The organism is Actinoallomurus spadix (assembly GCF_024055725.1).
Taxonomy (GTDB): domain Bacteria; phylum Actinomycetota; class Actinomycetes; order Streptosporangiales; family Streptosporangiaceae; genus Actinoallomurus; species Actinoallomurus spadix.
Window position 1 is genome coordinate 1 of the sequence record NZ_JAMXMX010000013.1, and the last position, 57,671, is coordinate 57,671.

Here is a 57,671-nt window from a genome sequence, read left to right on the forward strand (position 1 = left end):
CCGCCGCAGCCGCATCCGCCCTGTCCTGATCCTGCTTACGCAACTCATCTTGCTTGGACCGATCCGCCGCCAGCTGCGCCGCAGATGCCGCCGCAGCCGCATCCGCCCTGTCCTGATCCTGCTTACGCAACTCATCCTGCTTGGACCGATCCGCCGCCAGCTGCGCCGCAGATGCCGCCGCAGCCGCATCCGCCCTGTCCTGATCCTGCTTACGCCACTCCTCTTGCTTGGACCGATCCGCCGCCAGCTGCGCCGCAGATGCCGCCGCAGCCGCATCCGCCCTGTCCTGATCCTGCTTACGCCACTCCTCCTGCTTTTTCTCCAACTCGTCCGATTTCGCCTGGTTGGCGGCGTTCTGCTTATCCATCTTGTCCTGCTGCGCCGCCGCCGCGTCGGCCTGATAATCCGCGGCCAGACTGAAACTGGGGGTGCTGAGCTGCGGCAAGGATTTCGGAACGCTCACCCAGGCGTTGCGGATGTAGGTCATCGCATCCTCGGCGGCCGTATCGAGATTTTCCTTTACCGAGTTCTTCCAGCGCGCTACCGCCTCCTCCCCGATTTTCCTCCAGGTGGACTTGTCGTTCAGCGGGCCGAAATTCATCTTACCGTCGGACGTTACCGCATCACCACTCCAGTCGGCGGTAGCCGTCTTGAGCTTCTCATCTTTATGCTGTGTCTGGTCGCTCTGGCTATTGCCCCCATAGTATTCAATATGGTAGCGCACCGTGGCGATGTTCGTTCTCCAGATGTTGTACGTGATATCGGCCAGCAGGTCCACCAGCCAGCGCAGCGGGTTACCCATATATAGGGCCCAGTTATGCCACGCGGCATGCAGGTTAGTGATCGCATTGATGTAGGCCTGCTTTGCAGCCTCCAGCTCAATGGCGACCTTCGATATCCCAGGGCCACCCGTCGGAAGAGCGTCGGTATAGCCCTGATAAGTCAGACCGAGCTTCTGAATCAGGTCATAGAAGACGCCGGCCGCCTCTCCTCGCCACGATGCGTCCTCCGTCCCGAGCGCGGTCTGCCACTGCTGGATCGTCTGCCGAGCGAAGCGGAAGAAATTCGCCGCCCGGTTGAAAGCGAGCGCGGCCCGGTCGAAACCCGCGAGGTCGACCGCGTTAGCGTCTTCTACGCGGATGCCGTTCCAGGCGAAATCCTGGGTGCTGTACGGCTTGTTGAGCAATTGCTCAAGGGCGAGACCGCCACCATAGCTGTACTGCGAGACCGGTCTGGAATCCCATCCGCTGAACGCGCTCCCGTCACCGTTCTTCGCACCGTCCATGAGCGGCGAACTACTCGAGCCGAACGTGGCGCCGGGATCCGCAGCGCCGGTCATCCCCGCGGGCATGGAGTGGTCGGCGTCGGTGCCGAGGAGCGTGATGCGTGCCCGGTACATCTTGACTTCCGTGCCGACGGGCAGCTTACTATTCGCCGAGCCGTCGGTTTTTCCGTAGAACGGGACGACGATATCAGTATTCTCGATACGCCAGCCGGAATTCTGGCGGAGCCAGGTCGTGTCCTGGACGGCCTGAGCAATCGTATCACTCGGCGCGGTTCCCTCGGCGTTGATCTCGAACTTCATCAGCGGGGTATTATCATTGCCGTAAAGCTTATTGAAGATCTCGTCGCGCTTGGGCAGCTGGTAGCCGGTGAGCAGAAAAATGGTGGAATTCCACTTGTCGGGGGCCGGAACGTCCGCCATGCTCTACTCTCCATCCAATGATGAACGCCGAAGAAGAAAAAGCCTGGTCCGCTCAGGCGGCCGTGCCGGTGCCGGTGCCGGTGCCGCCACTGAAGTCATTGGGCACCAACCCCAGAGCGTCCAGGAACGCCTTCCCATCGATCTTCGTCAGCGAATCATGCTGAGCATCCATCAGATTCTTGATGGTCGCGGCCAGGTACGTGTGCAGATCTTTGAAAAGCTTGATCTGCTGAGTATAGACCTTGTCGATCGACGTGGCCGCATTCGTGACCGCTTGCGCGAGATTCGGGCCGCCGGTGGTGTTCTGGTCTTGGTTGGAGCTCGCGACCTGCCCGAGCATGAGCGGCACCTGACTGCGATAGGCGTACAGCTTATGCTTTTCCGAGTCGGGGATCGGAGCTAGCCCCAAGATGCCTTGCATCGTCGGCGTCCCATGCTCGTCCACCTTATTCGCGACCTTGTCAAGGGCGTCGGAGAAAGGGATGATCTGGTGGTCAATGAAGCTCTGCAGCCCGGCCTTGTCCAGGACGATCTTGGTGTTGTCCGCCATCGCTCGGCTCTCCTGAAATTTGTCGGTTCCACGGTCCGCCGGTCGGGTTCCTCCCCATCCGGCCTTCCGCTATCGGCGTACCGTCCGCCGCCGGCCGTCCGGTGATCCGGACGGCCGGCGGCGTGCGGTCAAATGCCGATCCGCACCTCGGACCACATCTGGCTGAGGTTGTTCTCGTTGTACTTGTAGCTGCCGACGATATCGTCGAGCAGCTGGGAATGGCTGGTGAGCATCTGCTCCATGGCCTTGATCGCGTTGTCCCAGGCCTGCTGCTTCGCGTGATAGACCTGGGCGTCTTCGCCAATCCACGACTTCTTCAGCTCGGCGAGCTCCTGCTCCAGGCTGGAGATCGTCTTCGCGATGGCCTGGGTCTGGGAGACCAGGTCCTCGGCGGCGTTGTCCACGTGCTGGTAGTCGACGTGGATGTAACCGTCGGTGAAGTCCTCGCTCATCGATGTCCTCGTTTCACGTCAGGGAGAAAAGTCCGGGATGTTCTTGGGTCAGCCGTGAAGGGCGTCGAAGACCGCCTGGGCCTGCTGGTAGCCCTGGTTGATCTGATCGTTGGCGGAGCCTTGCTGCTGGTGCTGCGCAGTGAGGGTGTCGTTCAGCTTGTTGACCATGTCCCTGAGGTTTCGCAGGATGATGTCCGCCTGATCCTCCCAGGACTCGACGAGTTTCTGGAAACTCCAGCCGTCCTTGCCCTGGTAGCCGGCAGCCAGGTTGAAGCGGGTGGACTGGACGTCCTGCCTGATCCGGGTGATTCCGCTGAACGCCATTTCCAGGGCCTTAATGCCGTTCTGGGTCGCCCTCACCTGCGACTGCTGCATGTCCGCCACGTTGCGCCTTCCTTTCTGGTTCGGTGCTCACGGGAAACCGAGAGCGAGATCACGCGTCGAGGTTCGCTCGGCCGGCACCGCCATGGGCGCATCGCCGCCGATGGGTTCACGTCTTCCATCCGTACTCTTTGATAGCGCCCTGGACTTGCCGTCAACTTGTCGGCCCCTTGCCCATGCCAGGCTTCGCCGCCTTGCCGGGGTTCGCTGCCGCCTTGCGATTCGTCGCTGCCGTGCCCCGGGCAGCCGTCGGCGCCGTGCCCGCACCCCCGGTCGGCGCCGTGCCCGCACCCCCGCTCGGCGCCGTGCCCGGAGCCGAGCAGGGCGGCGCGGTGCTGGAGGAGACTCCCGCCTGCGCCGCCGCCGCGCTCAGGTCCGGCCCGGTCGGCAGCATGTTCAGCAGCGGCGAGGGCAGGGCGACCGCCTGGCCCGTCGAGTACCCGAGTGCGGCCAGGTCGGAGGCGGACGCCACGCGGTACTTCGTCCCCGTGTCGGTCACCAGGTAGGTCGTGCCGCCGGTCGTGCCGCCCACCGCCGGCAGGACGCGCACCAGCGCGCCGCCGCCGGGCGGCACGGTGATCCGGTCCACGGGCACGCACGCGGACGCGGTCGCCACCTGGGCGGGGACGCCGCGCGTGGCCGGGTCCCGCAGCGCGACGCTCACCCGGGGGCCCGCTGCGGTCGGCTTGATCTGGACGCACGCATTCTGGTCCGGCTGCGGGTCGACCAGCCGCGGCGGCGTCTCGGGCAGCGCCTCCGCGACGGTCGTGTCCGGCGCGACCCGGCCGGTCAGCGCGTCGGAGGCAAGGCCGATCGCGTCGGGCGTTCTGCCGCCGTACGCCCTGGCGCGGACGGCGGGGTCTGCCAGGATCAGGGCGGCGACGGTCGTGGTGACCTCGACCAGGCCGTTCCCGCGCAACTGGTAGTACCGCGGCTTCGACCCCAGCACCCCGATCTTGAAGACCTGTCCGATGCGGGTCGCGTGCCCGTCGAGCGCCGGCCCGGCACCGCCCAGACCGGGCACGGTGGGGGCGGCCAGGTCCGGCCCGGCCGGCAGCGCGTCGACGAACGCCGCCGACACCGGTGTCGGTGTCCGGCTCCCGTAACCGAGGGCCGTCACCGCACCGCCCTTCTGGTCCAGCCGCAGCCTGCTGCCCTGCCAGACCAGGTACACGTGCGCGTCGGGCGCGGTGACCAGCATGCCCTGGCCGGCCGTGAGCGCGCCGTCGCCGTCGGCCTCCCCTACGCCGATGGCGAGGGTCGTGACCGGCGCTGGGGAGCCCAGCGCCCTGCGGCCGGAGCAGACGGCCCACGCCCCGTGGGCCAGGCCGTCGGGCGACGGCAGCGCGTCGGGCGCGCCGGCGATGCCCACCGGCTGGCCGTGCGGCGTCCCGTCCAGCGACTTGGTCCGGACGTGGTGCGCGGTCAGCTTGGTGCCGCCGATCAGCCGCGCCGACGCGTAGTTTTGCACCGGGCGCAGCCGCCCGTCCACGTAGAGATAGGACGCGCCGGTCTCCTGATCCACGACCAGGCTGTTCGCGCTCTGCCAGGAGGCGGACCGGCCCGGGGAGAGCAGGCCCCAGACGAACGAGCCGCCGCACAACAGCACGGCGATGACGATGCCGATGACCACCCCTCGGTTCGTCCGGCCCTGCGGGCTCTCCGGCGCGTCGGGATCCGCCCGGAGCATCCCCGAGGTGATGCGGCCCATGACGAACATGTGGGCGTGTACCTGGTCGCGGCGGGACTGCATCTCGTCTCTTCCGTCGTGTTCTCGTGTCCGGGTCAGCCGATGGCGCGCAGTTCGCCGTAGACGCCCAGGACCCACAGGGTCAGCGGCAGCATGCCGATCGCGACCAGGCTCTGCAGGAGTTCGGCGCCGCGGCCCCAGTACGGCACCAGCCGGCGGCCGGGCACCGTCCATCCGGCGATCAGAAGCGCCGCGGTGACCGCCATCAGCCCCACCGCGATGACCACCCGGCCGGTCGGGCCGGTCCTGGCGATCTCGACGGCGACGATCGTGGCGGCTCCCCAGACTCCCGGCAGGGCCATGGACAGGCGCTGCCAGACGTTACCCAGGCCGCGGCTGTGCAGCACGAGCAGCAGGGACAGCGCGGCGGCCATCACGAGCTGCGCCAGGTCGTCGTCGTGGGCCAGGGCGGTCAGGCAGGCCATGCAGGCCAGCCCGACCGTGCCGTACATTCCCGTCATCCAGCCGTCCGCCAGGACCGCGCGGGCGGCCACGGCCTTCGGCGAGCGTGGTTCGATGCCCTCCTGAAGCTGCTCGGGGGTGGTCGGCAGCGGCGGCATGCGCAGCCCGGACAGCCGGAGCGACATGGCCGGCACGAACGCGCCGAAGATGATCGCGAGCAGGGCGACCACCGCGGCCGCCTCCTCCGGTGGGAGGCCCGCGACCATCATGAGCGCCCCGGCGAGGGCGCCGGCGACGGCCAGCACGGTCGCGCCGACGAACAACGACGTGTACGCCGCCACCAGCGCCAGCGCGAGCACGGCCCCGCCCGCCTCGGCCGCGGACGCGGCGAGCAGCCGGGCGCCCGCCACCTCGAAACCGTCCGGCCCGGACAGCCGGCCCCCGGGCAGCAGCCACCCGGCCAGGGTGAGGAACGGACCGGCCATGACGCCCAGGAGCGCGGCCGTCGCGGCGTCGCCCACCGCGCGGCTCGCCGCCGCCGCCCCGGCGAGCAGCAGGAACGCGGCGGCGCCGGCGGCGATGACACGCTGCTCGGCCGGTCCGCTCGGCAGCGCGAGCACCCCCAGAATGGCGACCATCACGAACACCGCCACGCCGCGCAGCAGTCGCCGGCTCGCCTGCGGGCTCCACCCGTACGGGCTGTCCTTCATCGTGGTGGAGATGCCGTCCACCAGGTCGTCCAGCCGGACCTCGGGCAGCGCCTCGGTGCGGGGCCGCAGGTACAGCGTGTCCCCGTCGTGCAGGTCGAGGGACTCCAGGGTGGCGTTCTCGTCGAGCGGCGGTCCGCCCAGGCGCTGCAGCACCCAGCCCTCGTGTTCGATCCCGGTCTCGCCGAGGTCCTCCCCGCCGTAGCCGAGCACGGCGGGGAGCAGGTCCGCGACCGGGACGTCGGCCGGTACGGCCAGATCGATCGTCTTGGCGGGGGCGCGTACCGTCAGCCGGCACAGATCCGCCACCGGGCTCTTGCTCATGGGACTCACTCGTTCTTTCCACGAACGCCCGTCGCCTCCGCCGAGCGGCGGCCGGGCGCGTGGATGGGTCGTTACTCCACGTCGATCCGTCTACATAAAGCTCTCCGCTCAGGCATACGCACGGAACCGCCCTGCGGTTCATTCGGATCGGCGGATATCCGTACGAAGTGCCGTGCGGGCGCGAATGGGCACGTCGAGGGCGTCCCGCCTGTACGATTCGGGGTGACGTAACCGGCCTGCTCCGCGAGGTCCTCTCCGCGGCTCTCCACTCCGCCGAGCGCGCCCGGCGACCATCGTCCGCCGGCGCGGCGCTTCGCCGTTCCACGCCAGGAGGCCGTTCGTTGAGTTTCGTGCTGTTCCGCAGGCCGATGCGCCGGCGACCACCCGAGATGCCCGAGGGGGAGCTCGCCCTTCAGGAACCGCCGACGCTGCCCGAGACCGTGCCCGACAACTCCGCCATCTGGACGTACCTGCCCATGGCGCTGATGTCGATGGCCATGGTGATGATGTACATGAGCCGGGGCAGCGGGGCGAAGAACACCTTCGTGCCGCTCTCCCTCGGCCTGATGGTCCTCGCCGCCGCGGGCATGCTGGTCGGGCAGGGGATGCGCAAGAGCAGCGAGCGCAGGGAGAAGCTGAAGGGCACCCGCCGGGACTACCTGCGTTACCTCTCCCAGACCCGCCGCAAGGTGCGCGCGGCCGTACGGGAACAGCAGCGCGCGCTGAGCTGGCGGCACCCCGCGCCGCAGACGCTGTGGTCCATGGTCGGCACCACCCGGATGTGGGAGCGCCGGCCCTCGGACCCCGACTTCGCCGAGGCGCGGCTGGCGGTCGGTGACCAGAAACTGGGCCTGCGGCTGGCCCCGGCGACGACCAAACCGGTCCAGGACCTCGAGCCGCTCACCGCACACGCGCTGCGCGGCTTCATCCGGGCCTACTCGACCGTGCCCGACCAGCCCACCGCCGTCTACCTGCAGTCCTGGGCGCGGGTGCTGTTCCGGGGGGACGAGGCACGGATCCGCGGCGCCGTCCGCGCGATGATCGCCCAGCTCGCCCTCTTTCACTCTCCGGACGACCTGTGGATCGCGGTCTGCGTCGCCCCGGACCGCCTGGCGGAGTGGGAGTGGGTCAAGTGGCTGCCGCACAACCTGAGCCCCCACGACAGCGACGCCGCCGGCCAGGTCCGCATGATCGCCCTGGACTTCCCGGAGTTGGAGGGCATGCTCGGCGCGGAGTTCTGGGAGCGGCCCGCGTACGACCCGGAGGCCATGCCCGCCCGGGAGGAGCCCTACACGGTGCTCATCGTGGACGGGGGCACTGTGCCCGCCGGTCACACGCTGGACGGCCCCGGCCTGCGCAACGTCGTCGTACTCGACCTGTCCGGCGCGCTGACGTGGCGGCCCGGCCGCACCACCCTCCGCCTCGACGTGAACGACGGCGAACTCAACCTCGTCCGCACCGACCGGGAGCGCAAGGAACAGTTCACCCTGCTCGGCCGCCCCGACGACCTGGGCGTACGGGCCGCGACCGCGCTCGCCCGGCGGCTCGCGCCGTACCGCCTCGGCGTCGGGTCCGACAGCACCGAGCCGCTGTCGGCCACCACGGACCTGGCCACCCTCCTGGGCATCCCCGACCTGTACCGCCACGACCCGCAGACCCTTTGGAACAAGCGCACCGCCGCCGAGCGGCTGAAGGTGCCGATCGCGGTCGGCGTCGACGGCAAACCGGTCGAGCTGGACATCAAGGAATCCGCACAGGGCGGCACCGGCCCGCACGGCATGCTGATCGGCGCCACCGGCTCGGGCAAGAGCGAGTTGCTGCGCACGCTCGTGCTGGCGATGGCGCTGACCAACTCCTCCGAGACACTCAACTTCGTCCTGGTGGACTTCAAGGGCGGCGCGACGTTCCTCGGCCTGGACGAGCTGCCGCACGTCTCCGCGGTCATCACGAACCTCGCCGACGAGGCGGCCCTCGTCGCCCGCATGCGCGACGCACTGCACGGCGAGCTCATGCGCCGTCAGGAGCTGCTGCGCGCCGCGGGCAACTACGTATCCGCGCTGGAGTACGAGAAGGCACGCGCGGCCGGGACGCCGCTGGAGCCGCTGCCCAGCCTCTTCGTCGTGGTCGACGAGTTCAGCGAGCTGCTCGCCGCGCACCGTGACTTCATGGAGCTGTTCGTCATGATCGGCCGGCTGGGCCGCAGCCTCGGCGTGCACCTGCTGCTCGCCTCCCAGCGGCTCGACGAGGGCCGGATGCACCAGCTCGAGAGCCACCTGTCCTACCGCATCGGTCTGCGGACGTTCTCGGCCATGGAGAGCCGCGGCGTGCTGGGCGTGCCCGACGCCCATCAGCTGCCGCCGCAGCCCGGCTCCGGTTTCCTGAAGACGGGGGTGGAGGCGCTGACCCGGTTCCGCGCCGCCTACTCCTCCGGTCCCTACCGGCCGCGCGGCAGGACCGACCAGGCGCGGGTCGCGAGCCAGGTGGTCCCCTGGTCCGCGTCCCGTGTCGTCCAGACGCAGCCCCTCCCCGTGGACGAGACGCCGGAGGAGCCCGAGGAGACCGGCGAGACCCTGCTGTCGGTGGCCGTCGACCGGCTGCGCGACGCGGGGCCACCGGCCCACCAGGTGTGGCTGCCACCGCTCGACCTGCCGCCCACCCTCGACCAGATCCTCCCGCCGCTCGCGCCCGACGACAGATTCGGCCTGACGACCGCCGACTCGGAGCTGCGCGGCGGGCTCACGGTGCCGGTGGCCATCGTCGACCGGCCCTTCGAGCAGATCCGCGACCTGCTGGTCGTCGACCTGTCCGGGGCCGGCGGGCACGTCGCCATCGCCGGCGGCCCGCAGAGCGGCAAGAGCACGCTCGTCCGCACCCTGATCACCGCCCTGGCGCTCACCCACACGCCGCGCGAGGTGCAGTTCTACTGCCTCGACTTCGGCGGTGGCACGCTCGCCGGCCTCAGCGGCCTGCCGCACGTCGCCGGGGTGGCCAGCCGTCTGGACGAGGAACGCGTCGGCCGCACCATCGCGGAGGTCACCGCGCTGCTCGCCGACCGCGAGCAGTTCTTCCTCCACAACGGCATCGACTCGATGGTGACCTACCGGCGCCGCCGCGCGGCCGGGGAGTTCGCCGACGAGCCGCACGGCGACGTCTTCATCGTCATCGACGGCTGGTCGACGGTGCGCCAGGATTTCGACCGGTACATCCAGACGTTCAGCGCGATCGCGGCGCGCGGTCTCAGCTTCGGCATCCACCTGATCGTCACCACCGCGCGGTGGGTGGAGCTGACGGCGGCCGTGCGCGACCAGGCCGCCACCCATCTGGAGCTGCGGATGGGCGACCCGATGGACTCGGAGGTCGACGCCCGCAGCGCGGCGGGCGTGCCGCGCGTCCCCGGACGCGGCATCACCCGTGACAGCAAGCTGCACTTCCTCACGGCGCTGCCGCGCATCGACTCGGTGGAGAGCGCCGACGACCTCGCCGACGGCGTCGCGGGTCTGGTCGCCGCGGTGCGCGAGAGCTGGACCGGCCCGGCCGCGCCGCCGGTGCGGATGCTGCCGGCCCAGCTGAGCGTGCGGGAACTGCCGGCGCCCGAGGGCGACTTCCGGGTGCCGATCGGCCTGGATGAGGAACGGCTCTCCCCCGTCGTGCACGACTTCGCCGAGAACCCGCACATGGTGGTCGTCGGCGACACCGAGAGCGGCAAGACGAACCTGCTGCGGCTGGTCGCCCGCGCCGTCACCGAGCGGTACACGCCCGCGGAGGCCCGCATCATGCTGGTCGACTATCGCCGCGAGCTGGTCGAGGCGGTTCCGGGGGAGTACCGGCTCGGGCACGCGGTCTCGATCGACGCGCTCCGTGAGCTCGTCACCGGGGCGGGCCAGGCGATCAAGGCCCGCGTGCCGGGACCGGACATCACCCCCGCCCGGATGAGGCTCGCCGACTGGTGGAGCGGGCCCCGGCTGTTCATCCTGGTCGACGACTACGACATGGTCGGAGCCGGCCCCATGCAGCATCCGTTCGACCCTCTCCTCGACCACCTGGCGCTCGGGTGGGAGGTCGGGCTGCACCTGGTCGTCGCCCGTGCCGCCGCGGGCGCCGGCCGTGGCCTGGGCGAGATGATGATGCGCCGCCTGCAGGAGGTCAACACGCCGTCCCTGTTGATGTCCTGCCCGCCCGACGAGGGATACCTCTTCGGCAACGTCAAGGGCCGCATCCTGCCGCCCGGCCGGGCGGTCCGGATCGCCCGGCGCAAGGCCGTGCAGATCCAGACGGCGATGCTCGACTGAGGGTGAGAGAGCGGCGCCGCTCCGTCCGGCACAGGCTCACGAGAGCCGGCGTGCCGGTGGTCCCCGCGGGGGCTTGGGAGACCGGAGCGGCGCCGCTCAGTCCATCGCGGCGCCGTCGCGCAGGGACGCGCGCAGCGCGCGTATCGCGTAGTGGGCGCGGGACTTGACCGTTCCCGGCGCGAGGCCGAGCGCGGTGGCCGTCTGCTCCACGCTGTAACCGAGGTAGTACGTGTAGATCAGGACCTCGCGCTGCGGCTCGGTGAGCTCGCTCATGACCTCGAGCACCGCCTGGAGCGTGACGACGCGCTCGGCCGGATCCGGCTCGGCATGCTCTTCGGCCTCGCCGTCACCGACCTCGTTCGGCCGGGCCTGCCGGGCGCGGTACTGGTCGATCACGAGCCGGCGCGCGACGGTGAACAGCCAGGTGCGAACACGATCCGACGTGGGGTCGAGGATCTCACGGTGCTGCCAGGCCCGTATGGCGGTCTCCTGGACGATGTCCTCGGCCCGGTACCGGTCGCCGTTGCAGAGCCGGAGCACGAAGTTGAGGAGCACGGCGCCGTGCCGCTCGTACAGCGTGCGCGAGAAGGCGTCGCCGTGCGACGGATCATGCTGTCGAGCCGGGACCACACGCGGAAGGTCCTGCCATCGCGGCATGGCTACTCTCCGGGCCACCGCCGGTGGCCGGCCCAGCACTCGGCTGCGCATCATGAAAGGCGGCCTCATTCTCACCATTCGTCATCCTGCGGTCGGCCCCGGCGCCCCATGACATCTGCGGATGATGAAGCAACGACGATCAAGTGGGAGGCTTGGCGGATCCTTGCCGCCGAACTTCCGGCATCGACTTTCGGTGTCGAGTCCACGTGCCACGTGCGCCCTTCCCGTGCGGGTTCCGGCGTGGATGCCGGACCGCTGCGAGAGACGCTAGAGATCAAGCCATACCGGGATCATCACGCCGGAGTGGACACCTTCGGTAGCTCTCTCGGGGGACCGCCGCCGGCCGGCCGCCAGCCTCGGGCCCGGCCGAGCGGCACGATCACCGCCGCGCACGCGATGAGGGCCACGAGCCCGCCCCCGACCGAGGCGACGACCAGCGCACGGGTACGAACGGCGTGCGAGGAGGCCCGGGCGGACAGCCGCAAAGAGTCCGCCGGCATCGGCCGGGCCGTCACCGGGGACGACACCTCCGCCACGGCGGCGTACGGGTCCAGGACGGGCCTGGCCGCGGGGTAGGCGGACGCGACGAGCCGGTTCGCCACCTCGGCCGCCGTCAACCGGGGCTGGTACGCGCGCACCAGCGCGGCCGTACCGGCGACGAACGCGGCGGCCAGCGAGGAACCGGACCCGATGTAGTTCCCGGCGCCCTTGGGACCGATGCTCACGACGGCGTCGCCGGGCGCGGCCAGGTCGGCGGCGAAGACGTTCGGCGCCCCTTTCGGGCGTGCGCCGTCCGGCCCGAAGTCCTCCACCGCGACCACCTGCGGGATGAAGGCGGGGAAGTAGGGTTGCGCGGGCGGCGCCGAGGCCGCCCCGCCGGCCGAGCCGGGCACCGCGTCCGGCACGGCGGGTGCGACCACGACGGCGTCCTTGCCGGTCGCGTAGGCGACCGCGGCCGTCAGCTCGGCCCGGCCCTCGGTCAGGGCCGCGCCGACGTACACGACGCGGGCGCCGCGGTCGACGGCGGCCCGGATGCCCGCGGCGACCGCGCCCGGCGAGGCGACGCCGTTCCTGCCGGTGCCGCGTACGGCGAGGATCTGCGCCCCAGGGGCGATCCCGCCTCCGGTCGCGTCCTCGGCGCGTCCCGCGATCAGGCCGGCCGCGAAGGATCCGTGCCCGACGCAGTCCTGCCCGGCGTCTCCCACCGCGGTGACCCGGCCGGCCAGCGCGGGGACGTTCGCGGCCACGCCGGTGTCCACGACGCCGACGGTGACTCCGCTACCGTCACTGAGCTCACGGACCCGGGACACCCCGAGCGCGCTCATCGTCCACGGCTGCGCGTGTGCCTCGGTCGAGGACGCGCCGGTGCACGACCCGCCGGATGCGAGCACCGATGGTATGACGGGGAGGCCGACAGGGCCGGGCGCGACGCCAGGGGGTCGTTCGTACGCCATGGCCGCCGCGACTCCGGGGAAGGCGGAGACGAGAAGCGAGGCCGTGGCGGTGGCCACCGACGCCACAGCGCGCAGGCGCAGGAGGACACGTCGCATGCGCTTAGCGTAGAGACCCGATCTTGTCGTTCTCTTGTCGGACGAGCCCAGTATTCTCGCTGGTCACACTGCTCGTCGGCGAGGGTGTCAAGCGGCCCGCGCGAACGGCATGATGGTGGTCTCGTCGACACCCCCACCGCCCCAAGGAGGGTTCAGCGTGTCTCGGCAGTTGCTCACTGTCTCCCCGGAGGAGCCGGGTGCTTTCCGGACGATCGAGGAGGCGCTGGCGGCGGCACGTACCGGGTCGGTCATCCGTATCCGGCCCGGCCGATACCCCGAAAGCCTTTTCATCCGGACCCGGGTCACGATCGTGGCCGACGGGGAACGGGGCAGTGTCGAGATCTGCCCACGGAGCGGCACCGCGGTGATGCTCGTGGCGGACGCCGTGATGCTCACGGACCTCACGCTGCGCGGTGGCGGCGACGACGTGCCGGTCGTCGACGCCGCGCGCGGGCAGGTCGCGATGGAGGGCTGCACCGTGGCCGGGTCCGGCTGGACGGCCGTGCTGGCCCGCGGGTCCGGTTCGCTCGCGATGCGCGGCTGCCGGGTCACCAACGCCGATGGCGCGGGCATCGTCGACACCGCGGACACGGCCAGCGTCATCGAGGACTGTCTCATCGAGAACCTCGGCACCTCCGCCGTCGTGCTGGGCGAGAAGTCCCGGTCGAGGATCCGGGGCTGCCGGCTGCGGGACGCCCGCGGCAACGGCGTGCTCGCCAACGGCGAGGCCCAGGGCGTGATCGAGGACTGCGAGATCTCCACGACCTCCAAGCCGGCCATCGCCCTCGAAGGCGACAGCGCCACGCGGATCGTGCGGACGAGCGTCCGCGACTGCGCGACCGGCGTGTACGTCACCAGCGTGGCGCGCCCGGAGCTGGAGGAGGTCACGGTCACCGACATCACCGCCGGTTCCGGCATCGTGCTGGTCGGAGGCGCGGATCCGCTGCTGCGGCGCTGCCGGACGGCCCGTACGAAGAACAGCGGCCTGTCCGTCACCGAACGCTCGCGCGGCACGTTCGAGGAATGCGAGTTCGCCGGGTCGGCCGCGCCCGCGATCAGGGTCGCGGGGTCCAGCTCGCCGACGCTGATCGCCGCGACGGTGCGCGAGTGCGCCGACGCGTCCGCGTCCGTCCTGCTGACCGAGGAGTCCGTCGCGGAGCTGGACCGGCTGGAGGTCGTGGACGCCGCCGGCACGGCGATCGCCATCCGATCCGGCGCCAACCCGCTCATTCGCAACGCGACGATCACCGCGCCCGGCGGGACCGGCGTCGAGGTCACGAGCGACGGACGCGGGCGGCTGGAGCGCTGCGTCGTCGAGCGGGCCGGCGGCGCCGCCGTGCGCATCGCGGGCGGGGGCAACGTCTCCTTGCACGACTGCGACCTCCGCTCCCCCGGCGACGCAGGGATCGCCGTCGACTCCGGTGGGATCGGCCTGGCCCAGGACTGCGCGATCTCCGGGAGCGACGCCTCCGGCGTGGTCGTACGCGAGGGCGGCGACCTGAACCTCACCCGGGCGCGGATCGACGGCTCCGGGGCCCACGGCGTGCTCCTCACGGCCGGCGCGCGGGCCACGCTCGCGGACTGCGAGATCACCGGGAGCGTCGGCGACGGCGTCCGGGTCGACACCGTGGAGGCCGTCACCGTCACCGGCTGTGCCGTACGCGACAACCGCGGTGCCGGGCTGCGGCAGTCCCGCCCCGGCCGGCTGACCGTGCGCGACCTGGACGGCTCCGGGAACGCCGTCCCCGACTCCTGGGGCGACGAGGTCGCCACGGAGACCGCGGGCGCGCCGGACGGCAAGGACACCCGCGTGCCCGCACCCTCCGGGCCGCTGGAGGAGCTCGAGTCCCTCATCGGGCTCGAAGGCGTGAAACGGCAGGTGCGCGCGCTCGTCAACCTGAACCAGCTCTCGCAGCGCCGGGCCCGGCTCGGCATGCCGGTCCCGCCGATGAGCCGGCACCTGATCTTCGCGGGCCCGCCCGGCACCGGCAAGACCACGGTCGCCCGGCTGTACGGCGGGATCCTCGCCTCCCTCGGCCTGCTGCCCTCCGGGCATCTGGTGGAGGTCTCCCGGGCCGACCTGGTCGCCCAGTACGTCGGCGCCACGGCCATCAAGACGACCGAGGCGTTCAACGAGGCGCTCGGTGGCGTCCTGTTCATCGACGAGGCCTACACCCTCGTCACCGAGGGCAGAGGCAACGCGCACGACTTCGGCCGCGAGGCCATCGACACGCTCGTGAAGCTGATGGAGGACCACCGCGACGAGGTCGTCGTGGTGGCGGCCGGCTACACCGCCGAGATGCAGGCGTTCCTGTCCGCCAACCCTGGCATGGCCTCGCGGTTCAGCCGGACCATCGAGTTCACCAACTACTCGGTCGACGAGCTCGTCACGATCACCGAGAGGCTCTGCGAGAGCCACCGCTACGAGCTGCACCCGACCACCCGGCAGGCGCTGGCCGCGCACTTCGAGCGGATGCCGCGGGACGCGACCTTCGGCAACGGCCGTACCGCGCGTCTCGTCTTCGAGGAGATGATCGAGCGGCAGGCGTTCCGGCTCGCGTCCATGACCGACCCGGCCGAGAGCGACCTCACCCTGCTGATGCCGGAGGACGTCAGCGACGCCGCGGCCATGGAGGACACGGTGGGCGCGGAGCGCGAGACACTGCTGGCCCGGCTGCGGGACATGGTCGGCCTGGCCGGCGTGAAACGCGAGGTGAAGGACATCGTCGACCTCCTCGCGACGGCCAAGCAGCGGGAGGCGGCCGGGCTGCCCGTGCCCCGGCTCAGCCGGCATCTCGTCTTCACCGGATCGCCCGGCACCGGCAAGACCACCGTCGCCCGGCTCTACGCCGAGCTGCTGCACAGCCTCGGAGTGCTCCCGCGCGGTCAGCTCATCGAGGTGGCGCGCGCCGACCTCGTGGGCCGTTACGTCGGCCACACGGCGCAGCTCACCAAGGAGGTGTTCGAGCGCGCGCTGGGCGGTGTGCTCTTCATCGACGAGGCGTACACCCTGACCCCCGAGGGGGCGTCCAACGACTTCGGCCGGGAGGCGGTCGAGACCCTGCTGAAGCTGATGGAGGACCACCGCGACGAGGTGGTGGTCATCGTCGCCGGCTACACCGAGGAGATGCGGCGCTTCCTGAACTCCAACCCCGGGCTCGCCTCCCGGTTCTCGCGGCAGGTGAAGTTCGAGGACTACAGCACCGACGAGCTCGTCACCATCATGGAGAACCAGGCCGCGGCGGCCGGCTACGAATGCGCTCCCGGGACGCTCGCGGTGTTGCGCGACCACCTCGACGCCCTGCCACGGGACCGGACCTTCGGCAACGCCCGTCTCATCCGCCAGCTCCTGGAGACGATGATCACCCACCAGGCGAGGCGGCTCGGCCGGATGCGGTCGCCCGGCGTGGCTGACCTGCGCCTCCTGCTCCCCGAGGACCTGCCCTCCGCGAACACCCCCAGCCCGCGCTGATCCGGTGCCGCCCGGGCGCGCTCCGCTCCCCGGGCGGCACCGGAACCACATCGCGCTGACCCCTGAAACGTGACATCCCGTCACCTAAAAGTCACATTGGCACTATCTTCTTCAAATGTGATCTCTTCGGGCTCCCGCCCGTTCCTGTCTCGTACGGCAGAACTGGCAGCGATCGATCGAACCCTGCACTCCGCGTCGGCCGGACGAGGCGGGGCGCTGGTGATCCGAGGCGAGGCCGGCATCGGCAAGACGGAACTCCTCGAACGGGCGCTGGACCGGGTGCCCGGTCTGCGGCGACTCCGGGCCGTCGGCAGGGAGTTCGAGAACGAGCTTCCGTTCACCGGCCTGCATGACCTGTGCCGGCCGCTGCTCACCCGGCTGGAGGCACTGCCCGGCCCGCAGCGGACCGCGCTGGAGGTGGCCTTCGCGCTGAGCGACGGCGCGACGCCGGACCGGTTCCGGGTCGGCCTGGCCGTGCTCGGTCTCCTGTCGGCCGCCGCTCGCGAGGAGCCGATCGTCTGCGTCATCGACGACTGGCAGTGGCTCGACCACGCCTCGGCACAGGTCATGGCCTTCGTCGCACGCCGCGTCGAGCACGACCCGATCGCGTTCCTGATCGCCTCCCGGGACACCGGAGAGACCGCCACGTTCGACGGGCTGCCCGTGCTCACGCTCACCGGCCTCGGCGGCCAAGACGCACTGGCCCTGCTGACCTCCGCGTCGCATACGCCGCTGGATCAGCGGATTCGCGACCAGATCCTCGCCGAGGCGCGCGGCAACCCGCTGGCCCTGCTCGAACTGCCGCGCACGATGGGACCGGCGGAGCTGACCGGCGACTTCGACCTGCTCACGACGCCACCGGTGCCCGCGCGGGTCGAGGCCGGCTACCGCGAGCTCCTGGCCTCCCTCCCCGAGAACGCCCGGTGGCTGCTCCTCCTGGCGGCCGCCGAGCCCCTCGGCGATCCGGTGCTCCTGTGGCGGGCGGCGGAACGGCTCGGCATCGGGGCCGATGCGGCGGGCCCGGCGGAGGCCGCGCGCCTGCTCGAGATCGGCGTCCGCACGAGGTTCCGGCACCCGCTGGTCCGGTCCGCCATCTACCGGGCCGCGTCACCGGAGGAGCGCCGCACCGCGCACGGCGCGCTCGCCGAGGCAACCGACCCGGTCGCGGACCCGGATCGCCGGACGTGGCATCGCGCTCAATCGGTGCTCCTGCCCGACGAGGACATCGCGGCCGAGCTGGAGCACGCCGCCGCCCGGGCCTCGGCCCGTGGCGGCATCGCCGCCGCCGCCGGTCTCCTCGAACGCGCAACGGCCCTGACCGCCGATCCGGATCACCGGGCCGAACGCGCGCTGAGCGCGGCTCGCTACCACTACTGGGCCGGTGCCCCAGGGGCCGCAGCCGCCCTGCTGGCCACCGCCGAAGCGGGTCCGAGCGACGATCGGCGGCAGGCGTTCATCGAACTGCTGGCCGCCCAGATCTCCATCCACAGCGGGCCCGGCGTTAAGGATCCGGCGCCGTTGCTCCAGGCAGCACGGCGGCTGGAGGCGTACGACCGGCCGATGGCCCGCCAGATCTCCATCGAGGCATACGTCGTCGCCATGCGCGCAGGCCGCCTCGGGCCGCCGGGGCTGGAGGCCGAGACCGCCCGCCGGTTGGCGACGATGCTGGAGGACGCTCCCGCCCAGTCCCCGACGCTGTCCGATCTTTTGCTGGAGGCGCTGATCACACGGGCTACAAAGGGCCACGTGGCGGCCATACCTCCGCTGCGGAGGGCGGTCGGTGCCTTCCTGGCGGAGACGGAGACGGATTGGCGATACAACTGGCTCTCGCTGGCCTGCGCGATGGCGATGGACCTATGGGATCACGACGGCTGGCGCACCCTGGCCGAACGGCAGGTACGGCTCAACCGGCGTGCGGGCACGCTGCTCACGTTGCCGAGCGCGCTGCACTACCGTGCCTACGCACATGTCCTCTCCGGGGAGTTCGGGGCCGCCGAAGCGCTGATCGCGGAGGCGCTCGCGATCGACGTCACCGGCAACCAGACCGGCCCGCCCTTCGGCGACCTGGCGCTTCGTGCGTGGCGCGGTGACCAGAAGGGGACGGCCGCCCTGGCCGAGCGGGTCGCCGCCCCGGCGCGCGAGCGCGGCGAAGGCCACAACCTCTCGGTGATCGACGGCGCCAACGCGGTGCTCTACAACGGACTCGGCCACTACGACGCCGCCTATGAGGCGGCCACCGAGGTCTGCGCGGACGACGGGCTGGGCTTCTTCTCGTTCGTCCCCTCCGAGTTGATCGAGGCCGCCGCGCGCACCGGACGGCACCGGCTCGCCGAGCCCGTGCTCAGGGAGTTCGTCGAGCGGACCGACGCGAGCGGCACCGACCTGGCCCTCGGCCTGCAGGCATACGCGCGTGCCCTGCTGACCGAGGGCTCCGGTGCCGAGGACCTCTATCGAGAGGCGATCGACCGGCTGGCCCGGACCGACACCGCCGCCTACCTCGCCCGGGCGCACCTGGTCTACGGCGAGTGGCTGAGCCGTGAGACAAGGCGCGGCGACGCCCAAGTTCAGCTGTGCATCGCCTACGAGAAGCTCTCCGCGATGGGAGCGGCCGCGTTCGCGGAACGCGCCGCCCGTGAGCTCTCCGCCTGTGGTGTGCGCCCGCCCCGGTCCGCCGCCACGCGGCTCCGCTCGCGCGTGGCCGATTCGGAGCCTGCGGATGAGTCGCTGGCCGCGCTGACCGACCGGGAGCGGGAAGTGTTGACCCTGCTCGCCTCGGGGCTGTCCAACTCCGAGATCGCCGCCGCGCTGGTGATCAGCCACGAGACCGTCAAGACCTACGTCTCTCGAATCCTGACCAAGCTCGATCTGCGCGACCGGGTGCAGGCGGTGGTGTTCGCATACCGGATCGGCCTGGTAAGCCCGGACGGCTGGCCGGGCTGTCCGGGCCGCTCGGTGCCAAGGGCCGCCGCGGCCCGGCCGCGTAGTTCGCGGGCGGCGGAACGTCCCCCCGGGAGTCACGGCTGCACCTTGAAGCCACTTCCGGACGATCTACGTTTCTCACCCTAGAGCGAGGGAATCGGATGCAGTGAGCGGCTCAGACTGCCGCTCTCCCGGAGAACCGCCCGCGTGCGGAAAAGAGATGAAGCATGTCAGGCCCCGATCCATCGACCGGCGGTGGCCACCCCGGGACGTCCTTCCCCTGGGCGGACCCGTACGTCTACAACGCCCGTGAGCACGGTCTCACCGGTGACGGCGTCACGAACGACCAGCCGGCGCTGCAAGCGCTGGTCGACACTCTCGGAGCGGCCTGCGCCGCCGACGGGCAGCCCCGGACGATCTACTGCCCTTCGGGACGGTACTCGATCCGCGACCGGGCCACCGACTGGCGGAGCGGAGTGTCCCTGATCGGCGCGGGCCGATCCGCGACGCGGTTCCTGCTGGCCAACCCCGCCGACCGGACCGTCTCCACCCCGCTGGCCTGGTTCACCATCGAGAATCACGGCGCGAGCAGGGGACGGCACATCGCCGACTGCACCTTCGCCTGCTTCGAGATCGACGGCTCCGGCGTGTACCTGGAGGAGTACGACCCCTACTCGAAGGGGCTGGGGCTGCAGTTCGTGCTGCGCGGCATCTTCCGGGACCTTTACATCCACGACGTCCCCAGCACCGGATTCGGTTGCGACTTCCTGCAGGACACCCTCGTCGAGAACGTCCTGGCCGTCCGCTGCGGACGGCTCGACCCCGGCGAGTCGATGGGCGGCGCCGGCATCGGCATCGGCATCGGCGGCTGGGGCTCCATCGAACGCTGCACGATCGCGTCCTGCACCGCGGTGAGCAACGGCACCAACGGCATCTTCGTGGAACTGCAGGACGCCGGCTGGCCCGCGACCCGCGGCATCCGCGTCATCGGCTGCCACACCGAGGGCAACCGGTTCGGCATCTCCGACTGGGGCGCCGACGGGCTCGTCGTGTCCGGCTGCACGATGCTCGCCAACCTTCAGGCGGGTTACGACGTCTCCGCCCTCGGCCCCTCAGGAGTCGCCGGACGCGGCGGCGTCGTCACCGGCTGCATCATCGAGGACAACATCCGCGACGGCGTGGCCATCGGCAACACCCCGGGTCCCTACACCTTCGCCGCCAACCGGATCAGCCGCAACGGCCGCTACGGGTACTGGCAGCACAACCTCGACAGCGGCCGGCAGGCGGTGGCCGCCGATGTGATCATCGACGGCAACGAGTTCTGGGGCAACGGCCTGGACGGCATCACCGTCGACTCGGCGCTCATCGACCCCACCGTGACCAGCAACAGGTTCCGCAACAACGGCCGGCGGTGCGAACAGGGGTACGACGGCGACGGGGACGGGGTGTCCTACACGCCGCTGTCCGTGGTCGACACCACGGCGCGCTGGCGGCCCAACGGGCACAAGGGCAAGCGCGTCACGGTGGCCGGCCAGTGCGCGATCGTGGCGGGCAACAGCCGTACGGAGCTCAAGCTCGCCCCGATCCGCCCCGGATCGCCCACCGCGTGGACCGACGGCCCTCCGCCGTCCGGCGCCCGGTACCGGCTGCCGGACGCGCCGGGCGTCCGGGCGGGCATCCGGCTGGCCGCCGACACCGACAGCGCGACCATCTGCGGCAACCGGGCCTGGGACAGCCAACCGGACAAGACCCAGACCCACGGCCTGGTCATCACCGATTCCGGCGACTGCCACGCCGGGTTCGTGCACGACAACGACCTCCTGGGCAACGCCGAGGGGACCAGCCGCTTCGACACCGTCCCGTCCGAGGGGTGCTGGTACCAGAATCCCGGGCTGGAAGACTCCGGCGGCCCTCCACCGTGATCGCCGGGCGGGGAGCGCGGACGGACACCGACGTCCTGGTCATCGGGGCCGGGCTGGCGGGGCTGGCGGCCGCGCGGCACCTGCATCGCGACGGCGTCGACTTCCTCGTCCTGGAGGCCGGCGACCGCGTCGGCGGCCGGGTGGTCACCGATGTGGCCGGCGGGTTCCTGCTGGACCGCGGCTTCCAGGTGGTCAACACCGCGTACCCACGGCTGACCGCCCTGGTCGACCTGTCGACGCTGGACATGGGCTGGTTCCGCGCCGGGGTGCTGGTCCGCCACGGGGACCGCCTGGAACGCTACGCCCACCCGCTGCGCGACCCCCTTGGGGTTCCGGGGACGCTGGCGTCGGCCGCCCGCGGCATCGGCACCGTCGCCGACCGGATCCGCCTCGCCGCGATCATCGCCCGGTACGCCGCCCTGCCCCCGGCGCGGCTGCTGAGGGAGCCGGAGACCACCGCCGCCGAGGTGATGAGCGGGCTCTCCCCCGCGATGCTGGAGGGTCTCGTCCGGCCGTACCTCTCCGGGGTTCTCGCCGACCCGGCCCTGGGCACCTCCAGCCACGCCCTGGCGATGATCGTCCGGTCGTTCGTCCACGGCCGCCTCGGCCTGCCGCGCACGGGCGTGGGGGCGGTGCCGGCGGCGATCGCCGCTCCGCTGCCGGCCGACCGGATCCGGCTGCGCGCACCGGTGGAGCGGCTGCTGGGCACGGTCGCGCACACGCCGTCCGGGCCGGTACGGGCGCGTGCGGTGCTGGTCGCCACCGACCCGGTCACCGCCGCCCGGCTGCTGCCCGAACTTCCCCTGCCGGGCACGCACGCGCTGACCACCGTCTACCACGCCGCCCCCGAACCGCCGCTCGACGAGGCGACCCTCGTCCTGGACGGCGACGGCGCCCGCCGGCCCGGCGGCCCGTCCATCGCGAACACCATCGTGGTCAGCAACGCCGTGCCGGCCTACGCCCCGCCGGGCCGGCACCTGGTCGCCACCACGGTCGCCGCGCCCGACGCCGACCACGACGCGATCCGGACCGAACTGGCCCGGGTCTACGGCACGGCGACCGGCGATTGGGAGCACCTGGCGACCGTACGGATCCCGCACGCGCTGCCCGACGCCGCACCGCCCCTCGGCCGCCTGCGCCGGCCGGTGGCGCTCGGCGACGGCCGGTACGTCGCCGGCGACCACCGCGACAGCCCCTCCGCGCAGGGAGCGCTCGCCGGCGGCTGGCGCGCCGCCGGAACGATCATCGCGTCGGAGGGCCGGCGGGCCCGGACCCCGGAAGCCCGGCCTGATGGGTGACGACCGGCGCGAGCGCGTGACGTTCCCCGGGCTCCCGCCCTGGCCCGAGCGCGCGACGGTGGCGCGGATCCTCCGGACCGAGACGACCGGTGGACTGATCCTGCTGGTGGCCGCCGCGGTGGCGCTGGTCTGGGCGAACAGCCCGTGGGGCGCCTCGTACGCCCGCGTCCGCGACCTCCACGTCGGGATCCCGCCGCTGGGGCTGGACATGTCGGTGGCGCACTGGACCGCCGAAGGGCTGCTGACCATCTTCTTCCTGGTCGCCGGCATCGAGCTGAAACGCGAACTGGTGACCGGTGAGCTGGGTACCCCGTCCACCGCGACGCTGCCCGTGGTCGCGGCGGCGGGCGGTGTGGCGGTCCCCGCCGCCGTCTACCTGGCCGTCGCCGGAATCGGTGGCGGCAGCATGAAGGGCTGGGCCGTGCCGATGGCCACCGACATCGCCTTCGCGCTCGCGGTCCTGGCGGTACTCGGCACGCATCTGCCCGCGGCGATGCGGGCCTTCCTGCTGACCCTGGCGGTCGTCGACGACCTGGGCGCGATCCTGGTCATCGCGATCGTGTTCACCGCCGGTCTGCACCCACCGGCCCTGGCCGGCGCGGGCGCCGGCCTCGTCGTCTTCCACCTGCTGCAGCGTTACCGGATCGGCGGCTGGTGGTGGTACGTGCCGCTGGGCACGGTCATCTGGGCGCTGACCTACAAGGGCGGCGTGCACGCGACCGTCGCCGGAGTGGCGATGGGACTGATCCTGCGGGCCCGCCCCGATCGGCGGGCCGGTGAGGACGCCTCGCCGGCGGACCGCGCCGAGCATCTGCTGCGGCCGGTGTCGGCCGCCGTCGCCGCGCCACTGTTCGCCCTGTTCGCCGCGGGGGTGCGCGTCTCCGCTCCCGCGATCGGTGCGATCTTCGTCCGCCCGGAGCTGCTCGGCGTGGTCCTCGGCCTGGTGGCCGGCAAGACCGCGGGCATCGTCGCCGGGACCTGGCTGGCGGCCCGCTTCACCAGGGCCCGGCTCAGTCCCGGTCTGGCCTGGGCCGACGTGGTGGCCCTGGCGGCGCTGGGCGGGATCGGTTTCACCGTCGCCCTCCTCATCGGCGAGCTCGCCTTCACCGATCCCGGCCAGGTCGAGCACGTCAAGGCCGCCGTCCTGGTGGGCTCGGTGACGGCCGCGGTGGTGGCCGCGCTGCTGGTCAGACGCCGCAACCGGGTCTACCGGGCGCTCTGGGAGGCGGAGGGCCGCGACGCGGGCGCCGACGGCGGCCCGGACGCTCACCGGCGGCCCTAGGGTCCGTCTCAGCCGCCCCCGGCGATACCACCGCTCTCGGAGCCGCCTCGGCGGGCGGAGGCCCCGCGGTGGCCCGGCGGAGGCGAGGTGTAGGGTGAGCCTCGCGTTGAACACGTTCAAAACTTAGTGGGGTCGATCGACATGATCGTGCTCGTCGACATCGTGGTCGCGGTGGGGATGCTCGTCGTCGTCCCGATGGGACTGGCCCTGATGGACGGTCCGGAGCTCACGCGGCTGCGCACCCTGTGGCCGGCGGGCGCGGCACTGGGCGTGATCGCCTTAGTGCTGCCGCGCGGCGCGACCGCGGGCGTCCTCGCCGGCGTCTACGCCCTGTTCACCGCGGCGCTGGCCCTCCAGGCACCCCGGCGGATCCTCCGCGGCCGGCCACCCCGGGAAGCACCCGGACGGCCCGCCGCCCCACCGGCCGGTTCCGGTCCGCCGCCGGGCCGCTCACCTCTCCCGCGCGAACTGGCCTTCCTGACCGCCCTCGTCACGCCGGCCATCGCCAGCACGGCCATGGTCGCGGAGCGGTCCGGGTTCCGGCTGTTCGGGTTCCGGCTGGAGACACTGCGGCTCACCGAGGCGCACTTCCACTTCGCGGGCTTCGCGGCGGCGTTGATCGCCGGCCTGGTGTGCCGGGCCGAGGGCGACAGCGCGCCGGCACGCGCGGCGGCGCTCACCGTCCCCGGTGGCACCGCCGTCGTGTTCGCCGGGTTCTTCGCCGGCGACTGGGTCCAGCTGGCCGGGGCGGCGATCCTGACCGCCGGCATGTGGCTGGTCGGCTGGCTGACCTGGCGGGACGTACGCGGGGCCGGCACGGACCCGGTCATACGGGGCCTGCTGGCGCTCTCCGCGTCCGTGCTCGCCGTGACGATGCTGCTCGCGCTGGACTGGGCGCTCGGCGAGGCGACCGGGCTGCCGCACCTGCCGATCGCCTGGATGGCCGCCACTCACGGCGTCCTCAACGCGTTCGGATTCGCGCTGTGCGGCGTCCTCGCCTGGCGGCGCCTGCGGCCGTTCCCCTCCCCCGTCGCGGTCCCCGGAGGCTCCCATGCGACAGGATGACCGTCCGGACCATTCCGACCGTTCCGAGCCGACGTACGCCGAGGTCGGCGCCACGCGGGAGGGCCCGCTGCCACCCGGCTACCACCACCTGCGGTACCGCACGCTCATCGGCCACGGACCGGACATCATGCGCGCCGCGGCCGACGACCTGCTCGAGTGGCGGATGCACCGGGCGGCGGGCGCGCGCATCGGCGGCGCCTGTACCCGGGTCCGGCCGGGCGATCGGGTCGAGGTCTCGCTCGGGATCGGCCCGCTGCGCCTGGTCGCGCCCTGCCGGATCATCTGGACCGAGGACGGCGAGCGCCGTGCCGGTTTCGGGTACGGGACCCTGCCCGGACACCCGGCCCGCGGCGAGGAGTGCTTCGTCGTCGAACGTGATGACGACGACGCGGTGTGGTTCACGGTCACCGCCTTCAGCAGGCCCGCCCGCCGGATCATGCGCCTGGCGGGGCCCGTCGCGCCGTTGCTGCAGCGCGCGTACGCCTGGGCCTGCGGCCGTGCGCTGCGCCGCCTCGCCTCGGACTCGGTCATGCCGGGGAAGTAACCGATGTGCGCCCTGCCCAGGGGGTCGCTCTGCACGGTCAGCTCAGGGCGCATATCGTCCGCGTATCGAGAATTGCATACGTGCTGACAACACGGCGCTGTCTTGACTTGAGACATGCCCTCCAGCGAATTGGGTCTGATTCACAGCGAAGCGACCACGGGCCGTCGCGCCCGGACGATGGCCGAGCCATCTTCCTCGTCAATCCCGACGACAGGAATCGCGGTCTTCGGATGCGGCCAGGAAGAAGCCGCCTTGTTCCAGGAGATGGGGGCGCGCCTCGGCTTGTCGCTCACCATCACCGAGGCCGCCGTCTGCGAGACCAACGCTGAACTGGCACGTGGCAACCGATGCATCAGCGTGAACCACAAGACTCAGATCACCGAACCCGCGCTTCTGGCACTCAGCGAAGCAGGCGTGGAATACATCTCCACCAGAAGCATCGGCTATAACCACATCGACCTGGAGTACGCCGAGCGCGTCGGCATCTCGGTCGGTAACGTCGCCTACTCACCGGGCAGCGTGGCCGACTACACGTTGATGTTGATGCTGATGGCCGTGCGCCACGCGAAATCCACCATCCGCCGCACCGATTCTCATGACTATCGACTGAATGAGACCCGCGGTAAGGAGCTGCGGGACCTGACCGTGGGCGTGGTCGGAACGGGGCGAATCGGCACAGCGGTCATCGACCGGCTGCGAGGCTTCGGGTGCCGTGTGCTAGCCCACGGCAGGCCGTCTCACGTCAGCGCCGACCACGTACCTCTGGACGAATTGATCGAGCAGAGCGACATCGTCACGCTCCATACCCCGCTCACTGCGGACACGCGCCATCTCCTCGATCGCCGACGCATCGAGCGAATGAAACCTGGCGCGTACGTCGTCAACACAGGTCGCGGACCGCTGCTCGATACCGAGGCTCTCCTGTCGGCGTTGGAGAGCGGCCGTCTGGGCGGCGCGGCACTGGACGTCCTCGAAGGCGAGGAAGGCATCTTCTACGCCGACTGCCGAAACAGGAATCTCCAGAACGAGGCCCTGGTGCGGCTGCAGCGCCTGCCGAATGTGCTGATCAGTCCGCACTCCGCCTTTGACACCGACCACGCCCTGAAAGACATCGTCGAGAACAGTCTTATCAACTGCCTGAACTTCGAGAGTGGGAGAACAGCATGAGCAGATTGAAGGTCGGAGTCATCTTCGGAGGCGCCTCCGAGGAACATCCCGTCTCCATCAAGTCAGCGCGCGAGGTCGCGAGGAACCTCGACACCGAGAAGTACGAGCCGTTCTGGATCGGCATCACGGCCGACGGCGATTGGAAACTGTGCGACGGCCCCGCCACGGACTGGGAGAACGGCAGTGCCCGTCCCGTCACGCTGTCACCTGACCGCAGCGTGCACGGTCTGCTGGTCATGGGCCAGGAGGGCTACGAGACGGTGCGCCTCGACCTCGTCTTCCCCGTGCTTCACGGCAAGCTCGGCGAAGACGGTGCGATCCAAGGCCTGTTGGAGCTCTCCGGCATCCCCTACGTCGGCTGCGACATCCAGGGCTCGGCCGTGTGCATGGACAAGTCCCTGGCCTACACCGTCGCCAAGAGCGCAGGAATCGCCACGCCGAACTTCTGGGTCGTCGCGGAGAACGAGAAGGTCGACCCCGACCGCCTCCCTTATCCCGTCTTCGTGAAGCCGGCCCGTTCCGGTTCATCGTTCGGCGTCAGCAAAGTCACCGACGAAGACGAGTTGACGAGCGCGCTGAGCGCCGCGTACCAGTACGACTCAAAGGCCTTGATCGAGGAGGCCGTGGCCGGCAGTGAGATCGGTTGCGCGGTGCTCGAAGAACGATCCGGCCTGGTCACCGGCGAGGTGGATCGCGTCGACCTCTCGCACGGATTCTTCAGAATCCACCAGGAGGACTCCCCCGAGACCGGATCGGAGAACTCGACGTTCGTCGTTCCCGCCGACATCTCCGACGAATCGCGCCGACTCGTCCAAGAGACCGCCAAGACCATCTACCGCGCCCTGGGCTGCAAGGGACTCGCCCGCGTCGACATGTTCCTCACCGACGACGGACAGGTGGTGCTCAACGAGGTCAACACCATGCCCGGCATGACGTCCTACAGCCGCTACCCGCGGATGATGGCCGCCGCGGGATTGTCGCTGTCCGACGTGATCGACCGGCTCATCTCGACGACACTGCACGGGAAAAAGCGATGAACGACGACTTCGTCCACATCGACGACTGGGTGCCGGGCGTCCGCTGGGATGCCAAGTACGCCACTTGGGACAACTTCACCGGCAAACCGGTCGACGGCTATCTCGCGAATCGTATCGTCGGCACCCGGTCCCTGTGCGCGGCCCTGGAGCAAGCGCGCGAGAAGGCAGCCTCCCTTGGCTTCGGGCTGCTTCTCTGGGACGGGTATCGCCCCCAACGCGCCGTCGACTGCTTCCTACGCTGGTCAGAACAGCCCGAGGATGGCCGGACCAAACTGCGACATTACCCGAACATCGACCGGGCGGAGATGTTCAAGAAGGGATATGTGGCCGCGAAATCGGGCCACAGCAGGGGCAGCGCCGTCGACCTGACCCTCTATCACCTTGCCACCGGTGAGCTCGTCCCCATGGGTGGCGGCCATGACCTCATGGACCCGATCTCACGGCATCAAGCTAGCGAAATCACGTCAACCGAGGCGCAGAACCGTGAGCACCTCCGTTCCATCATGGAGGACTGCGGATTCGATCCGTACGACCGCGAATGGTGGCACTACACGCTAAGGAACGAGCCCCATCCTGATGTCTACTTCGACTTTCCCATCACGTGATCAGGGTCTCCATTGTATCTCGCAGTGGGGACATCTGGAACGCAACGATGAGGTCGTCATGCGGCGAACCGGCCTATCGGGGCTGGAGGTCTTCCTGGGTGGCACCGATCCATCGCGACTGCACGACTGGGCCTCCGACGGATACCGCTCAAGCGAGGAATACCTATTCTGGTCCCGCAAGGTCTGCGGTCTAGCGTGCCTACAGTCCCTGCTGCAGGGCTGGACCGACATCCGGCTGCCGATGGGTGAACTCCTCGCGCTGGCCCTCGACTGGGGCTGCTATGTGGTGGAGCCCTCCGGCAGGGTCCAAGGACTCATCTACCGGCCGTTCATGGCCTGGGTCAGCTCACAGTTCGGATTCCACTGCGAACTGGTCGAGCACACGCCCATTCATGTATCCAGCCAGAAGGTGCGGCCCGGGCAGGTCATGATCGCGTCAGTATCACCTGAGATTCGCGACCCGAACACCCACGCGCCCCAACGTGGCGGCCACCTCGTGCTGGTCTATGCGGTCGATGACGGTGTAGTGCGGTTCCATAATCCGTCGGGCTACTCCCACAATTCAGACTCTGCGTCATTGCCCATGCAGGTATTCGAACGGTTTCACGCGAACCGCGGAATTCTGATCAGGAGGACTTCGTGATGCCAGGCGAGCCGCCACCGCGCGTCGTTGTCGCGGGTGGCCATTCGGCAGGGCACATCGAGCCCGCGATGAACTTCGCGGACGCCCTGCGCCGTCTGGAGCCCACGGCCGAGATCACCGCCCTCGGCACCGTCCGTGGCCTGGATACCACGCTCATTCCCGCCCGCGGCTACCCGCTCGAACTCATCCCGCCGGCGCCACTGCCGCGCAAACTGAACCGGGCCCTGCTGCAAACGCCGGGCAGGCTGCGTGACTCGGTGCGGGCCGCCGAGGCCGTGCTCGACCGCGTCCGGGCCGAGATCGTGGTGGGCTTCGGCGGCTACGTGGCCATGCCGGCCTACCTTGCCGCCCACCGGCAGGGCCTGCCGATCGTCATCCACGAGGCGAACGCCCGGCCCGGAGTGGCCAACCGGCTGGCGGCCCGGATGACGACGCACGTGTTCAGCGCCGCGCCAGGTGTCCGGCTGGCTCACGCCACCGCCATCGGGATTCCGCTGCGGCCGGCGATCACCGGGCTCGACCGACCCGCGCTGCGCGACACAGCCCGGCGGCGGTTCGGGCTGCGACCCGACGGGCCGGTACTGATGGTCACCGGCGGTTCGCAGGGCGCCCGGTCGATCAACGCCGCGGTGTCCGGCGCGGCTGCGGCGTTGCGAGCGACCGGCGTGCAGGTGCTGCACATCACCGGGCCACAGCACGTGGTCGAAGCGCCACACCACGACTCCGCCGACCCGCCCTACGTCGTCATGCCCTACGTAGACGAGATGCAGTACGCCTACGCTGCGGCCGACTTCGTGATCTGTCGCTCGGGAGCGATGACGTGCGCGGAACTGGCCGCCGTCGGCCTGCCGGCCGCGTACGTCCCCCTACCGCTGCGCGGCGGTGAGCAGCGGCTGAACGCCGAGCCGGTCATCGCGGCCGGTGGGGCGCTGCTCGTCGACGACGCCGACCTCACCCCGACTTGGATCGAGACCACCCTGCTCCCGGTGCTCACCGATCCCGAGCGGATCGCGGCGATGTCGGCCCACGCGTCGGCGGCCGGCGCACCGGACGCGGGCGTCATCCTGGCCCGGCACGTGCTCACCGCGGTCGCGGAGCAACGAAGTATCGCCTCGCGAGGCTTGGAGTGAACTCCCGCTTCCTACGAGACCTGCCGAGCTGTCGCGGGTAGTCGTACCGTGACGCGGAGCCCGCCGTCCGCGCGCGGGGTGAGCGAGAGCGTTCCGTCGTGCGCTTGGGTGATGCTCTTGGCGATCGCCAGACCGAGACCGGCACCTACGTGGTCGCTGCGGATGCGTTCGGTGCCGCGCTGGAACGGCTCGGTGAGGGTGGAGACCACGTGCGGGCTGAGCTTGTCGCCGGTGTTCTCTACCGTGAGCACGGCCGTCTCGGGACCGGCAACGGCGCTGACGTGAACGGTGCCGTGTTCGGGCAGGTTGTGGACGATCGCGTTGTGCAGGAGATTCGTGGTCAACTGCAGCAGGAGCGCGTGGGACCCGATGGTCGGGGTGATGTCCCCCGAGGTTTCAATGACGACGCCATGCTTCTCGGCCAGCGGGAGGAGTGTTTCGGTGGCTTCTTCCGCGATGAGCGACAGATCAACGTCATCTCGGGCGAAGGAGCGCTGGTCAGTGCGGCTGAGTAGGAGCAGTGCCTCAGTGAGGTCGATCGCTCGGGCGTTGACGACGCGGAGGCGTTCATCGAGCTCGTTGCTTTCCCGGCCCGGATCGTTGCGAGCGACGTCGAGCAAGGCCTGCGTGATCGCAAGTGGAGTACGCAGCTCGTGGGAAGCGTTGGCTGCGAAGCGCTGCTGTTCGGCGACATGCGCTTCGAGCCGCGCGAGCATGCCGTCGAAGGCGTCAGCGAACTCTCGGAACTCGTCCTTACGCCCCTCCAACTCGATCCGGTGAGAGAGCGACCCCCTCGCCGCCATGCGCGTGGCATCGGTGATGCGGGCCATCGGGGCCAGCATCCGCCCAGCCAGAAGCCACCCTCCGGCGAGACCGAACACCAGCAGGAACGCCAGCACCAGTATCGCGGCCGGGACGAAGACGGCGGGGCCGAAATTGCTGCTCGGGTCGAAGGTGCGTAGGAAGTCCGACAGATCGGGGACGTACAGGCTGTTCGGCCTTCCCCGTAGGAGGAACACCCACACGGCGGCGAGCAGCAGAGCGCCCGCGATCATGAGGAATCCGACGTAGCTGAGGGTGAGCTTGAGGCGGACGCTCAACCCAGGCGCCCTGTCCACGTTCGCCTCCCTGGCTCCCGGCGTCCGGTCCGGTGTCGATGCGGTAGCCGACGGCAGGCGGAGTCCAGCGCGGATGACCGCGGCCATGTAGGCCTCATCCTCGACGACCAGCGCACGCATTCCCTCAATCGTAGGAGCGGGGGGATATCGCCGACGTATCGAAAACCGCCGCGTACAGGCCGGCAACACGGTGCCGCCTCGGCCGGCGACATGAGCCGTCCCGCAGGTCGGATATGGCCGTCACCTGGGTGGTGATGCCGCAGCGTGGGGTCTCAATGCGCTGCCGGACGGGCTATAGGAGGAGGGATTCGCGGAGTTCGCCGCGGGTGTGGGGGCGGTGGAACGAAACTTTCATGCCCGGCGGCCTCCGCCGCACCTCGGCGGCGGTGGGTGTGGACGCGGGCCCCGCATCCATCGTCACGCAGGTCATCGCGGGTACGCGCGGCCCGAGGGCGCCGGCGCGGAGATCGCTGCGGCGCGGATGGAGGGGATCGGCTCCCCTGCCGTGGAGGGTCGTCTCGACGGGCGTGTGGGAGCGCTCCCATAATCCGGTGGGTCGGGGGCACATCGGGGTCTGAACCGCACGAATGACGTTAGGTGGTGTCATGCTCGCCCATGGAGCACGCCTGAGAACCAGATCTCTCCCGCTGGCCGTCCTCATCCTCGCCCTCATCGCCACCTTCACCGGCGGCGTCTCCGTCGCTCCCAAGGCACGCGCCGCGGGCACCGGATACTGGCACACCAGCGGCCGGCAGATCCTCGACTCCGCCGGCAACCCCGTACGCATCGCGGGCATCAACTGGTTCGGCTTCGAGACGGCGAACTACGTGGTGCACGGCCTCTGGAGCCGGGACTACAAGGACGTCCTGAACCAGATCAAGTCACTGCGGTACAACACCCTGCGCCTGCCGTACTCCGACGACATCTTCAAGTCGAGCACGGTGCCCAACGGCATCGACTTCTCCAGCGGCAAGAACGCCGATCTGCAGGGCCTCAACTCGCTGCAGGTCATGGACCACATCGTCGACTACGCCGGCTCAATCGGCCTGCGAGTCATCCTCGACCGGCACCGCCCGGACTCCTCCGGCCAGTCGGCGCTCTGGTACACCTCCGGTGTCCCGGAGTCGACCTGGATCGCGAACCTGAAGGCGATCGCGAACCGGTACGCGAACAACCCCGCGGTCGTCGGCATCGACCTGCACAACGAGCCGCACGATCCGGCGTGCTGGGGCTGCGGGGACACCTCGACCGACTGGCGGCTGGCCGCCGAACGGGGCGGCAACGCGGTGCTCTCGGTCAACTCCAACCTCCTGATCTTCGTGGAGGGCGTGCAGACCTACAACGGCGACTCCGGCTGGTGGGGCGGCAACCTCGAAGGCGCCGGCACCTACCCGGTCCGCCTCTCGGTGGCGAACCGCCTGGTCTACTCCGCGCACGACTACGCCACGAGCGTGGCCGACCAGACGTGGTTCCACGCCTCCGACTATCCGAACAACATGCCCGCGGTGTGGGACAGGTTCTGGGGCTACCTGTTCAAGCAGAACATCGCGCCGGTCTGGGTCGGTGAGTTCGGCACGACGCTGCAGTCCACCATCGACCAGCAGTGGCTCTCCGCCCTGGTGAAGTACATGGGCACGGGCACGGATTCGTTCCAGTGGACGTTCTGGTGCCTGAACCCCAACTCCGGGGACACCGGCGGCATCCTGGGCGACGACTGGACCACCGTCAACACCGCGAAGGACGCCTACCTCTCCCCCGCCAAGGCCACCGCCTTCGACCCGGTCGGCGGCGGCTCGGGCGGAGGCGACGGTGGCGGTGGCGGTGGCGGTGGCGGTGGCGGCAACGGCGGGGGTGGCGGGAGCTCGGCGTGCACCGCCTCGTACCACGTCGACAACGACTGGGGCAACGGCTTCACCGCCACCGTGACCGTGAAGAACTCCGGCACCACGGCCACCAAGGGCTGGAAGGTCACCTGGTCGTTCGGCGGCAACCAGTCCGTCGGTAACGGCTGGAGCGCCACCGTCACCCAGTCCGGCGCCGCCGTCACGGCGACCAACGCCTCCTTCAACGGCGGCCTGGGCGCCGGAGCCTCGACGTCATTCGGGTTCCAGGCGACCTACTCGGGTTCCAACTCCGCCCCCACCCCCACCTGCACCGCGTCCTGATCCCCGCGACGACCGCGCGTGGCGGGGGGGGCCCCCCCCCCCACGGAACTCCCTCCCGGCGCCGGCTGTTACGGCCAACGCAATTTCTTGCTCCCCATTCATTATTTCGCCGTGATTCTTCGGTGCATGCCGCGAAGAGGCGAGTGTGAGTGTCATGACTCTTTCGGCCGTCCACTCCCGGCCGCGCACTCCGCCGATCGCCTTCCTGTACGGGTGGCGACGAGCTCGCGGCGGCATGGATACCGAGGCGCAGCCTTCGATGGGTAGCTAATTTGTCACCTTCTGTGACTATCGTGGCGAGGAACGTGCTGGATACCGTCCGCGCATGCCCTTCGAGACCGCCGGCACCCGGCCCGCTTCCGCATCGTCCGCATCCGACGGGGCCCACCGGGTCACCCCGGAGGACGTGGCCGAGATCGCGGCGACCACCGACCCCGTGCTGCGCAATCTGCGCATCACCCAGGCGTACCACGACCTGTCGATCGGGATGGCGGCGTTACTCGGGCGGGAGAACGTCAGCTGGTGCTGCTTCGGGACCTGGGCCTCACGCACGGCCGGCCGGTTCATCCGGGGGGAGGGCATCCCGCGGATGATCCGCCTCATGGAGGTCTTCGCCCAGCGTGTCCCCGCACGTATCCAGGTGGTCGCTCCCGACCTGGTCGCTCGCGCCGTACGGCAGGTCGGCGACAACGTCGCGATCGGTAATCGCATGGTGTTCCAGGACCTGGGCCTGCTTTACGCCCGGCTGATCCAGGAGTACACCGGCGCGACCGGCGCCACCGCCCAGGACCGCGCGCTCGACCGCTGTGTGGCCGCGCTACGTCCCGGGCCGACCGAACAGGGCGGCCAGGAGCTGCTCATCGCCGCCGTGCACGGCTATCACGCCGCCATGCGCGCCCGTGGCGCAGCCGAGCGCGCCGAGCACATCCTGCTGGCCAATCTGCGGATCGGCCTGCACGAGCAGATCCGCCTGCAGGAGCCCATCGCCCAGGCGCTGCTTCCGGTGCAGGTCTCTCCGTTCACTCCGCCACCGCTGCGCATGCGCCTGGTACGGCTGTGGCGGGCGATGGCCACCGCCCACCTGATGGACGTCCGGATGCCCGCTCCCGACTTCCAGCAGACTCGCCGCCTCATCGTGCAGCGTCTGGGTGCCGACGTCGGCCGTGCCACCCCGGTAGGGGTCTTCCCACCCGACCTGGCACAGCTGTCCAGCATCGAACTCAAGGCGCTGCTGTACGACCTCGACCGTACGCCCAACGCCGTGCTGGGCAGCGCCGCCGACGACTGGGCCGAACTCGGCAACCGGATGAACTTCGTGGCCGACCTGTTCCGCGTCTGGCAGCAGACCGCGGATCTGTTCCAGCCTCCGTTCAGCAGGGACCAGGCCGAGGCCATCCGCGCCGGATCGCTCCCCCCTCCGGCCCCACCGCTGTGAACCCTCCCGTCCCACCGCTGTGAGACCTGGGCCGAACGCGCCGAATCGACTCCCCGGCCCGCCGTACGTGTCGTGTGACCGGCGTGCCGATCGCGGCGAATCGACCCTGGCCCGCCTCTACGCGCCCGGTGCCGGGCGCGTAGAGGCGGGCGGCTCAGAAGCGGGCCGGGGCGCCGAGGTCGGCGAGCGCGTGGTCGAGCAGGTCCTCCAGGGCGGGGATGTCGCGGACGGCGATCGTCCGGTCGGGCTGCTCGGGCAGCAGGTCGAGGACCGTGCGCAGGTCCCAGTACGGGTCGTGCCGGTAGCCGCCGGACACCTGGTCGAAGGAGGCCGAGAAACGGTCGGCGACCGTGACGTCGTAACGAAGCGCGAGTCCGCGGCGCATGTGGGCGATGTCGATGGCCACCGGCCCGTACGACGCGTTGGACCAGTCGACGATGCCGGTCAGGCGTCCGCCCGCCCACAGCGTGTTGTCGGGGTGGTAGTCGCGGTGGATGAAGTGCGCGGCGGCGCCCGGGGTGGGGCCGGCGGCGACGTCCAGCGCGTGCTCCCATAGCGCCGGTCGCCGGGCGTGCCGTGGCGCGAGCCGGATCTCCAGGCGGTTGTACGGGCGGTACGGCGGCATGGTCGACGCCCCGGCGACCGCGTGGACGGGCAGCAGCGCGGCGGCCAGCTGGATGAGGTACTCGGGCAGCTCCGCGCAGGAGGGGCGGGGCGGGTGGCCCGGCAGCCGGGTTATCAGCAGCGCGGGGACGTCGCAGTGCGCCCCGGAGGGGTCCGCGGCGACCAGGGCGGGGGTGGGGATGTCGCACGCGGTGAGCAGGGTCAGCGCCGCGATCTCCAGCTCGGGGGAGAAGTCGATGTCGAGGACGGGCCAGCCGGACGACGCCCAGCGACGCAGGACCAGGCGATGCACGGTGCCCGAGCGGCTCTCGGCGAGTATCGCGTGGTTGACGTGGGCCAGCCCTCCGATCATGGGCCGGACCATCTTCACCTCACTGCCGGATCCCAGGCATTTTTCGATCCAGCGCAATGTGGCGGCGCTCGGCGGATCGGAGAGCGTGGGGAAGGTCACGGCCTCCATGAAAACGGATTCGGCCGAGGATCGGTAGTGTTTTTGACGGTACGAGGTGGACCGAACGGCATGTCATGGCAGGAGCGGCAGGCAAATTGCCGCTAATAGAGCGAAAAAAGGGAAGTGGCCGCTCTGGGGTGATTTGTGAGCGGCCATCCCTTCAATCCTTGCCGTCGCGGCGCGGCCGCAGCAGCGCCTCCGCCAGCGCCAGCATCGTCTCCTCCAGCGTGACGAGCCGTTTCATCACATCCTCATGGACGGTCGTCACCTGCTTGGTCATGTCGTGCTGCACGCCGGTGACGCGCTGGGAGACGTCGTCGTGCACCCCGGCCACCTGGCGCAGGAGGTCCTCGCGGAGGATCTCCATGTGCTTGGTCACGTCGACGCGCGACGCCTCAATGATCTTCGACAGCGTCTCCTCGGTCTCGTCCCGGTCCGGTCGCGCCCGCAACTCGTCGAGGAGGGGATCGACCGCCTCGGACAACCGCTTCTCCAGGGCGTCGAACCGGTCGGTGGGGTCGATGAACGGCCGGTCGCCGATCGCGGCGACCTTGCGATGCAGCTCGCTGATCTCCAGCGTGACGGGCAGCCGGGCGATCTGCTGCTCGACGCCGTCGACGCGGTCGCAGGCCCCGTCGACCTTGGCCGCCAGCGCCGGGAAATGTCCCTCGACACCGCGAATCTTCCCGGACAGGCCCTCCAGGCGGCCGTCGATGCCGTCGAGGCGCCCGCCGACCCCCTCGACCCGGCCGTTGACGGCCTCCAGGCCCTGCTCGACCCGCTCGGCCATGTCGTGCAGTGACTGGTCGACCTTGCCGGCCACCCCGTTGATCTCGTGCTCGAGCTTCTCCGACCGGTGCCCGAGGTCGGCGAGCGTCTTGTCCAGCCGGTTGAACCGGACCGACGCGGCCTCCATCGTGCCGGCGAGCCGGTCGAGCCGCTTGGTCAGGTCGTCCATCTGCTGAGCGGCCTGCAGGGTCGCCTCGGTGATGCTCCGGCTGGAGTCCAGCACGGCCTGGATGCGGGCCAGGCCCTCGTCGACGTTCTCGGCGATGACGCCCACGTCGGCCCACAGGGAGGGCAGCTCCGCGACCGGCTTGACCTTCTCGCCCACCGACTCGATGTGCTCGGCCAGCCCCTCCGCCCACTCCGGCGGCTTGCCGTACAGCTCGTCGACCTGCCCGCGGACGGTGTCGAGCTGGGTCGTCAGCCCCGTGAGCTCGCGCTCCCGCACCTCGCGGAGCAGCCACTCTATTCCCTCCAGCCGCTGGTGGATCTCGTCCAGCAGCTGACCCGTCGAACGCTGCTCATAAACATGATCTTGCGCTGCGCGGGCGAGCAATTCTCGCATTCGGTCCGAGACCGGCTGACCCCCTGTCTGCAGGAAGTTGTGATTGGTGTCCACCCGGGTGCTCCTTCGTTTGCCGGTGCCGGAAATGGCGGCGGCGTGGATCGCGAGGAGACACTCTATTGAGCGGACCAAGGTCATCGAGCCGGAGATTAGAAATTTAGGGAAAAGAGATTATGCCCCGCACGGCAAAGCCCCCTTTTCAGGCGCGGCGATGCCGGCCCTCGTACGAGAATCCCGCCGAGGGGCCGCAGACGGCGGTGGCAGGGGATGCGCCGCGCCACATCAGGCGGTCGAGTTCGCCACGTCCGAGGAAGACCCCGCGGCAGCGGGAGCACTCCTCGAACACGATGCCGCCCCGCTGGAAGGTCACCATTCCGGCACCGCACTTCGGACACCGCAGTACGGCGTCGGCCATCGTCGCCCCCCGTCTTCGCCCGCCCCGGATCGCGGGCGCCCATCGCCGCGCCCCGGGCGCGGCCTGCCGGTCGCCAAGAGTAGTCAGCCGGACACGGTCATCACCGTGGTCTTTGCCGGACTCTGGCGTGTCGCCCCGAGCTCGCGCGCCCAGGCGATCGGCGCCCGGCCATGCGGGTCCCGGCCCGGGGAGTCTCAGGCCGCCCGGCAGATGAGGGCGGTCGGGGCGTCGCCGACGCGGGTGAGGACCAGGACACGCGCCTCGGTGCCGTCCGTGCGCAGGTCGCGGCGCAGCCGCTCCACGTCCGCCGCGAAGCCGCGCTTCATGATCGTCAGGGCGCCCGCCCGCTGGGCGCGCAGCGCCGCCCGCACCCGCTTCACGCCGAACGGCAGGACCTCCAGGATCTCGTACGGGCGCGCGAACGGCGTCGCGCGCACTTCGTCCGAGGTGATGTAGGCGATCCGCGGGTCCGCGAGGGCCCCGCCGAGCAGGGCCGCGACCTCGGCGACGAGGTGGGCCCGGACGACGGCGCCGTCGGGTTCGTACAGAAAACGTCCCCACCCCGCTACGGGCGGCGGTCCGAGCGCGGGGTCGGCCGCCAGGGTCGCCGGCTCCCGGTCCTGCCGCAGGAGCGTCGCCCGGCGCGGCGTGCCGCCCGCCAGATCGCCGAGCCACAGCGCCGCCTCCTTCACCTCCCCGCCGTCGGAAATCCACTCGGCCTCCGCGCCCGGCGGGACCGCCTCGTGCGGGATTCCCGGCGCGACCTTGACGCAGGCGCCCGGCGCCCGGCCGGCGAGGTCCAGGACCGTGCCGAGCGGCGGGAGGTACGCCTCCGGGTCGAACACCCGCCCGCGGGACGTGCGACGGCCGGGGTCGGCGAAGACGGCGGCGTACCCGCCGGGGTCCTGCGCGGCGGCGTCGCCACGCCGTACGTCCGCCAGGTCCGTGCGGCCGAAGGCGCGGAGGTTGGCCCGCGCGACCTCGGCGGTGAGGGGGTCGAGCTCGACGCCGGTGCCGCCGATGCCCGTACGGGCGCGGGCGAGCAGGTCACCGCCGATGCCGCAGCCGAGGTCGAGCACCCGGCCTCCGGGCGGGAGCCGGTCGGCGAACCGCCGTGCGCGGTACCGGGCGACACTGGCCCGGGTGGCCTGTTCGAGGCCCTGGGGAGTGAAGTACATCCGCTCCGCGTCGGCGCCGAACTTCGCCCGGCCGCGCTCCCGGAGCCGGGCCTGCGTGAGCGCCGCGCCGACGAGCCCGGCCGGGTGACGGGCGCGCAGGCGGGAGACCATGGCCGGCAGGGTGCGCTCGTCGGCGCCGGCGGCGCCGATCTCGCCGAGCAGCTCCTGGCCCTCGGGAGCGAGAAGCTCCCGGAACGCGGCGATGTCCACCCGATGACGGTAGCCCTCTGGGACCACTCACCGCGCACCTGACCACCGGCGAAACCCCGCAAACGCCACATATAACGACAGGTGGGCGGCACGCGGGGGCCCGTGTTGACGGGTTCCCGGACCCCGGCATAATCTCCAACTGGCACTCTCCCTACGAGAGTGCCAATCAAGCGACAGGCTGGTCTGGCACCCGCGACGGCAGGCCACCGTGGTCGCGTCTCCAACATGCGGCTGGCCGATCTGGTCGGCCGAGGATACGCAATCGAAGGGGAAGGTCAGATCGTGTCGACCGCCACCAAGGTTGTTCTCAAGCCGCTCGAGGACCGCATCGTCGTCCAGCCTCTCGAGGCCGAGCAGACCACCGCGTCGGGTCTCGTGATCCCCGACACGGCCAAGGAGAAGCCCCAGGAGGGCACCGTCCTCGCCGTCGGGCCGGGTCGCTTCGACGACAAGGGCGAGAAGCGCGTCCCGCTCGACGTCAAGGTCGGGGACGTCGTCCTCTACAGCAAGTACGGCGGCACCGAGGTCAAGTACAACAACGAGGAGTACCTCGTTCTGTCGGCCCGCGACGTGCTCGCCGTCGTCGAGAAGTAAGACCCGAACAGATGCGCCGCCCCGGTCCAGCCCGCGTCAGGGCGGCCGGGGCTGTGCACGTCCACGGACATTCCTACTTGGAGCTTCCCAATGCCGAAGATCCTGGAGTTCGACGAGGGAGCGCGCCGCGCCCTTGAGCGTGGCGTCAACGCCCTCGCGGACGCCGTCAAGGTGACGATCGGCCCGCGCGGCCGCAACGTCGTCATCGACAAGAAGTGGGGCGCCCCCACCATCACGAACGACGGTGTCACCATCGCGCGTGAGGTGGAGCTCGACGACCCGTACGAGAACCTCGGCGCGCAGCTCGCCAAGGAGGTCGCCACCAAGACCAACGACATCGCGGGTGACGGCACCACCACCGCGACGGTCCTGGCGCAGGCGCTCGTCCGTGAGGGGCTGCGCAACGTCGCCGCCGGCGCGTCGCCGATCAGCCTCAAGCGGGGCATCGACGCCGCCGCGAACCACGTCGCCGAGCAGCTGCTCAAGTCGGCCCGCGAGGTCACCGACAAGGAGTCGATCGCGCACGTCGCGACCATCTCCGCCCAGGACGCCAAGATCGGTGAGCTCATCGCCGAGGCGTTCGACAAGGTGGGCAAGGACGGTGTCATCACCGTCGAGGAGGCCCACACGATGGGCCTGGAGCTGGAGTTCACCGAGGGTCTCCAGTTCGACAAGGGCTACCTGTCGCCGTACATGGTGACCGACCCGGAGCGGATGGAGGCTGTCCTCGAGGACGCCTACGTCCTCATCTACGACGGCAAGATCTCCAACGTCACCGAGTTCCTGCCGCTGGCCGAGAAGGTCGCCCAGACCCGTAAGCCGCTGCTGGTCGTCGCCGAGGACGTCGAGGGCGAGGCCCTGGCGCTGCTCGTGCAGAACAAGATCCGCGGCACGTTCGTCAGCGTCGCGGTGAAGGCGCCGGGCTTCGGCGACCGCCGCAAGGCGATGCTGGAGGACATGGCCATCCAGACCGGCGGCCAGGTCGTCACCGAGGCCGTCGGCCTCAAGCTCGACACCGTCGACCTCGACGTGCTGGGTCGCGCTCGGCGGGTCACCGTCACCAAGGACGCCACCACGGTCGTCGACGGCGCGGGTGAGGCGGCCGCGATCGAGGACCGGATCCGCCAGATCCGCCGCGAGATCGAGGGCAGCGACTCCGACTGGGACCGCGAGAAGCTCCAGGAGCGCCTCGCGAAGCTGGCCGGGGGCGTCTGCGTCCTGCGCGTCGGCGCCGCCACCGAGGTGGAGCTGAAGGAGAAGAAGCACCGCCTCGAGGACGCCATCTCCGCCACCCGCGCGGCGATCGAGGAGGGCATCGTCTCCGGCGGCGGCAGCGCGCTGGTGCACGTCTCCAAGGAGGGCTTCGACGCCCTCGGCCTGTCCGGTGACGAGGCCACCGGCGCGGAGGCGGTCCGCCGCGCCCTGGTCGAGCCGCAGCGCTGGATCGCCGAGAACGGCGGCTGGGAAGGCTACGTCGTCGTCTCCAAGGTCGAGTCGCTGCCGATCGGCTCCGGCTTCAACGCCGCCACCGGCGAGTACGGCGACCTGATCGCCCAGGGCGTCATCGACCCGGTCAAGGTGACCCGCTCCGCGGTCAGCAACGCCGCGTCGATCGCCGGCATGCTGCTCACCACCGAGGCCCTCGTCGCCGACAAGCCCGAGGAGGAGCCGGACGCCGCCGCGGGCGGCCACGGCCACGGCCACGGTCACTGATCATCCGCGGCGCGCCTGACGGATTCCGCCGGTGACGGTGGATCCGTCAGGCACACCCGGGCCGCGACCCGCGGCCGACCGATCATATGGATGCCCTCGTCACGCGCCTGGCGAGGGCATTCGTCATTCCCATGAACGTTCAGTGACCACGAACGTGTCGATTGTCACACTGAGCGACCGCAATCGCGTTGGGATCAGCACTGTGACCATTCCGTTGTCGTCAACGATGCAGACAGGCGCGATCTCGGTGGGCATCATGCTTTCGTGACCGAGGGAGCGATCGCCGGGGCCGCGGTTCGGGGTGCCACCGCCGAACTACGGGGGAGACGACCGGCTAAGGCGGACGACAACGACCTCAGGGAACTCACGAGCCTTGCCGTTCAGGGAGACCCGGAAGCGGTCGAATCCCTGATCGGACGAGTCCGCCCGATGGTGGTGCGTTACTGCCGGGCGCGGCTGGGCCGAGTTTCGGGGCAATATCACATCGCGGACGACGTCGCCCAGGAGGTGTGCATCGCCGTGCTGGGCGCGCTACCGCGCTACCGCGACATGGGGCGGCCTTTCGCGTCGTTCGTCTTCGGCATCGCGTCGCACAAGATCGCCGATGCGATGCGCAGCGCGATCCGGGCCGCCGTGCCGACCGAGGACCTGCCCGACGGCCCCGACGAGGGCCCGGGACCCGAGGAGACGGTCGTCCGCTACATCGAGGCCGAGCACGCGCGGGATCTTCTCGACCGCTTGCCGGACCATCAACGGGAATTGGTCCTCCTACGGGTGGTGGCGGGTCTGTCCGCCGAGGAGACCGGTAATGTACTGGGCATGTCAGCCGGGGCCGTACGCGTCGCCCAGCACCGGGCTCTCGCCCGTCTTCGAGCGATGGCGAGTGAGGAGTCGATCGCTTGACCGGTGGGGGTACCGCCACTCCCGAGCCGCTCGACCTCAGTGAGATCACCCGCAGCGGCGATCTGTTCGACGCCTTGGCCACGCGCCGCGTCTCCATCGATCCGGGCTCCGGATCCACCGTTCCGGACGATCCGGCCGCCCGCCTGCTGGCCGCGCTGGTCGCCGACGTCGACACCGGCGCGCCGCCCCTGCCCACCCCGGCGCCCGCCCGTGTCCCGTGCACGGGAGCCAAGACCTCGGGACGCCCCGTCGTCCGGGCGTTCGTCACCTTCAGCGCGGTCGCGGTCATGCTGACGACGGCCGGCGCCGCCGTCGCGGGCGGCGGAGGTGACGGCGGGCCGAGGTCTCACGCCCCGTCGGCGAAATCCAAGATCACGGAACGCTCCAAGGCCCGTATCCAGACCATCGTCCGGGCGCTTCCCAGCGGACCTCGCCCCACCCCTGCGGCCGGTACGGCCAGTCCTGCCCCGTCCCCGTCGAAGGCGTCCGGGGCGCACGCCCCGGCGAAGGAGGAGCGTGGCTCCGGTCTCGCGGGACGCCCGGCGAACCGGCCGGTCACGCCCGGAGGCCGCCCCACCGGCGGTCCCTCTCCGACGCCGACCCCGACCCCGTCCCCGGGTACGGGCGCGCCGACCGGCTCACCCTCGCCGGTCTCGACCCCGTCCGCCACCCCGCGGCCCAGCGGGAGCACCACCCGTCCGGACCGGCCGCGGCGCCGGGCCGCCTCGTCGAACACGGACACGAACACGGACACGAACACGGACGCGAACACGGGCACGCTGCGCCAGAGGCGCGGCGACCACCGCTGAGCCGCCGCGCGGAGCGCGCGGGTCAGCTCGACTGGCCTTCTTCGCTGTCGATGACGCCGTCGACGTAGCCGCGGGCGTACTCCCAGCTGACGTAGTCCTCCGGGGCGGCGGCGAGGGCCGGCTCATGGACGCGGGGGAGCCCCTCGTCGAGCAGGTGGCGCAGGTTGCCGTGCAGGAGGTCCCAGTCGATGTGGTGGGCCCGGCCGCAGTCGCCGCAGTCGACGGTCAGGCCCTTGATGCCGAGAGGTTCCAGCAGGGCCCGGAAGACTTCGAGATCGGCGAGGTCGGCCAGCACGTCCTCCCGCTCCGTCGTGCTCAGCGGAGCGGTCTCGTCGCTCGGGTCCCCGAGCGCGGCCGCCGGGTCCTCGGGATCGTTCGCGAACGGATCGAGCGGAGCGTCATCGTGCACAAACCCACGCTACCCGAGTATCGGCCGCCGATTCGTGCCTTGTCGCCGTGCTTGGCCGGGCGTTCGACAGGGGCCACTAGGATGAGGAGAACGCTCCGCTGATCAGGCCCGACGCCGTGACCCCTTCCGGATGATGCCCATGACTTCCGCGCCCGAGCCCGCCAAGTTCGCCTCACAGGGCCTCACCTACGATGACGTGCTGCTCGTGCCCGCGTACTCCGATCTCGCGCCGGGCGAAGCCGACACGACGACCCGCCTGTCGCGGTCGATCACGCTGCGGATCCCGCTCGTGTCCGCCGCGATGGACACCGTGACCGAGGCGCGGATGGCCGTCGCCATGGCCCGCCAGGGCGGGCTCGGCGTGCTGCACCGCAACCTGCCGATCGACGAGCAGGCCCAGCAGGTCGACCTCGTCAAACGGTCCGAGGCCGGCATGGTCAACAACCCGGTGACCTGCTCGCCGGACGACACCCTCGCCGACGTCGAGGCGCTCTGCGCCCACTACCGGATCTCCGGCGTCCCGGTCACCGACGCCGACGGCGTGCTCGTCGGCATCGTGACCAACCGCGACATGCGGTTCGAGACCGACGCCTCGCGCCCGGTCCGCGAGGTGATGACCAGGATGCCGCTGGTGACGGCGCCGGTCGGGGTCTCCCGGGACGAGGCCTTCGCGCTGCTGCGCGCGAACAAGGTGGAGAAGCTCCCGCTCGTCGACGGCACCGGCCGGCTGCGCGGCCTGATCACCGTCAAGGACTTCACAAAGAGCGAGCAGTACCCCCTCGCCACGAAGGACTCCGCCGGGCGGCTCATCGTCGGTGCGGGCGTCGGTGTGGGTGAGGAGGCCGAGCTGCGGGCGAAGGCGCTGGTCGAGGCCGGCGTCGACGTGCTGGTCGTGGACACCGCGCACGGTCACTCGCGCGGCATGCTCGAGATGGTCGCCAAGCTCAAGGCCAACAGCGGCGCCGATGTCATCGCGGGCAACATCGCGACCCGGGCCGGGGCGCAGGCGCTCGTCGACGCGGGCGCGGACGCGGTGAAGGTCGGGGTCGGCCCCGGCTCGATCTGCACGACCCGCGTGGTCGCCGGCGTCGGCGCTCCGCAGGTCACCGCGATCTACGAGGCGGCGCTGGCGTGCCGGCCGGCGGGCGTCCCGGTCATCGGCGACGGTGGCCTGCAGTACTCCGGTGACATCGCCAAGGCGATCGCCGCGGGCGCCGACACGGTGATGCTCGGATCGCTGCTCGCGGGCTGCGAGGAGAGCCCCGGCGAGCTGATCTTCATCAACGGCAAGCAGTACAAGACCTATCGGGGCATGGGCTCGCTCGGCGCGATGAAGAACCGCGAGCGCGGCGGGTCGTTCAGCAAGGACCGGTACTCCCAGGAGGACGTGGCCGGCGAGGACAAGCTGATCCCCGAGGGCATCGAGGGCCAGGTGCCCTACCGCGGCCCGGTCGCCGCCGTCGCCCACCAACTGGTCGGCGGCCTGCGGCAGGCGATGTGGTACACCGGCTCGCGCACCATCGGCGACCTGCAGGAGAACGGCATGCTGATGCCGATCACCGGGGCGGGCCTGCGGGAGAGCCACCCGCACGACATCCAGATGACCGTCGAAGCGCCCAATTACCAGGTTCGCTGAGAGTTTCCTCCGGCCGTGGCCCGCTGCGGTCACGGCCGGCGCATGGAGAGGACGTACATGGCTGAGGTCGAGATCGGGCGGGGCAAGAGCGGCCGTCGGGCGTACGCGCTCGACGAGATCGGCATCGTCCCGTCGCGGCGCACCCGCGACCCGGAGGAGGTGAGCGTCGCCTGGCAGATCGACGCGTACCGCTTCGAGATGCCGCTGGTCGTCGCGCCGATGGACAGCGTGGTCAGCCCGGCCACGGCGATCGCCATCGGGCGCCTCGGCGGCCTGGGCGTGCTCGACCTCGAGGGGCTGTGGACCCGCTACGAGAACCCCGACTCGCTGCTGGCCGAGATCGCCTCGCTGGATGACGCGACGGCGACGCGGCGCCTGCAGGAGCTGTACGCCGAGCCGATCAAGGAGGAGCTGATCGGGCGGCGGATCGAGGAGATCCGTGACGCGGGCGTGACGGTCGCGGCGCGGCTGTCGCCGCAGCGTACGGCGCAGTACCACAAGGCGGTCATCGACGCCGGGGTCGACCTGTTCGTCATCCGCGGCACGACGGTCAGCGCCGAGCACGTCTCCGGGCGCGCCGAGCCGCTGAACCTCAAGCAATTCATCTACGACCTCGACGTCCCGGTGATCGTCGGTGGCTGCGCGACGTACACCGCGGCCCTGCACCTCATGCGCACCGGCGCGGCCGGGGTCCTGGTCGGGTTCGGCGGCGGCTCGGGGCACACGACCCGTACGGTCCTCGGCGTCGCGGTGCCGATGGCGACGGCGATCTCGGACGTCGCGGCGGCCCGGCGCGACTACCTCGACGAGTCCGGCGGCCGGTACGTCCACGTGATCGCGGACGGCGGCATGCGCCAGTCCGGTGACATCGCCAAGGCCCTCGCGGTGGGCGCGGACGCGGTGATGGTCGGGTCGCCGTTCGCGCGGGCGACGGAGGCTCCCGGCCGGGGCTACCACTGGGGCAGTGAGGCGCACCACGAGGAGCTGCCGCGCGGCAAGCGCGTGGAGCTCGGGTCGATCGGCACGATCGAGCAGATCCTGTACGGCCCGTCCAGCGTCGCCGACGGCTCGATGAACCTCATCGGCGCGCTGCGGCGTGCGATGGCGACCGCGGGCTACTCGGACCTGAAGGAGTTCCAGCGCGTCCAGGTCGTGGTGGCGCCGCACTGATCCCTTCGCGCCCTTCGCGCCCTTCGCGCCCTTCGCGCGGGCTCCGCGCCGGAAGCCTCCTCGTACGGCACGCTCCTCTCCTTGCGTGGGGAGCGTGCCGAAGCTCACATCCGTCCCTTTGACACGGTGCGTCGGCCGGTAAGTGTTTTGTCACGGGCCCGGGTACGGACGTAGCGTGGGCTTGCGGACGTCGAGGGAGTACGGCATGGCGGTTGAGGGGTCCGAGATCGAAGGCAACCGGTCGCGCCTCGGCCCGGCCGAGCGCGCGGCGGCGCTCGACCGGATGGGCGGGGGCGGGGAGTTCGACGTCGTCGTGGTGGGCGGCGGGATCGTCGGCGCCGGGGTGGCGCTGGACGCCGCGACCCGGGGCCTGACGGTGGCCCTGGTGGAGGCCCGTGACTATGCCGCCGGCACGTCCTCCCGTTCCTCCAAGCTGATCCACGGCGGGCTGCGCTACCTCGAGCAGCGCGACTTCGAGCTGGTCCGTGAGGCGCTCACCGAGCGCGGGCTGCTGCTCGGCCGGATCGCGCCGCACCTCGTACGCCCGGTGCCGTTCCTGTTCCCGATGACCCACCGGGTCTGGGAGCGCGCCTACATCGGGGCGGGCGTGGCGCTGTACGACGCGCTGTCCCTCTCGATGGGGCAGGACCGCGGCGTGCCCCATCACCGGCACTTGACGCGCACGCAGGCGCTGCGCATCGCCCCGTCGCTGCGCCGTGACGCGTTCGTCGGCGCGATCCAGTACTGGGACGCCCAGGTCGACGACGCGCGGTACGTCATGACGGTGCTGCGCACGGCGGCGGCGTACGGCGCGCAGATCGCCTCGCGTACGCAGGCCGTCGGCTTCCTGCGCGAGGGCGAGCGGGTCACCGGCGTACGCGTGCGGGACCTGGAGTCGGACCGGCAGCTGGCGGTGCGCGCCAAGCAGGTCGTCAACGCGACCGGGGTGTGGACCGATGACATCCAGGAGCTCGTCGGCGGGCGCGGCCAGATCCACGTCCGGGCGTCGAAGGGCGTGCACCTGGTGGTGCCACGGGACCGCATCCACTCTTCCAGCGGGGTGATCCTGCGCACCGAGAAGTCGGTGCTGTTCGTCATCCCGTGGGGCCGGCACTGGATCATTGGGACCACCGACACGGCCTGGGACCTGAACAAGGACCACCCGGCCGCGTCGAAGGCCGACATCGACTACGTCCTCGAGCACGTCAACGCCGTGCTGAACACGCCGCTCACCCACGACGACGTCGAGGGGGTGTACGCCGGGCTGCGCCCACTGCTGTCCGGTGAGTCGGAGGAGACCTCGAAGCTGTCCCGCGAGCACGTGGTCGCGCATCCGGTGCCGGGCCTGGTCGTGGTCGCGGGCGGCAAGTACACCACGTACCGCGTGATGGCGAAGGACGCGGTGGACGCGGTCGCGCACGGGTTGGACGGCAAGGTCCCGGAGTCGTGCACGGACCAGGTCGCGCTGGTCGGCGGCAACGGGTTCCCGGCGGTGTGGAACTCCCGTCACCGCCTGGCCGACTCTTCGGGGCTGCACGTCGCGCGGGTGGAGCACCTGCTGCGGCGCTACGGCACGCTGACCGCGGACCTGCTCGCCCTGATCGAGGATCGGCCGGACCTCGGCAAGCCGCTCGAGGGCGCCGACGACTACCTGCGCGCCGAGGTGGTGTACGCCGCGACCCATGAGGGCGCCCGGCACCTCAACGACGTGCTGACCCGGCGGACGCGGATCGCGATCGAGACGTGGGATCGCGGGCTCGGTGCGGCTCGGGAGGCCGCCGAGCTGCTCGCGCCCGAGCTCGGCTGGTCGGCGGAGCAGACCGAGCGGGAGATCGAGTACTACCACAAGCGCGTCGAGGCGGAGCGGGACTCCCAGGCGCAGGTCGACGACCAGGACGCCGACGCGACCCGTCGCGGGGCGCCCGACATCGTCCCGATCGCCACTCCCTGAGGTTCACCGCGAGCCGATGTTCCGGCGGCCGGTTCCGGCCGTTCGACCTCTCTCGAATACCGGCATTTGTCGGCTTTTGTCACCCCTAACTCCTGTAGGGTTCTCGGGCTAATGGTGCTAATGCCCGAAAAATCCGGCTTAAACGGGGGTTCGTGTGGCGAGGTCGCTGACGCGCGCGGTCGCAGTGGTGGGGACCGGCCTACTGGTCGCCGGAATCGCGGCCCCGGGTGACGCCGCGCCCCCCGTGCGGGGCGGCGCCGCCACCGCCGTACGGGCCGCCGGATCCGGCATCGACGCGCGGGCGCTCGGCGAGGTCGACACACAGGCGCTCGGCGGGACCCGACTGCTCGGCGTTCACACCGCCCGCAAGAAGAAGAAAAAGAAGAAAAAGAAGAAGCAGCCGACCGTGCGGACCGGCCCCATCTTCAACTCCCCGACGGGCGCCAAGACCAGGCAGCGCGCGATCGTGACGCAGATCGACCGGCTTATCGCGGGCGCGCCCAAGGGCGCGGTCATCTACATCGCGATGTACCACTTCTCCACCCAGGACCTGGCCACAAGGCTCGTCAAGGCCAAAAAGCGCAAGGTGAACGTGCGCGTGGTCCTGGACCACGAGTCCGGGGGCTACAAGGCGTACAAGACGCTGAAGAAGTCGCTGGGCACCAACCGGAAGAAGTCCTCCTGGGTGACCCTGTGCGCGAAAGGCCGGGGCTGCATCGGGCCGCAGTTCAACCACAACAAGTTCTTCCTCTTCTCGAGCACGCTTCACTCGAAGAAGGTCGTGCTGCAGACCTCGGCCAACGCCACGTACAACGCCCGGGATCTGCAGTACAACGACGCGCTGACGCTGAAGAGCGCGAGCGTCTACGCGGCGTACCGGCGCTACTTCTACGACCTCGCGAAGCAGCACCACACCGGCGATTACCACCGGATCGTCCGCGCCGGGAAGTACCGGATGGACTTCTTCCCCTGGTCGGCGGGCGACCCGGTCAGCCAGGCGCTGGACAAGGTGTCGTGCACGGGCGGCACCCACCTGCGGATCGTCATGGGCCACTTCACCTGGCGGCCCATCGCGCAACGGCTCTGGAGACTCGACGACGCGGGGTGCCGGGTCCAGGTGGTGTTCGGGCACGTGGGCCAGTCGGCCCTGCGCGACCTGACCAGGTCCGGTGGCCGGCACGGCGGCCCCGAGGTGAGGTACCTGCCGGACAACGGCCACGCGTACGAGCACTCGAAGTACCTGCTGATCGACGGCCGCTACCAGGGCAAGAAGCAGAAGGTCGTCTTCACCGGCAGCACCAACTACACCGACCCGGCATTCCACGGCCACGACGAAGCGATGCTCACCATCGCCGACGCGGCCCTGGAGAAGAGCTACGTCACGAACTTCGGCACGGTCTTCGGGCGCGGCAAGGCCGTCAAGTCCGCCGACGCCCGCCTCTCCGCGACCGGCGTCGTGGTGCCCGACTACGCCGACGACACCGCCGAGGCCGACGATTGACCGGCTGACCGGCTGACCGGCTGACGAAGGTGTGGCCGCCCACGGCGGCCACACCACGTACGGGTGGGCCCCGGTCAGTCCGGTGACGAGTCCAGCAGGAGGCCGACGCCGGAGCCGTACAGCTCGGCCGGAACCCGCTCGGGGTCGAGCAGGTGCTGCAGCGCCAGCCCGAACTCGATCGCCATGGCGAGCGAGGCCCGGTCCTCCGGCGACATCTCCGAACCGCCGCCGGACCGGCCCTCGGCCGGGCTCCCGGACCGACCCTCGCCCAGGTTCCCGGACCGATCTTCGCTCGGGCTTCCGGACCGCCCTTCGGCCGGGCTTCCGGACAGGCCGGCGGCGAGTTCCTCGCGGCGGGCGTGGTACCAGTCGGCGATTCGCCAGCCCGCCGAGAAGTCGCGCATCCCGAACAGCCACAGCTCGACCAGCAGGAGCGCCCGCATGCGGGTGTCCTCGTCCGACAGCCGCTCGGCGTAGTGTCGCCCGACATCGGCGCACCGCTCCTGCGGCGGGCGCGCGGAGTCCCGCAGGGCGTGACAGGCGGCGAGGCCCGGCTCCGCCTGGGTGTAGCGCTCCAGCAGCGCGAGGACCAGGTCCGACTTACTGGCGAAGTTGGAGTAGACCGCGCCCTTCGTGAGCCCCGCCAGGGCGGCGATCTCGTCGAGTGAGGCGCCGCGGATCCCGCGCTCCGCCCAAAGCCTCTCGGCCGCGTCGAGGAGCGCGGCCCGCGTCTGGGCCCGCCGCTCCTGCCGGGGTGTGCGGCCTTCCTCGTTGCCGGCGGACCGGCCCGGGCCGGAGATCATTGCGCCCCCTCGTCTCGACGGTTCCTCGCCTCCCCCTCCGGAATACACCGTGGAGTGCAATCCGAGCCAGCAAATGCAGAACAAGGTGACTCTCGGAACGCGCCGAAATGGCATTGAGGACAGGGAATGTGGCGCTGACCACGCAAGCGGATGATTACTCGGTAGTAGCCATGAGGAGGACTCGCGTCTTAGAGTGCCCTGCATGAAGGCACCCGTAGCGGCGCACGCCGGCGCGCGCGTCACCGCTCCCGACCTCCCCGCGGAGGTCGTCGAGCGGCTCACCTCACGCGTCGCCTCCAGCGGCCGAACGGTCCGCGTCACCGCGCCGTTCACCGGCGAGCCGGTCGCCACGCTGCCCGTCTCGACCGGGACGGACGTCACCGCGGCGTACGAACGGGCCCGCGCCGCGCAGGAGTCCTGGGCGCGGCTGTCCCCGGCCCGGCGGGCCGAGCCGTTCCTGCGCTTCCACGACGCGATCCTCGACCGCCGCGCGGAGGTCCTCGACCTCGTCCAGCTGGAGACCGGCAAGGCCCGCCGGCACGCTTTCGAGGAGGTCCTCGACGCCGCAGGCTGCACGCTGTACCACGCGCGCCGGGCGCCGGGCCTGCTGCGGCCGCGTCGCCGGCAGGGCATCATGCCCGCCGCGACCCGCGTCATCGAGCTCCGGCACCCCAAGGGCGTCGTCGGTGTCATCTCGCCGTGGAACTACCCCCTCGCGCTCGGCGTCACCGACGCCGTGCCCGCCCTGCTCGCCGGCAACGCGGTGGTGCACAAGCCGGACACCCAGACCGCGCTGTCCACCCTGTGGGCGCTCGACCTGCTCGTCGAGTGCGGGCTGCCCGAAGACCTGTGGCAGGTCGTGATCGGCGAGCCCGCGCGCATCGGGGACCCGCTGATCGAGGGCGCCGACTACGTCGCCTTCACCGGCTCCACCCGCGGCGGCCGGGTCATCGCCGACAAGGCCGCGGACCGGCTGATCGGCTACTCGCTCGAACTCGGCGGCAAGAACCCCATGATCGTGCTGGACGACGCCGACGTCGAGCGGGCCGCGCACGGAGCCCTCCGCGCCTGCTTCACCAACGCCGGCCAGCTCTGCATCTCGATCGAACGCCTCTACGTCGACGAGAAGATCTACGACCGGTTCGCCGAGCGCTTCGTGCACCGGGTCAAGAACATGCGGCTGGGCGCCGGGTTCGACGCCGACATGGGCTCGCTCACCTCCCATCGTCAGCTCGACACCGTCACCCGCCACGTGGAGGACGCCGTGGCGAAGGGCGCGCGGATCCTCGCCGGTGGACGGCCGCGCCCCGGCGTCGGCCCGTACTTCTTCGAACCGACCGTCCTGGAGAACGTCACGCCGGAGATGGAGCTGTGCGCGGGTGAGACGTTCGGCCCGGTCGTCGCGCTCTATCCCTTCTCCTCCGACGACGAGGCCGTACGCCTCGCCAACGGCACGCCGTACGGGCTCAACGCCAGCGTGTGGACCCGCGACGTCGCGCGGGGCCGCCGGCTCGCCGCCCGGATCAAGGCCGGCACCGTGAACATCAACGAGGGGTACGCCGCCGCGTACGGCTCCTACGACGCGCCCATGGGCGGGATGAAGCAGTCCGGGGTGGGCCGCCGGCACGGCGCCGAGGGGCTCCTCCGCTACACCGAGGCCCAGACCGTCGCAAGCCAGCACGGAGTCGGCTTCGAACCGATCCTCGGCATGTCGTACGAAACGTACGCCGCCCTGGTCTCGAACGGTCAGAAGCTGCTGAAACGCCTTCGCCTCAGGTAGGAGCGCACGGATGGACTACGACGTCCTGGTCATCGGATCGGGCTTCGGCGGCAGCGTCACCGCCCTCCGCCTCACCGAGAAGGGATACCGCGTCGGCGTGCTGGAGGCCGGGCGGCGCTTCGACGACCCCGGCGGCGCGCCCGGCCGCCGCCACGAGGACCTGCCGATGACCTCCTGGCGCACCCGCCGGTACCTCTGGGCGCCCGGCCTGGGCATGACCGGCATCCAGCGCATCCACCTGCTGCGCGGCGAGCGGGGCTCCCGCGTCCTCGTGCTCGCCGGGGCGGGCGTCGGCGGCGGCTCGCTCGTCTACGCGAACACCCTGTACGAGCCGCCGCAGCCGTTCTTCGACGACCCGCAGTGGCGGCACATCACCGACTGGAAGGCCGAGCTCCAGCCGTACTACGACCAGGCCAGGCGGATGCTGGGGGTCCGTACCAACCCGACCATGACCCCGGCCGACCGGGCGATCAAACGGGTCGCCGACCGCATGGGCCGCGGCGACACCTTCCACCTCACCCCGGTGGGCGTCCTGTTCGGCGACAAGCCGGGCATGCCGGTCGACGACCCGTACTTCGGCGGCGCCGGGCCGCGCCGCGTGACCTGCACCGAGTGCGGCTCCTGCATGACCGGCTGCCGTGTCGGCGCCAAGAACATGCTCACCGAGAACTACCTCTACCTGGCCGAGCACGCCGGCGCGAAGGTGATCTCGATGGCGACCGTCACCGCCGTGCGGCCGCGCCCGGGCGGCGGCTACGAGGTCGAGATCATCCGGACCGGGCGGCGCGGCGCCCGCTGGCGGCGCACGCTCACCGCCGAGCAGGTCGTGCTCGCCGCCGGCACGTACGGCACCCAGCGCCTGCTGCACCGCATGAAGGTCACCGGCACGCTGCCTCGCCTGTCCGACCGCCTCGGCGTACGGACCCGGACCAACTCCGAGGCGATCCTCGGCGTCGAGCGGTTCCGTCGCAGGGGAGAGGACCACTCGCGCGGCCTGGCCATCACCTCGTCGTTCCACCCGGACGAGCACACCCACATCGAACCCACGCGGTACGGCCCCGGCTCGAACGCCATGGGCGGCCTGCGCTCCCTGCTCATCGACGGCGGCGGCCGCGCGCCCCGGTGGGCGAAGTTCCTCGGGCGTCTGGTCACGCACCCCTGGGACCTGGTGCGCCTGCCGAACCTGCGCAACTGGTCCCGCCGCACGATCATCGCGCTGGTCATGCAGACCAACGACAACTCGATCACCGTCCGGCCGTCGCCGTCCGGCCGTGGCCTGCGCGCCCGCCGCGGCCACGGCGAGCCGAACCCGACCTGGATCCCTCAGGCGCACCGCGCGGTCCGCATGCTGGCCGAGGAGATCGGCGGCTTCCCGGGCGGCACCTGGCTGGACCTGTTCAACATCCCGACGACCGCGCACTTCATCGGCGGCTGCACGATCGGGAACTCACCGGAGGAGGGCGTCATCGACCCGTACCACCGCGTGTACGGCCACCCGGGCCTGCACGTCGTGGACGGTTCGACCGTCTCGGCCAACCTCGGCGTGAACCCCTCCCTCACCATCACCGCCCAGGCCGAACGCGCCATGGCCTTCTGGCCCAACCGCGGCGAACCGGACGCCCGCCCGGACCTCGGCGCGCCGTACGCCCGCCTCACTCCCGTGGCCCCGAAGAATCCCGCCGTCCCCGCCGACGCCCCGGCGGCCCTCCGCCTCCCTCCCACCCCCGCCTGATCCGGCCGGCACGCGGCCGGGGCAGGGGAGACGTCCAAGAATGATCTCCTTAGGGTGGCGTGCCCGAATAACGCCTCTGGGGAATGTTGCGTAGTGCGACGGGATGAGCACGATACGTGACCTTATCTCAGTGGAGGAGCGCAGAAGATGCCGATTTCGGCGGACATGAACAAGGTGCTGGACCGGGACTACGAAGACATGGACATGAAGAGGCTGGTCGACGCCCCGGTGGAGGCCCTGGCCGGTGTCAGCCAGAGCGACGCGGAGATGCTGAAGAAGGCATTCGGCATCAAGACGATCGGCGACATGGGTCGCAACAAGTACATGCAGGCCGCCTATGCGATCGTCCACCTCTCGGAGGCCTGCAAGTAGTCGTTGCCCTCGCCGCTTCGCCGTCGCCGTGGACACCCGATCGCCCTGATACGCACGCTCTGGGACGTCAACGGCGGCGGCGAAGACGTACCGGTTCAGTCACCGATTTGTCACCCTCAGCAGTCGTGCGTTAACTTTCCGTGCATGCCCTCCCGCCTGCACGACACCCTCAACGCCTTGTTCCGCGAACGCCCCGAGTTCGCGGTGGAGGTGCTGCGCGACCTGATGCACCTCGACATTCCCGACACCCTGCCGGTCCAGGTCGAACGCAACGACTTGAACGACCGACCCTCAAAAGACCTGCAGCCGGACACCGTCCTCACGATCGGCCCACGCCACAAACCGGTCCACGCCGTCATCAACGGATCATGGAGGAAGTCGTGTCCGAAACCTGGCCCGTCTACAGCCCCTTCGCCCGCGAACACTTCGGCCGCGGCAAAGCCGAAGGCAAAGCGGAGGGCAAAGCGGAAGGCAAGGCCGAGGGAGAGGCCGACGCACTCCTGACGATCCTGGAGGCCCGGGGCATCGAGGTGCCACAGACCGCCCGCGCCCGCATCACCACCTGCACCGACGTCGAAGAACTCAGAACATGGCTGAAGCGCGCCGCGGTGGCGCGTTCCACCGACGAGGTCTTCGACTGACGGTCAGGACCGGTAGGCGGCCAGGAGGGCCTCGCGGTCCTGTGCCGGGAGGTGGCGGACCGCCTCGCGGAGGGTCACGCCCGAGATTCGGGTGGTGCGGTCGCGGACCCAGGCGGTCACCCAGGCGGGGTCCTTTTTGGACAGCTCGCGCAGGACCCAGCCGAGCGCCTTGCGGATGAAGAACTCCCGCTCCTCGATGAGCAGGTCACCGTACTCCGACAGGCGGGTCAGGTCGCCGTCGCCGATGCGGATGCGCAGGATCAGGGCGAGCAGCGCGGTGCGCCGGATCCAGAGGTTCTCGTCGCCCGGCCACAGATCGAGCGTCGTGGCCAGCCGTGGGTACCGCCAGACGAGGGCGCCGACGACCTTGATGGCGAGGAAGTCGACGTACGCCCAGGTGTGCGACTCACGGATCATCCGCTCGACGATCGGCAGATCCCTGGCCTTGAGCAGCGTCCAGTTGCGGATCAGGACCTCGACGGCCACCATCCGCAACTCGTGGACGGGCTCGCGCCAGAGGCCGAGGGCGAGGTCCAGAGTCTGTTCCCGAGATCTTCCGGCGGCGGCGCGGACGGCGACCTTGCGGATGGCCGGCACCGGGACGCCGAGGTGCCGCAGGTCGCTCTTCAGGTAGCGCTTCTCCCGCTCGGCGCGGGCGGAATCCCCGAGGGCCCGCAGCTCGGCGAGGATCTGATCGAGAGGGTCCACGGGGTCAGTATGGGCGGCCGGTACGACGAGAGCGGGCGCCGGAACGGCCGCCCGCTCGGTCGCGGGCGCCGGTCAGGTGCGGTAGGCGGTCCACGTCTGCTGCATCCGGGTGCCCTGTCCGGCGGTGAACCGGGTCATGCAGCTGTCGTAGGAGTAGTCCATGAAGTTGTGGATCGGGTCCTTGCCCGACGCCTTGCAGCTGTCCTTGCCGGTCGGGCACTTGAAGGCGGGCTCGGACTCGTACGGGGTGTCGTCGACGTAGTCGCCGGGCTTACTGCAGCCGTTCTCGAACGTGTGATAGAGCCCGAGCCAGTGTCCCGTCTCGTGCGTGGCGGACTGGCCGAGGTCGTAGTGCGTGAGCGAGCCGCCGGGCACCGTGGCGTAGTGGATCACGACGCCGTCCATCGACGGCTTGTTCTTGTACTCCCATGGGAAGGTGGCCCAGCCGAGGAGGCCGTCGGACAGCGCGGCGGTGTAGATGTTGAGCGCCCCGGCCCCGCCTTTGCGCAGTTTCTTCTTGAGCGTCTTCTCGTACGTGTCGGGGGCGTTGAACCACTTGGCGTCGGTCGTCCAGTCGCGTCCGGCGAGGACGAAGGAGAAGCCGGTCTTCGCCGTGCCGTACGCCCGATTCATGACGGCGATCTGCTGGTCGACGCGCGCCCGGCTGATGTCGCCTTTCTTGCCCTTACCGGTGCGGATGACGTGGAAGTACACCGGGACCTTGTGCGGGGTGACGGCCTGGATTGAAGGCCGGCGGGCGAGGATCGCCTTGAGCTCACGGTCGACGGCGGCGGCCTGGGCGGCGGAGACGTCGTTGTCGTCGCGCGGGTGGACGTCGGGCGAGGTGGCCCGCGTGCCGGCGGGCGGGGTGGTGCACGAGGACACGGCGGCCGGCCTGGACGCCTCGGTCGTCTTCGCGGTGGCCCCGGTGATCGGCAGCAGGGCGAGGGTGACGGTCGCGAATCCGGTCAGCGCGGCGGCTGAACGCATGTGGGGGGCTCCCGGGAGAGGTACGAAGAAAGCGGAGGAGCCCGAAATAGTGCCAAAAAAGATCTCGGAGGGGTTAAAGGGGGGCGGGACAACCCCGGCAGATCACCGTTCGAGTGGCATTCTCGCGTCGGCTGATCCGGCGGTGGCGGCGTTCGCGCAGGCAGCGGCCCCCTAGACTGGGGACGATCCGAACTTCCGAAAGGCGTTCTCGGTGTCCGTCGAGTCAGTCGAGCAGTCCTTCGACACGGTCCTCGTTGTCGACTTCGGCGCGCAGTACGCGCAGCTCATCGCCCGTCGCGTGCGCGAGTGCCACGTGTTCAGCGAGATCGTCCCCTCGACCATGCCGGTCGAGGAGATGCTGGCCAAACGGCCAAAGGCGATCATCTTGTCCGGTGGCCCCGCGTCGGTGTACGAGCCGGGCGCGCCCGCCGTGCCCACCGGCCTGTTCGAGGCCGGCGTCCCCACCCTGGGCATCTGCTACGGGTTCCAGGCGATGGCCAAGGAGCTCGGCGGCACGGTCGCCAACTCCGACATCGCCGAGTACGGCGCGACGCCGCTCACCGTGCTCGACCAGGGCAGGCTCCTGGCGGGGCTGCCCACGGAGCAGTCGGTGTGGATGTCGCACCGCGTCACGTGCAGCGCCGCCCCGACCGGCTTCATCGTGACCGCCAGCACCGCGAGCGCGCCGGTCGCCGCCATGGAGGACGCCGCCCGCGGGCTCTACGGCGTGCAGTTCCACCCCGAGGTGATGCACACCGAGCACGGCCTGCAGGTTCTGCGGCACTTCCTGGAGGCGGCGGGCTGCCGGCCGTCCTGGACGATGGTCAACATCGTCGAGGAGTCGATCGAGGCCGTACGCGCCCAGGTCGGCGACAAGCGGGCGATCTGCGGGCTGTCCGGCGGCGTCGACTCGGCCGTGGCCGCGGCGCTCGTGCAGCGGGCCATCGGCTCCCGCCTGACCTGCGTGTTCGTCGACCACGGGCTGCTGCGCAAGGGCGAGGCCGAGCAGGTCGAGAAGGACTTCGTGGCCGCCACCGGCGTCGATCTGAAGGTCGTCGACGCGGCCGACCGGTTCCTCGGGGCGCTCGAGGGCGTCACCGACCCGGAGACCAAGCGCAAGATCATCGGCCGGGAGTTCATCCGGGTCTTCGAGGCCGCGGC

Annotated in this window: 45 protein-coding genes (1 of these 45 running past the window's edge); 28 read left to right on the top strand and 17 right to left on the bottom strand. The window is 70.6% G+C overall.

Annotated elements, in window-relative coordinates:
* The 6 genes from NE235_RS20340 to eccD form a co-directional block, all read right to left on the bottom strand.
* Window positions 1–1,705, bottom strand: a 1,705-nt coding sequence (locus NE235_RS20340; RefSeq protein ID WP_252805300.1) for an AAWKG family protein, incomplete at its 3' end; no start/stop codon positions are given.
* Window positions 1,706–1,757: 52 nt separating this feature from the next.
* Complete coding sequence (locus NE235_RS20345) at window positions 1,758–2,255, bottom strand: type VII secretion system-associated protein (RefSeq protein ID WP_252805301.1); 498 nt, start codon at window positions 2,253–2,255, stop codon at window positions 1,758–1,760.
* A gap of 128 nt (window positions 2,256–2,383) precedes the next feature.
* Window positions 2,384–2,707: a WXG100 family type VII secretion target gene (locus NE235_RS20350; protein WP_252805302.1), complete on the bottom strand. Its 324-nt coding sequence runs from the start codon at window positions 2,705–2,707 to the stop codon at window positions 2,384–2,386.
* A gap of 48 nt (window positions 2,708–2,755) precedes the next feature.
* Window positions 2,756–3,091 carry a hypothetical protein gene (locus NE235_RS20355; protein ID WP_252805303.1) on the bottom strand — a complete coding sequence of 112 codons (336 nt, stop codon included), beginning with the start codon at window positions 3,089–3,091 and terminating at the stop codon, window positions 2,756–2,758.
* Window positions 3,092–3,242: 151 nt separating this feature from the next.
* The gene (gene eccB, locus NE235_RS20360; RefSeq protein WP_252805305.1) at window positions 3,243–4,841 is read right to left on the bottom strand and encodes a type VII secretion protein EccB; all 1,599 of its coding nucleotides are present in this window, start codon (window positions 4,839–4,841) and stop codon (window positions 3,243–3,245) included.
* Between the two features lie 32 nt (window positions 4,842–4,873).
* Window positions 4,874–6,271, bottom strand: coding sequence for a type VII secretion integral membrane protein EccD (eccD, locus tag NE235_RS20365; RefSeq protein ID WP_252805307.1), 1,398 nt, complete (start codon window positions 6,269–6,271; stop codon window positions 4,874–4,876).
* Between the two features lie 341 nt (window positions 6,272–6,612).
* Between eccD and eccCa the strand changes: the two genes are divergently transcribed.
* Window positions 6,613–10,560: a type VII secretion protein EccCa gene (eccCa, locus tag NE235_RS20370; RefSeq protein ID WP_252805309.1), complete on the top strand. Its 3,948-nt coding sequence runs from the start codon at window positions 6,613–6,615 to the stop codon at window positions 10,558–10,560.
* Window positions 10,561–10,656: 96 nt separating this feature from the next.
* Here eccCa and NE235_RS20375 read toward each other — a convergent pair whose 3' ends face one another.
* The gene (locus NE235_RS20375; RefSeq protein ID WP_252805311.1) at window positions 10,657–11,217 is read right to left on the bottom strand and encodes a sigma-70 family RNA polymerase sigma factor; all 561 of its coding nucleotides are present in this window, start codon (window positions 11,215–11,217) and stop codon (window positions 10,657–10,659) included.
* A 293-nt stretch (window positions 11,218–11,510) separates the two neighbouring features.
* Window positions 11,511–12,767, bottom strand: coding sequence for a S8 family serine peptidase (locus NE235_RS20380; protein WP_252805313.1), 1,257 nt, complete (start codon window positions 12,765–12,767; stop codon window positions 11,511–11,513).
* Between the two features lie 157 nt (window positions 12,768–12,924).
* Between NE235_RS20380 and NE235_RS20385 the strand changes: the two genes are divergently transcribed.
* The 12 genes from NE235_RS20385 (at window position 12,925) to NE235_RS20440 (ending at window position 29,851) form a co-directional block, all read left to right on the top strand.
* A complete protein-coding gene (locus NE235_RS20385) occupies window positions 12,925–16,239 on the top strand; it encodes a right-handed parallel beta-helix repeat-containing protein (RefSeq protein ID WP_252805315.1) in 3,315 nt (1,104 codons plus the stop codon).
* A gap of 117 nt (window positions 16,240–16,356) precedes the next feature.
* Window positions 16,357–19,305 (top strand): helix-turn-helix transcriptional regulator, encoded by a 2,949-nt coding sequence (locus tag NE235_RS20390; protein ID WP_252805317.1) that lies wholly within the window; start codon window positions 16,357–16,359, stop codon window positions 19,303–19,305.
* Window positions 19,306–19,385: 80 nt separating this feature from the next.
* Window positions 19,386–21,080: a right-handed parallel beta-helix repeat-containing protein gene (locus NE235_RS20395; protein WP_252805318.1), complete on the top strand. Its 1,695-nt coding sequence runs from the start codon at window positions 19,386–19,388 to the stop codon at window positions 21,078–21,080.
* Window positions 21,077–22,378 (top strand): NAD(P)/FAD-dependent oxidoreductase, encoded by a 1,302-nt coding sequence (locus NE235_RS20400; protein ID WP_252805321.1) that lies wholly within the window; start codon window positions 21,077–21,079, stop codon window positions 22,376–22,378. Before NE235_RS20395 ends, NE235_RS20400 begins: the two co-directional genes overlap by 4 nt.
* Entirely contained in the window at window positions 22,371–23,660 is a 1,290-nt protein-coding gene (gene nhaA / locus NE235_RS20405; protein WP_252805323.1) for a Na+/H+ antiporter NhaA, read from the top strand. Before NE235_RS20400 ends, nhaA begins: the two co-directional genes overlap by 8 nt.
* 126 nt (window positions 23,661–23,786) lie before the next feature.
* Entirely contained in the window at window positions 23,787–24,725 is a 939-nt protein-coding gene (locus NE235_RS20410; RefSeq protein WP_252805325.1) for a YndJ family protein, read from the top strand.
* On the top strand, window positions 24,712–25,269 hold the full coding sequence (locus NE235_RS20415) for a DUF1990 family protein (protein WP_252805327.1): 558 nt from the start codon (window positions 24,712–24,714) through the stop codon (window positions 25,267–25,269). The genes NE235_RS20410 and NE235_RS20415 overlap by 14 nt, the downstream gene beginning before the upstream one ends.
* 177 nt (window positions 25,270–25,446) lie before the next feature.
* The gene (locus tag NE235_RS20420) at window positions 25,447–26,436 is read left to right on the top strand and encodes a D-isomer specific 2-hydroxyacid dehydrogenase family protein (RefSeq protein WP_289848968.1); all 990 of its coding nucleotides are present in this window, start codon (window positions 25,447–25,449) and stop codon (window positions 26,434–26,436) included.
* The gene (gene vanA / locus NE235_RS20425; RefSeq protein WP_252805329.1) at window positions 26,433–27,473 is read left to right on the top strand and encodes a D-alanine--(R)-lactate ligase; all 1,041 of its coding nucleotides are present in this window, start codon (window positions 26,433–26,435) and stop codon (window positions 27,471–27,473) included. The genes NE235_RS20420 and vanA overlap by 4 nt, the downstream gene beginning before the upstream one ends.
* A complete protein-coding gene (gene vanX / locus NE235_RS20430; RefSeq protein ID WP_252805331.1) occupies window positions 27,470–28,078 on the top strand; it encodes a D-Ala-D-Ala dipeptidase VanX in 609 nt (202 codons plus the stop codon). The genes vanA and vanX overlap by 4 nt, the downstream gene beginning before the upstream one ends.
* A gap of 58 nt (window positions 28,079–28,136) precedes the next feature.
* Window positions 28,137–28,721 (top strand): peptidase, encoded by a 585-nt coding sequence (locus NE235_RS20435; protein WP_252805333.1) that lies wholly within the window; start codon window positions 28,137–28,139, stop codon window positions 28,719–28,721.
* Window positions 28,721–29,851 (top strand): UDP-N-acetylglucosamine--N-acetylmuramyl-(pentapeptide) pyrophosphoryl-undecaprenol N-acetylglucosamine transferase, encoded by a 1,131-nt coding sequence (locus tag NE235_RS20440; RefSeq protein WP_289848945.1) that lies wholly within the window; start codon window positions 28,721–28,723, stop codon window positions 29,849–29,851. The genes NE235_RS20435 and NE235_RS20440 overlap by 1 nt, the downstream gene beginning before the upstream one ends.
* A gap of 11 nt (window positions 29,852–29,862) precedes the next feature.
* Here NE235_RS20440 and NE235_RS20445 read toward each other — a convergent pair whose 3' ends face one another.
* On the bottom strand, window positions 29,863–31,089 hold the full coding sequence (locus NE235_RS20445) for a sensor histidine kinase (RefSeq protein WP_289848946.1): 1,227 nt from the start codon (window positions 31,087–31,089) through the stop codon (window positions 29,863–29,865).
* Window positions 31,090–31,574: 485 nt separating this feature from the next.
* On the opposite strand from NE235_RS20445, the gene NE235_RS20450 reads away from it, so the two are divergent.
* Window positions 31,575–33,134, top strand: a complete 1,560-nt coding sequence (locus tag NE235_RS20450; protein WP_289848947.1) for a cellulase family glycosylhydrolase — start codon at window positions 31,575–31,577, stop codon at window positions 33,132–33,134.
* Window positions 33,135–33,459: 325 nt separating this feature from the next.
* Window positions 33,460–34,569, top strand: coding sequence for a hypothetical protein (locus tag NE235_RS20460; RefSeq protein ID WP_252805337.1), 1,110 nt, complete (start codon window positions 33,460–33,462; stop codon window positions 34,567–34,569).
* A 154-nt stretch (window positions 34,570–34,723) separates the two neighbouring features.
* Here NE235_RS20460 and NE235_RS20465 read toward each other — a convergent pair whose 3' ends face one another.
* The 4 genes from NE235_RS20465 to NE235_RS20480 form a co-directional block, all read right to left on the bottom strand.
* Window positions 34,724–35,545 carry an aminoglycoside phosphotransferase family protein gene (locus tag NE235_RS20465; RefSeq protein WP_252805339.1) on the bottom strand — a complete coding sequence of 274 codons (822 nt, stop codon included), beginning with the start codon at window positions 35,543–35,545 and terminating at the stop codon, window positions 34,724–34,726.
* A gap of 259 nt (window positions 35,546–35,804) precedes the next feature.
* Window positions 35,805–37,049 (bottom strand): coiled-coil domain-containing protein, encoded by a 1,245-nt coding sequence (locus NE235_RS20470; RefSeq protein WP_252805341.1) that lies wholly within the window; start codon window positions 37,047–37,049, stop codon window positions 35,805–35,807.
* A 145-nt stretch (window positions 37,050–37,194) separates the two neighbouring features.
* Complete coding sequence (locus NE235_RS20475; protein ID WP_289848948.1) at window positions 37,195–37,410, bottom strand: TFIIB-type zinc ribbon-containing protein; 216 nt, start codon at window positions 37,408–37,410, stop codon at window positions 37,195–37,197.
* Between the two features lie 194 nt (window positions 37,411–37,604).
* Complete coding sequence (locus tag NE235_RS20480; RefSeq protein ID WP_252805344.1) at window positions 37,605–38,798, bottom strand: class I SAM-dependent methyltransferase; 1,194 nt, start codon at window positions 38,796–38,798, stop codon at window positions 37,605–37,607.
* A gap of 282 nt (window positions 38,799–39,080) precedes the next feature.
* Here NE235_RS20480 and groES point away from each other — a divergent pair, with 282 nt between their 5' ends.
* The 4 genes from groES to NE235_RS20500 all read left to right on the top strand — a co-directional run bounded on the left by groES (window position 39,081) and on the right by NE235_RS20500 (window position 42,817).
* Window positions 39,081–39,392 carry a co-chaperone GroES gene (groES, locus tag NE235_RS20485; RefSeq protein ID WP_425542373.1) on the top strand — a complete coding sequence of 104 codons (312 nt, stop codon included), beginning with the start codon at window positions 39,081–39,083 and terminating at the stop codon, window positions 39,390–39,392.
* Between the two features lie 90 nt (window positions 39,393–39,482).
* The gene (gene groL / locus NE235_RS20490; RefSeq protein WP_252805346.1) at window positions 39,483–41,105 is read left to right on the top strand and encodes a chaperonin GroEL; all 1,623 of its coding nucleotides are present in this window, start codon (window positions 39,483–39,485) and stop codon (window positions 41,103–41,105) included.
* A gap of 264 nt (window positions 41,106–41,369) precedes the next feature.
* Window positions 41,370–42,008 (top strand): sigma-70 family RNA polymerase sigma factor, encoded by a 639-nt coding sequence (locus NE235_RS20495; protein ID WP_406567607.1) that lies wholly within the window; start codon window positions 41,370–41,372, stop codon window positions 42,006–42,008.
* Window positions 42,005–42,817 carry a hypothetical protein gene (locus tag NE235_RS20500; protein WP_252805347.1) on the top strand — a complete coding sequence of 271 codons (813 nt, stop codon included), beginning with the start codon at window positions 42,005–42,007 and terminating at the stop codon, window positions 42,815–42,817. The genes NE235_RS20495 and NE235_RS20500 overlap by 4 nt, the downstream gene beginning before the upstream one ends.
* Before the next feature lie 22 nt (window positions 42,818–42,839).
* Here NE235_RS20500 and NE235_RS20505 read toward each other — a convergent pair whose 3' ends face one another.
* Window positions 42,840–43,226, bottom strand: a complete 387-nt coding sequence (locus tag NE235_RS20505; RefSeq protein ID WP_252805349.1) for a DUF5319 domain-containing protein — start codon at window positions 43,224–43,226, stop codon at window positions 42,840–42,842.
* A 139-nt stretch (window positions 43,227–43,365) separates the two neighbouring features.
* Between NE235_RS20505 and guaB the strand changes: the two genes are divergently transcribed.
* From guaB to NE235_RS20525, 4 genes are all read left to right on the top strand, one after another.
* A complete protein-coding gene (guaB, locus tag NE235_RS20510; RefSeq protein WP_252805351.1) occupies window positions 43,366–44,862 on the top strand; it encodes an IMP dehydrogenase in 1,497 nt (498 codons plus the stop codon).
* A gap of 57 nt (window positions 44,863–44,919) precedes the next feature.
* Window positions 44,920–46,032, top strand: coding sequence for a GuaB3 family IMP dehydrogenase-related protein (locus NE235_RS20515; RefSeq protein WP_252805353.1), 1,113 nt, complete (start codon window positions 44,920–44,922; stop codon window positions 46,030–46,032).
* A 205-nt stretch (window positions 46,033–46,237) separates the two neighbouring features.
* On the top strand, window positions 46,238–47,983 hold the full coding sequence (locus tag NE235_RS20520; protein WP_252805356.1) for a glycerol-3-phosphate dehydrogenase/oxidase: 1,746 nt from the start codon (window positions 46,238–46,240) through the stop codon (window positions 47,981–47,983).
* A 154-nt stretch (window positions 47,984–48,137) separates the two neighbouring features.
* Window positions 48,138–49,484: a phospholipase D-like domain-containing protein gene (locus tag NE235_RS20525; RefSeq protein ID WP_252805358.1), complete on the top strand. Its 1,347-nt coding sequence runs from the start codon at window positions 48,138–48,140 to the stop codon at window positions 49,482–49,484.
* Window positions 49,485–49,558: 74 nt separating this feature from the next.
* On the opposite strand, the gene NE235_RS20530 is transcribed toward NE235_RS20525, so the two are convergent.
* A complete protein-coding gene (locus NE235_RS20530) occupies window positions 49,559–50,287 on the bottom strand; it encodes a TetR/AcrR family transcriptional regulator (RefSeq protein WP_252805361.1) in 729 nt (242 codons plus the stop codon).
* Between the two features lie 202 nt (window positions 50,288–50,489).
* On the opposite strand from NE235_RS20530, the gene NE235_RS20535 reads away from it, so the two are divergent.
* The 4 genes from NE235_RS20535 (at window position 50,490) to NE235_RS20550 (ending at window position 54,812) form a co-directional block, all read left to right on the top strand.
* Window positions 50,490–52,067, top strand: coding sequence for a succinic semialdehyde dehydrogenase (locus NE235_RS20535; protein WP_252805362.1), 1,578 nt, complete (start codon window positions 50,490–50,492; stop codon window positions 52,065–52,067).
* Between the two features lie 10 nt (window positions 52,068–52,077).
* Window positions 52,078–53,799, top strand: coding sequence for a GMC oxidoreductase (locus NE235_RS20540; RefSeq protein ID WP_252805364.1), 1,722 nt, complete (start codon window positions 52,078–52,080; stop codon window positions 53,797–53,799).
* A gap of 147 nt (window positions 53,800–53,946) precedes the next feature.
* A complete protein-coding gene (locus NE235_RS20545) occupies window positions 53,947–54,171 on the top strand; it encodes a hypothetical protein (RefSeq protein WP_252805366.1) in 225 nt (74 codons plus the stop codon).
* 368 nt (window positions 54,172–54,539) lie between these two features.
* Window positions 54,540–54,812, top strand: coding sequence for an RpnC/YadD family protein (locus tag NE235_RS20550; protein WP_252805368.1), 273 nt, complete (start codon window positions 54,540–54,542; stop codon window positions 54,810–54,812).
* 3 nt (window positions 54,813–54,815) lie between these two features.
* Here the strand turns inward: NE235_RS20550 and NE235_RS20555 are convergent, their stop codons facing one another.
* Both NE235_RS20555 and NE235_RS20560 read right to left on the bottom strand, forming a co-directional pair.
* Window positions 54,816–55,520, bottom strand: coding sequence for a DNA alkylation repair protein (locus NE235_RS20555; protein ID WP_252805370.1), 705 nt, complete (start codon window positions 55,518–55,520; stop codon window positions 54,816–54,818).
* 72 nt (window positions 55,521–55,592) lie between these two features.
* On the bottom strand, window positions 55,593–56,510 hold the full coding sequence (locus NE235_RS20560) for a zinc metalloprotease (protein ID WP_252805372.1): 918 nt from the start codon (window positions 56,508–56,510) through the stop codon (window positions 55,593–55,595).
* Between the two features lie 211 nt (window positions 56,511–56,721).
* On the opposite strand from NE235_RS20560, the gene guaA reads away from it, so the two are divergent.
* On the top strand, window positions 56,722–57,671 hold the 5' portion of the coding sequence (gene guaA, locus NE235_RS20565) for a glutamine-hydrolyzing GMP synthase (RefSeq protein ID WP_252805374.1). The gene runs 622 nt beyond the window's last position; the window shows 950 of its 1,572 coding nt (coding positions 1–950); it begins with the start codon at window positions 56,722–56,724; its stop codon lies beyond the right edge, outside the window.

What these genes read in the sequence shown, in the direction of transcription:
- NE235_RS20345 (WP_252805301.1), bottom strand. Translation starts at nt 2,255, where the DNA reads ATGGCGGACAACACCAAGATCGTCCTGGACAAGGCCGGGCTGCAGAGC.
- NE235_RS20350 (WP_252805302.1), bottom strand. Translation starts at nt 2,707, where the DNA reads ATGAGCGAGGACTTCACCGACGGTTACATCCACGTCGACTACCAGCAC.
- eccB (WP_252805305.1), bottom strand. Translation starts at nt 4,841, where the DNA reads ATGCAGTCCCGCCGCGACCAGGTACACGCCCACATGTTCGTCATGGGC.
- eccD (WP_252805307.1), bottom strand. Translation starts at nt 6,271, where the DNA reads ATGAGCAAGAGCCCGGTGGCGGATCTGTGCCGGCTGACGGTACGCGCC.
- NE235_RS20375 (WP_252805311.1), bottom strand. Translation starts at nt 11,217, where the DNA reads ATGCCGCGATGGCAGGACCTTCCGCGTGTGGTCCCGGCTCGACAGCAT.
- NE235_RS20380 (WP_252805313.1), bottom strand. Translation starts at nt 12,767, where the DNA reads ATGCGACGTGTCCTCCTGCGCCTGCGCGCTGTGGCGTCGGTGGCCACC.
- NE235_RS20395 (WP_252805318.1), top strand. Translation starts at nt 19,386, where the DNA reads ATGTCAGGCCCCGATCCATCGACCGGCGGTGGCCACCCCGGGACGTCC.
- nhaA (WP_252805323.1), top strand. Translation starts at nt 22,371, where the DNA reads ATGGGTGACGACCGGCGCGAGCGCGTGACGTTCCCCGGGCTCCCGCCC.
- NE235_RS20415 (WP_252805327.1), top strand. Translation starts at nt 24,712, where the DNA reads ATGCGACAGGATGACCGTCCGGACCATTCCGACCGTTCCGAGCCGACG.
- NE235_RS20420 (WP_289848968.1), top strand. Translation starts at nt 25,447, where the DNA reads ATGGCCGAGCCATCTTCCTCGTCAATCCCGACGACAGGAATCGCGGTC.
- vanA (WP_252805329.1), top strand. Translation starts at nt 26,433, where the DNA reads ATGAGCAGATTGAAGGTCGGAGTCATCTTCGGAGGCGCCTCCGAGGAA.
- vanX (WP_252805331.1), top strand. Translation starts at nt 27,470, where the DNA reads ATGAACGACGACTTCGTCCACATCGACGACTGGGTGCCGGGCGTCCGC.
- NE235_RS20435 (WP_252805333.1), top strand. Translation starts at nt 28,137, where the DNA reads ATGCGGCGAACCGGCCTATCGGGGCTGGAGGTCTTCCTGGGTGGCACC.
- NE235_RS20440 (WP_289848945.1), top strand. Translation starts at nt 28,721, where the DNA reads ATGCCAGGCGAGCCGCCACCGCGCGTCGTTGTCGCGGGTGGCCATTCG.
- NE235_RS20445 (WP_289848946.1), bottom strand. Translation starts at nt 31,089, where the DNA reads ATGCGTGCGCTGGTCGTCGAGGATGAGGCCTACATGGCCGCGGTCATC.
- NE235_RS20450 (WP_289848947.1), top strand. Translation starts at nt 31,575, where the DNA reads ATGCTCGCCCATGGAGCACGCCTGAGAACCAGATCTCTCCCGCTGGCC.
- NE235_RS20460 (WP_252805337.1), top strand. Translation starts at nt 33,460, where the DNA reads ATGCCCTTCGAGACCGCCGGCACCCGGCCCGCTTCCGCATCGTCCGCA.
- NE235_RS20465 (WP_252805339.1), bottom strand. Translation starts at nt 35,545, where the DNA reads ATGATCGGAGGGCTGGCCCACGTCAACCACGCGATACTCGCCGAGAGC.
- NE235_RS20475 (WP_289848948.1), bottom strand. Translation starts at nt 37,410, where the DNA reads ATGGCCGACGCCGTACTGCGGTGTCCGAAGTGCGGTGCCGGAATGGTG.
- groL (WP_252805346.1), top strand. Translation starts at nt 39,483, where the DNA reads ATGCCGAAGATCCTGGAGTTCGACGAGGGAGCGCGCCGCGCCCTTGAG.
- guaB (WP_252805351.1), top strand. Translation starts at nt 43,366, where the DNA reads ATGACTTCCGCGCCCGAGCCCGCCAAGTTCGCCTCACAGGGCCTCACC.
- NE235_RS20515 (WP_252805353.1), top strand. Translation starts at nt 44,920, where the DNA reads ATGGCTGAGGTCGAGATCGGGCGGGGCAAGAGCGGCCGTCGGGCGTAC.
- NE235_RS20520 (WP_252805356.1), top strand. Translation starts at nt 46,238, where the DNA reads ATGGCGGTTGAGGGGTCCGAGATCGAAGGCAACCGGTCGCGCCTCGGC.
- NE235_RS20530 (WP_252805361.1), bottom strand. Translation starts at nt 50,287, where the DNA reads ATGATCTCCGGCCCGGGCCGGTCCGCCGGCAACGAGGAAGGCCGCACA.
- NE235_RS20535 (WP_252805362.1), top strand. Translation starts at nt 50,490, where the DNA reads ATGAAGGCACCCGTAGCGGCGCACGCCGGCGCGCGCGTCACCGCTCCC.
- NE235_RS20540 (WP_252805364.1), top strand. Translation starts at nt 52,078, where the DNA reads ATGGACTACGACGTCCTGGTCATCGGATCGGGCTTCGGCGGCAGCGTC.
- NE235_RS20545 (WP_252805366.1), top strand. Translation starts at nt 53,947, where the DNA reads ATGCCGATTTCGGCGGACATGAACAAGGTGCTGGACCGGGACTACGAA.
- NE235_RS20550 (WP_252805368.1), top strand. Translation starts at nt 54,540, where the DNA reads ATGGAGGAAGTCGTGTCCGAAACCTGGCCCGTCTACAGCCCCTTCGCC.
- NE235_RS20560 (WP_252805372.1), bottom strand. Translation starts at nt 56,510, where the DNA reads ATGCGTTCAGCCGCCGCGCTGACCGGATTCGCGACCGTCACCCTCGCC.